This window comes from Enterococcus sp. DIV0187, assembly GCF_051713785.1.
GTDB classification, from domain to species: Bacteria; Bacillota; Bacilli; order Lactobacillales; family Enterococcaceae; genus Enterococcus_A; species Enterococcus_A avium.
Window position 1 is genome coordinate 1 of record NZ_JBIOQO010000001.1, and the last position, 57,372, is coordinate 57,372.

Here is a 57,372-nt window from a genome sequence, read left to right on the forward strand (position 1 = left end):
TATCATATAAAAATTATTTAATTTAGTAGAGGTGTACTATGAATAAAATGAATCAAATTATAGACAACTATATGCAAACAGACGAACCATATGCTCTTCAAGTTGATGGAGCATGGGGTACTGGAAAGACTTATTATATTAAGAATCATGTGATTAATGAACTAAAAGAAAAAGGGAATTTTCCAATTTATTTTTCAGTATATGGATACAATAATTTAAACGAACTGAAACAAGACATACTCTATCGTGTCATTTCAGAGTTGAGTTCAGATAAAAAAGTTTTTTCATCAATTACCACAATGAGTAAAAAATTTCGAAAAATTACGAATATATGGGGTGATCAAAGACTAAGTTCTATTAGTTTAATTAGTGACTGGATTTTGGAGTCATATAATCAATTAATGCTAGAATCATCACTAGAAAAATCTATTGTCGTTTTTATAGACGATCTGGAAAGAATTAGTGAAGAAATTAGTGTAAAGGATTTACTTGGATTTATTTTAAATGAACTCTTGGAAAAATTGAATTGTAAAGTGATCATACTATCTAACAGTAATGAGATTGAAAAGACTGATGATTTTAAAAAGATGAAGGAAAAAGTAATAGGTAGAACCATTAATTTTGCTTATGAAATCTCAGAAATTGAACGAATAATTTTAAAAAAAAGCAGAAATACTTTCATTAAGGAAAATAGTTTATGGATAAGAGATATACTTGAAGAATACCAAAGTAATAGGAGAAAAAAAGGAATTAATTTAAGAACTTTACTTACTGTAATTGAAAATTATAGTTTTGTTGAATTGAAATTATTCAGTGATATAATCCAATTACAGTCTGATAAATTAGAAGAAAATATAAGGAAAAGCATTTTTCTAAATATTTTTGTTATTACGAACGAGTACAAATTAGGCAGTATTACAGAAAATGATTTTGATGTGTTGAAAGGAATCTCCAATACTAGGTATTTCGATTATTATCTTAGTGAGGATGAGCAAAAGTCTATTAAGGAAACAATTATAGATCAATATCATCATAAGCATAAGAGCTTTGATGATTATATATTTTACTCAAATGATATTCATTCCCAAGTTTTATTTGGCTTTATGGGTGATAATAAATATGTTTCAAATTGGAAAAGAAACTTTGTAAATCTTACTAGAGAAATTAGCAACTTGGATAAACTGAATGACTTTCGCCGTTTCACCGACAATCAGCTTAAAGAGGTTCAAAAAAGCGTATTAGCCGATGTTCAAGAAAATAAATTCAGCTTTAAAGATTTGATTACAGTATACGGAAGACTTAGTCAATTCCAAAAAATGAACCTAATGTTCCTTGAGAATAGTTATTTAGAAGTGATTGAAACGAAATTGATTGAAAGTTATTCTACTGTAAATGAAATTGAGATGGATTTAGTTGATGAATTTTATATTCAAGGGATACCAAATATAAAACTAGAGAGGCCAAAGTTATACCAATCATTGAAAGATGTAGACAACCAAAGAAAAAAAATGAAGGATAGCGAATTTATTAAGCACTTATTTAATGATGAACATGAAGAACTTTATAATGCTAAACAAAATGGTTTTTTACGAAATACAAATATTTTTAAGGTTATGCTGGAACATGGTTCAATCGATGAGTTTATCATAAAAGATAATAACAAGTCAGATTTACTATGGCGATTTATCAACTCGGAGTATCTGAGAATAAGTAACGCAAAGGATTTTCACGGAGAAGAGATAGAAGATATCTACCAATTTTTAAATGAAATAAAAACAAAGATGGATAAAACAAAACTCGGTAGAATTGATAGATTTAAGATCAAACAGTTAACAGAGTCGCTAGAACAATTGATTGAGCATTTGAAATAGTTATTTTAGTATGATTAGATTATCATTTTTGGAGGTAATATGAAAAATAGAAATTCAATCACGGCTTTTATACAAAATTATGATCATGAGTTTGATAATCAAATTGACTGGTTAGAAATTCATCTCTTTGAAATGAGAAATGAAATATTAAAAATTGAAAGATCAATTTTTTTGATTAGTATAATTGATAAAGAGTGGGGGAATAAAGTAGAAAGCAAAAACAATAATTATTCGTTCAATCGGATTATTTTATTTGAATCCTTGATAGATAAAATAATTATGGGATTAAGTAAAATTTTAAAAGGGAATAAGGAGTATTCCTTATTGAAAACTGTAAATGTGATAAGTCAGGTGGATGAATTTAAAAATAATAGCGCTGTAAAGAAAATTGCGAACGAAACTCGACTCTATATAGAAAATAGTGAGTTGAGCAATACTGTAATAATGTTTAGAGATAAATTTTTTGGGCACTTAGATAAAGAATGTGTAATTTCTGATTTAAGATTAAGTCCAGCTATGTTTGTTAATGAAATTCAAAAATTTGACTTAGAAGATATAAAATCTACAATTATTGAGTTATATAAGGTATGTTTTGATAAGGAAATAGACTTTTATTCGGATCAAATTTTTAATGAAAAAGATTTTCTTGATACTTTTTTCTCACTATAATTAACAGTATAAAAGAAATCTACCAGCAAACTTTTTTAAATTCACAAAGTCATTGGCAGTTGTCATTGGCTTTTTTTGGTTTATTTACTAAGACATTTTCTAGCCGATCTAGTTGATGCTTTACTTAATCTAACTCAATATATTTTAACTGTTCTGTGAAATATATTAAAGAGTAAATAATACCAAAAGAATACTTAAAAAGCAGATTAAAGAAAATTCTGATTGACTTTTTCTGGAATTTAGAGCCTAAGCAGTGACTGAACCTTGCGGAAAATAGGTTCAGTTTTTAATAAGTTAGAAATTATGGTGTATAAGCATCTAATCTTTTGAAGATAGAAGTTTTCCAACGCATAAAACAAGTCCGTCATGAAATAAAATGACGAAAATTGTTCAATGATTGTTACTTATAAAATCATCAGTGAAGTTTCATTATCCACCCTCACCACTCGGCTCAATCACCACTTCTTCAATCCTGCGATTCCTCATCTTCGAAATAGTTATCGTCAACCCATCTAACTGAATCGTTTCGCCCTCCACAGGGATTCGTTCGATTGATGCTAAGATATAACCTGCGACGGATATTGAGTTCGTGGTATTTGTAATATTGAAAAGCTCTTCCAAGCAATCGAAGTCTGAGCGTCCATTTACCAGGAAGCTGCCATCTGCCAGCTTGTAATAATCCAGTTTCTTGTTATCATATTCATCCCAGATTTCTCCGACCAATTCTTCGATGATATCTTCTAGTGTAACGAGGCCGGCGGTTCCACCGTATTCATCTATAATGATGGCTATATGGATTTGATCGGCTTGGAATTTTTTCATCAGCTCTGAAATTTTCATGCTTTTTGGTATGAAGCTGATTGGTTTGACGATGTCTTCGATTCTTTTTTCACCTTTTAGCACGTGATAATAAAAGTCCTTTTGATTCACCACACCGGTCACATCATCGATGCTATCTTGGCAATAGGGCAGGCGAGATAGACCAGAGGTTTCAAAAATTTCGGCTATTTCTTCGGTACTCTTTTTACTGTTAATGGAAATAATATCGGTACGGGGCACAAAGATTTTTTGTACCTCCAAATCGTTGAACGCGACCACACTTTTGATCAGAAGCTCGTCATCTGCATCGATCGAACCCTCTTGAGCTGCTTCCTCCACAAGAATCAATAATTCATCTTCGGTGATGGATGGGGTCGCTTCTTTGTTTGGTAACAGCTTCATCAGACCAGTTTTCAAGACAGAGAAAAAGAGCGTCAGTGGATAAAAAATGGTCAGCAAGATTTTCAATGGACGGGCAACGGCAAGTGCGAAAGTCTCAGGTGCTTCTTTCGCTAAAGTTTTGGGAAATATTTCTCCAAAGGTTAAAACCAAAATCGTCATCACAACCGTCGATAGTGTCACGCCGATGTTGCCAAAATAGCGCACAAATAGGACAGTCGCAATCGAAGAGCTTGCGATATTCACGATATTGTTCCCGATCAGGATCGCTGATAATAGACGATCGAAATTATGAAACAATTCTAAAACGTTCCTTGCTTTATCATTTCCTTCTTCTGCCAATTTAGTGATCCGAATGCGATTTAATGAAGAATAGGCCGTTTCACTCGAAGAAAAGAACGCTGACAGAGCCAGCAATATTACCAATACAACCATCATGACACTTAAATTATCCAAAATGTTCCTCCTTATATTTTTCAGTTAATGCAAAAAAGCACCCTGTATGCCAACAGCGCACGTTAAAATCATTATTAGTAAATACACGATTATTTTTTTCTATACACAACGAGTCCTCGTCGTCCAAAATATCATTTCTCCTAACTTAGCTAAAAATCTCTTTAATTAACCGTATCGTAGTCCAAATTGAATGTCAAGATAGGATTTAATCACAAATTGACTAGTTAAGAAAACGGCTATTACTTCAGAAGTTTTCATTCAGCCAGCTTTTTACAAGAACGAACGTCAATAAGCAAAAATATTATGCCTTTTTCATGAAGACGTTTTCTAGGCACCCTGATTAGTGCTATCATTGTAGTAGTAACGTAGTATCCTCCAAACTTTATTCGATTCATCAAGACATCTGTCTGCAACTAAAATCCAACAAGAGTCTCTAATTGAACAAATGTAACTGTCCTATTTTCATTTGAAATTTTTTTGTTTTTTGAAAAGGGAGGTAGAACGATGTTCCAAGATTACAAAGTTGTGATTACTGGTGCGACTTCTGGTATTGGTCTGGCTACGGCTCGGCTGTTTATCAAGGAGGGTGCGACAGTGATTGGGATCGGTCGGAATTTTAGCAAGACGAAGGATTTAGGTGATCGCTTTATTCCTCGGACCTGTGATGTGCGGGATGCCGATGAGATCGTAAAAACCTGTGATTTTATCAAAGAAACGTTTGACAATGAGCTGGATGTGTTTGTGAACAATGCGGGCTTTGGCGAGAATACCACGATTCGTGATGTGACGGTCGATCAATTTGATCGCTGCTTCAGTCTTTTGCTGCGGGCACCGATGCTGTTTGCCAAAGAATTGTATCCTCTTTTATTAAATGCTCCGAAAAACAACGCAAGTATTATCAATACCGCTTCTGCCGCCAGCCGAACGGTCAGCTCTGAAAATCCTTTGTATAATCTAGCGAAAAACGCCGTGGTGCTGTATACCAAGCAGCAAGCCCAGGGCTTTATTGGCGTGCGCTGCAATAGTGTTTCGCCGGGCTTTATCCAGACGCCGATCTTCCAACGAGATGGTGTCAATATGGCGGAAGCTGATGTCTTGACAATGTATGATCAAATGGCACAGATTACTTGCGGACGAACAGGAAAACCGGAGGAAGTAGCGGATTTGATCGCGTTTCTAGCCTCGACAGATGCACAGTACATCAATGGCGCCGATGTCTTGATCGACGGCGGCTTGATGACGGTCAGTAATTAATGCCAGTTCCACTTTTTGAGTTTATTCAAAATATGAACGTTTAGTGGAATGGTATGCGTGACGAAAATAAACCTCATTTTAAAAAAAATGAATTCCTTAAAATGAGGTAGAAGGAGGATTCAACATGTTAAAAGATTCTATCGTAATGATTACTGGCGCGACTTCTGGCATTGGCTTGGCGACAACGAAGGAGTTTCTGGATCAGGGGGCAACGGTAATCGGGATTGGGCGGAATTTTAGTCGAACGAAGGAGTTGGGCGAGAACTTTTTGCCGTTTAAATGTGATGTGACGGATGAGGAGCAGATCAAATCAGCGGTGGCTTTTGCGAAGGAAAAATTCGGTAGATTAGACAGCTTGATTTGCAATGCGGGTTCTGCGATCGTGGGTACGGTTGAGGAGGTGGATTCGGGTGAGTTTGAACGGGCCTTTCAATTGTACGTGCTGCATGCCGCATTGTTTACTAAATATTGTGTGCCGCTTTTACGGAAGTCGGAAAATCCGAGTATCACCCACACCGCCTCGGTGGCTTCCTTCATGATTGGGGATTCGGTTCCTTATAATGTATTGAAGGCCGCGCTATTGAATTACACGCGGCAAAGTGCGGCGGCGTTGTTAAATAATAATCCAGCGGATATGTTTGGGCGACCTAAAGCAGTGACGGAGATTGATGAAGGCGACAATACCTTCATTCGGGTAAATGCGGTTTGTCCGGGATTGATCCGCACGAATTTGATGCCGGATCAAGCATGGGAGATGTTGGGAACCGAGGCCGCGTTGAAGGCGATTCCGAGTCGGCGGATTGGTGAGGATTGGGAGCCAGCGAAATTATTTGCCTTCTTGGCATCGGCTAAAGCTAGCTTTATCACTGGTGCGACCATCACGATCGACGGCGGCTGGTATACGACACATGCACGAGTATAAAAGAAAGTGAGGAATCATCAATGAAAGAAAAATATGCACCACTATTTGAACCGATTGGATTGAAACACGGCGGACGTTTGGAGAATCGTTTCGCGATGTGTCCGATGGTGGTTTTCGCAGCTGATCCAGCAACGGGGCAACCAACGGAGGAGGATATCAAGTACTTTGAACGGCGCAGTAAGTTTGCGGATTTGTTGATTACTGGTGCGATCACTGTTCAGGAAAATATCCAAGGACATCCGAAACAATTATCTATCTTTAATGATGAGGCAATTGATGCTTACAGCAAATTAGCTGCGGCCATGAAGAGCAATGGCAGCAAAGCGATTGGTCAGATTCAGCATCCTGGCCGTGAAGGCGCGTATGGCTGCTATGTCACTGGAAAGGCTTATGCACCAAGTGCCATCGAATTTCCATTTTTGCAATACAAGGTAACCGAATTAACAGAAGATGAAGTCTGGCAAGTGGTGAAGGATTTTGGCTTAGCAGCGCAGCGCTTGTTGAAAGCCGGCTTTGACGGCGTGGAGATTCACGGGGCAAATCACTATTTGATCCAGCAGTTCTTCTCTAGCTATTCAAATCAACGGACGGATTATTGGGGCGGCTCGTTTGAAAAGCGGATGAACTTTGCTATTGAAGTGACAAAAGAAGTCTTGAAAGTCGCGCGAGCAGAAAATCCTGAGGCAATTGTCGGCTATCGAATTTCACCGGAAGAGATTCATGGGGAGATGGTCGGGTATGACTTAGATGATTCATTGAAATTGATCGATAAGCTGTTGGAACAAGACCTCGATTTTCTTGATTTATCTTCAGCGGCAGGTGGAAACTTTGGTAAAGATGCCTATAAGGCGATGCCGCAAAAAGGCGATTTTACTGAGCCAGTCAGTCTGGTCATCAAGACGTTTGTGTCAGGCAGAGTGCCGGTAGTTATTTCAGGCACGATTCGTTCAGCTGATGAGGCCTTGGATGCACTGAACTACGGCGATGTGGCGTCGATGGGTGTGGCAGCATTATCTGATCCAGACTTCAAAGAAAAAATCTTAGCAGATAAAGAAGAGACGATCCACATGAATGTCAAAGGACATACGGAGGATTTGGAATTGCCGTCAGGCTTGATTGAAGTCTATACGGCAGGAATTGGATTGCCGCAGGTTGAAGGGTTGATTGAAAAATAAAAAGCAGTTTGCTCGAAACACTTAAAATAAAGTGTTTCGAGTTTTTTTGTACGATTATTAAAATAATAGATGATGGTTATTTTATAAAAGTAAGAATTACTCATTTTATATTCAAAATGGAATTATCAAAATAATACGCTCGACAAGCTAAGATATTTTATCGAGAAAAGAACGAGTGATTAAAAAAACAATAGAAACTATCCATATTAAGAATCCGCTTACATGTTTTGAAAAATTGTGTAGACATTCATTTGAATCTGTGTTTATAATGGCTTTGAAATTAATTTCTGCGCAGAGAAATATTTCACTCTTAGGACTTACGAGGAGGAAGGGTATGGACGTAAACACACAAAAGATCACGACTGAAAATTTTAGTGATTATGGTTTTGTAACAAGTATCTCACAGCCTGACGGGTATTATTTAGAGGGTGAATATCACAAATTTTTCAGAGATCCAGTACGAATGATCACACAGTCCGGCTCATTAGGCTTGTCGAGCTTGGTGGTCAGAAAAAATGAAGGTTTAAAGATCAAAGCGATGGAGTATCATGATGAGACAGATGAACTCCAGCTGCCACTGGCTGCCGATGTTTTACTGGCGGTGGCTCCTGCTAATGGCGGGGAGATCATCGAAGCGGAAGTCGAAGTTTTTCAAGTACCAAAAGGGACGTTGGTCATTTTGAAGGAAGGGACTTGGCACGATGTAATGTATCCGATTTCAGAAGAGCAGGTTCATGTTTTGATCGGGCTGCCAGAACGGACCTACAAGAAGGACATTGTTGTTAAAAAATTAGCAGAAGAGATTCAAATCATTTTGTAACGCACATTTATAATTTTTCATGAAAGAGGGAGCTATATGTCTCGATACTTAATTTTTGATTTAGGTGCCAGTAATGGCAGAGCTGTGGTTGCGCAAGTAATAGAAGATCAGCTTCAATTTGAGATCACACATAATTTTGACAATCGACCAGTGGTTATGAATAACGGAGAATTCTTTTGGGATATCCCAAGACTTTATTCAGAGATCAAGATCGGTCTTAAAAAGAGCTTGAAGCAATTCGATGATATCAAATCCATGGCAATTGATACATGGGGCTGTGACTTTGGTTTTCTCGACAGTGATGATCGACTGATTAATTCAGTACTGACTTACCGCGATCAAAATCAACATGATCTTTCCGAGAAGCTGCACAGTATTTTGTCAGAGGAGGAGCTCTTTCAGCTAAGCGGTGGTCCGACCAATCGGATTATGGGAATCTATAAATTATTCTCGATGAAGGAACATAATTTCCTCGAATATCGCGAAGGTAAATCCTTGCTGATGATGCCGGATATTTTCAATTTTATGCTGACTGGAAAAAAAGTGAATGAATTTACGAACGCGACGATGACCTTGCTGGTAAATCAAAATACGCGAAGCTGGGAAAAGAAGATTTTTGAGAAGCTAAATCTAAAATCTGATTTCTTAAATCCGATCGTAGAGCCAGGAACAAATATCGGGCCCATAAAAAAAGAAGTATGTGAGGAGCTGGGGATTGCCCCAATCGATGTGATTGTGTCGGCAACTCATGATACGGCCGCGGCGGTTTCCGGGATACCTTGTAAAGGAGATCAAGATTGGGGATTTATCAGCCTTGGCACTTGGGGATTAGCAGGTATCGAGACTGAAAAGCCTGTGATGGATGAGCGGATCGTGCCGTTTCAATTTGGGAATGAAGGTTCGGCGGATGGAAAGAATTTGTTGTTAAAAAACATCACTGGTCTTTGGATCATCCAGCAGTGTCGTGAAGCATGGCTGCAGGAGTATGGTGATAAGGTTACGTGGGATTATATTTGTGAGGAAGCCAGAGATACGGCCGACGAAGACAGCTTTATCAATGTGGACGATCCGATCTTCGGACAGATTCACAGCAGTATGCCAAAAGTAATCAAGGATTACTGCAAAAAGACGGGACAGCCGATCCCTGTAAATATCGGAGCGATCGCTCGGTGTGTCTTTAAGAGTATGGCGTTAAAATTCAATGAAAGCTTCCAGCAGGTTACATCAGTGATTGAAAAACGAATTGAGGTTCTTCATGTCGTTGGCGGTGGCTCTCAGAATAAGCTGCTTTGTCAATGGATCGCAGATGCGATGAACACGACGGTGGTAGCTGGTCCGGTTGAAACGACCGTTACTGGTAATTTTCTGTTCCAATTATTAGCCGATGGAACCATCAAGGACTTAAATGAAGGCAGAGAGCTGTCTGCGAATTCTAGTGATTTGCACGTCTTTTCGCCTTCTGATAGTGAGCTGTGGGAGACAATAAAAGATAAGTACAACAAGAAAATAAATAAGGAAGTATCAATCAACATTTAGGAGGAAGAAAATGATTCCAAAAACGATGCGGGCACTAGTGGTAGAAAATAAGGAGACCTATGAGTTTCGAACGGATGTCCCAGTACCAGAAATTGCAGAGGATGAGCTATTACTAAAGGTTGAAGCGGTAGGGATTTGTGCGGGGGATACGAAGACCTGGCATGGAGCAGCTAAATTTTGGGGAGATGACAATCAACCATCTTGGGTCAAACCACCATTTATCCCCGGTCATGAGGTGATCGGGCATGTCGTTAAACGGGGTGCGAATTTCCATGATAAAAAGATCGAGCTAAACGATCGGGTGGCAGTCGAACAAATCGCTCCCTGCGGCGAATGTAAATTCTGTAAAACGGGAAGATACTGGATGTGTCAAAAACACGATATTTATGGCTTCCAAGGAAATGTCAACGGCGGGATGGCGGAATATATGAAGATCGCCAATACTGGTCTTGTTTACAAAGTACCAATGGATATGTCGATCGAAGCCGCCATTTTGGCTGAACCTTATGCCTGTGCCAAGCATGCGATTGATCGCGCGAATATTAGTAACGAGGATGTGGTCGTTCTCTCTGGAGCGGGGCCATTAGGAATGGGTATGATCGGAGCCGCCAAATTAAGGAATCCTAAGACCTTGATCGTCTTGGATCTACTGGATGAACGATTAGAGAAGGCTAAAGAATTCGGTGCCGATATCGTAATGAATCCTGCCAAAGAAGACGTTGTCCAAAAAATCGTTGATTTAACGGATGGGTATGGCTGTGACATCTATGTGGAAGCAACGGGTGCGCCTCCGAGTGTTGTTCAAGGCTTAAAAGCGATCCGCAAGCTGGGGACGTTCGTTGAGTTTAGTGTCTTTGGTGCTGAAACAACGGTGGATTGGTCGATCATCGGGGATAGTAAAGAGCTGGATCTATTAGGCTCTCATCTATCACCCTACTGCTTTGAGCAGGTGATCGAGTGGATCGGAAATGGCAAAATGCCGACAGAAGGCGTCGTGACGCATACCCTACCATTAGAAGAGTGGGAAGAAGGCTTCAAGATCAATGATAAGGGCGTAGGCTCAATCAAGGTTATGTTGAAGCCATAAATAATCAACGATAAGCTAGATTATACATTTCTGTATAGTCTAGTTTCTTTTTAGAAAAGGAGAGAATAATGGAATTTAACGGATTGCTTCTATTAAGTTCATTTGCCGGGGGAATTTTTGGCGCACTGATCGGTGCCAATGCGGCGTTTATTTTTACTGGGATAATGACGCTGGTCGGGACGGCTATTCTAGTAAGTAACGGGGACGCTTCATTTTTGGAGAGTGTCGCATTAGGTCCAATCTTTGGTCCGCATATAAGCTTCGTCGGTGCCGTCGCTGCGGTTGCATTTGGGAATAAGGTTGGAGAGCGATCAAATAGTCAAACGATTGCTGCAAATGATCTGTTTTCTTCATTAAATCAGATCAAGCGAGTCGACGTGCTATTAGTCGGCGGCGGGTTTGGTGTTTTAGGCTGCTTGATCAATACAGTTTTTGTTCAGCTTGCCATTCCAATCGATACAATCGCACTAACGGTTTATGTCTGCGGTCTTTTATGCCGGATAATTATTTTAAGAAAATCAGTTCTGGTCAATCTGGAAAAGCTCAAGGACGGACTTTTTTCAAAGGGCAGCCTCGTCTACTCGCTGCTGTGCTATTCAAGTATTGGGTTTCTTTTCGCATATATTATCGATATTTGGAAAATTGCTAACCTAGGCTGGGCGATCAGTGCGGTCTCATTGTTTTTCTTATATTTAAAGGTAAAGGATTTTCCTGTGACGCATCATATTACTTTGGTTGCCGGATACTGTGTCGTGGCATCAGGGAATATTCTGTTCGCTGCGTTTGCTGGATGTCTAGCCGGAATTTTGGGTGATGCTTTGAATGCTGTGACCAATAAAGAGGGGTATTCACATTTAGATATGCCTGCTGGAATTATTGCATTAGGCAGCTTTATTATTTTTTCTTCCTTTTGATTCCGATCATGAAAATTAGCCCTGAATATGAAATATATTTCTGTAGTGAAAAAAGTATTGATTTATAAGACCGCGCATGCTATATTATAGATGAAATTAATTTCGTAACTGAAAAAAGTTTTATGGAGGTTGTTTATGAAAGTCAACGAATTAATCGATCATACGTTGTTGAAGGCAGATGCACAGGAAGAACAAATCAAGAAATTGTGTGAGGAAGCAAAGGAGCATCAGTTCAAATCGGTTTGTGTGAATCCTTACTGGGTTTCAAAATGTAAAGAGCTTTTGCAGGATAGCGGAGTGTTAGTTTGTACAGTGATCGGTTTTCCTCTCGGAGCTTCAACGAAGGAAGCAAAGGTTTTCGAAGCTGAGGATGCTATCAAAAATGGTGCGGATGAGCTGGATATGGTAATCAACATCGGTGCATTGAAGGATGGAAAAAATGATTACGTTAAGGCAGAGATCAAAGCTCTTTCTGAAGTGGCTCACAAAGCGGATAAGCTTCTCAAGGTTATCATTGAAACTTGTTTACTGACTGATGATGAAAAGGCTAAAGTAAGTACGCTTGCTCAAGAAGCCGGCGCGGATTTTGTTAAGACTTCGACAGGCTTTTCGACTGGCGGAGCAACGGTCGAGGATGTCGCGTTGATGCGTAAAACAGTTGGACAAACCATGGGTGTGAAAGCAAGCGGTGGTGTCAAAAGTGCCGAGACTGCGCAACAAATGGTCGAAGCCGGTGCAACGAGATTAGGAACTTCATCCGGGATCGAGATTATTTCCGGCGAAGCGGTCACAGGAGGCGGATATTAATGAAAGCAGTAAGAATGTATGACGTGAAGGATCTGAGAGTGGAAGAGGTTCCTAAGCCGTCACCGAAAGCGGATGAAGTGCTACTGAAGATCCATGCGGTAGGCGTCTGCGGCTCAGATATACCCAGAGCCTTGATCAAAGGCCCGCATGTTTTACCGATTACGTTAGGCCATGAGTTTGCGGGAGAAATCGTTGAATTGGGTTCGGATGTCAAGGATTGGGCGCTTGGTGATCGGGTTGCGGTTGCACCATTACTTCCTGACTACAATGATCCATGGAGTAAAAAAGGAATTTATTCTCTTTCAGAAGGCTATATGTACTATGGGTCAAGAAATGACGGAGCTTTTGCGGAGTACTTGTCTGTTAAGGCGCTGAATCTGATCAAATTAGGTGACAACGTTCCCTACGATTGGGGTGCGACGATCGATCCGGCAGCAAATGCCGTTCATGCTTGTTTACGAGCGGACTTAACCGAGATGGATAGCGTTGCGGTCTATGGAATGGGAGCGATCGGTCTATTCGCTGTTCAATATGCGAAGGCCAAAGGTGTGAAAACGATCATCGCCGTTGATATCGATGATCGGAAATTGGAAATAGCGAAACAAAGTGGAGCGACGACAACGATCAATAGTAAAGAAATTGATCCGGTTGAAGCGATCCTCAAAGTAACGGATAATCAAGGTATCGATGTTTCACTGGAAATGTCCGGTACGGAAATTTGTCAAATTCAAGCGGTCCAAGCGTCTGCCAAAATGGGACGCGTCGTCTATTTGGGAATCAGCAATTCGAGTCTTACTTTCCCGAAAGAAGCAGTGGATAAAATCTTGAGATATCAGGTCAGTGTTATGGGCAGCTGGAATTCCTTCTCAGATCCATTCCCTGGTATCGAATGGACGGAATCGGCTGAATTAATGGACAAAGGATTGATGAATCCGGAAATGTTCATCACTCAGAAACTGACACTGGACGATGTGCCAGACACATTCAAAAAAATCGATAAGAAAGAGCTCTATTTCATTAAAATTATGTTTTACCCAAGCACGCAAGATAGCTAGTAGTTTAAGTTCTCAGTAAGAAAGCGGAGGTCAATATGAAAGCGTTTGTAATGGATGAGAAAAGAGAATTAGTTGTGAAAGAGATGCCGAAGCCTCAATTAGAAGACGACAATATGATCGTAAAAATCAAGACGGCTTCTATTTGCGGAACAGACATGCGGACTTATTTAAAAGGAAGCAACATGATTACACCACCAAGAATTTTGGGTCATGAGTTTTCTGCAGAAGTATCTGAAGTCAGTCCATACGCGGAGAAGTTAGGATTCAAGGTTGGCGATCGAGTTACTGCTGCTCCAGCGATCGGCTGTGGTGAATGCTGGTCCTGCAAGACAGGTCATACGAATATGTGTGACAATCTGCAAACGATCGGCTTTCAATACGAGGGGGCCTTCGCTGAATACATGAGCATTCCCTACCAAGCGCTTAAGATGGGAAATGTCATCAAATTACCTGACGTACTAGTAGATGATGATGCCACTCTGATTGAACCTGCCGCGTGTGCGCTGAATGCCCAGAGCTATTTGAATATTTCAAAGGACGACTTTGTCGTGATTTATGGTAGTGGAATCATTGGCTGCATGCACGCTGAGCTGGCGATGATCCAAGGCGCGAAAAAAGTCTTTATGATCGAACCGATCGAGAGTCGCGGTCGAATCGCAGAAAAAATGGTGCCGGGTGTTAAATGGATCAGTTCAAATGTTGAAAACATGGAGCAGGTAATTCTGGATAATACAGAGGGCCGAGGTGCTGATGTCGTGATCACCGCAACATCCTACGCGCCCGTTCATACAGAAGCCCAAGTGATCGCAGCGAAAAGAGGGCGAATCTCACTGTTTGGCGGGATCGCCGGCGATGGAAAAGGCTACTTGGATTCCAATCTTATTCATTACAAAGAGCTTCAGATTTTTGGTGTACACGCGACGACTGTTCAGTTCATGCAGGGCATCATGGATTATATGTTAGATGGGAAATTGGATCTGAAGAAATATATCGAGATGGAAGTAACGATCAATAATATTTTAGAAGGCTTTGAATCAGTCAGAGATAACGGAACGATGAAGGTCGTCATTCATTTCTAGAAAAGGAGGTTGGTCATGAGTAATAAGTATCCGAAGATATATCTTGTATTAGATAATTGTTTTGCTCTAAAACGCTGGGTCGAGCCGGTTGAGTGGATCAAGGTTACGAAGGAAATAGGATTTAACTACATTGAAGCCAGCTTTGACAATGAAATGGATCTTCTTTATTCGCCAGATAGTTATATTGAGAAGTGGTTTGAGGAACTCAAAGCCTGCGAAGAAAAGTATGGTGTGAAGGTGGCGAACTTCCACACGGGCTATCAAACGTATCGAACCGTTGGCCTGGCCCATAGCGATCAGGATTATGTGTCGAATATCGTGGATGTCTGGTTTAAAAAAGCGATCGATCAGCTGTCTAAACGAAACAATGGCTTAGGCTTTGCTTTTCACGCGGTGCCATTGGTCAGCTTAAAGGACAAAGAAAAATACGAACAAGTAGAATTGCAAGTGAAAAACGAGCTGGATAAAATTTGCGCTTACGCAAGCAGCAAAGGGAATTCAAAAATCAGTATCGAAGCGATGTATGCGCCGCAGCAGCCGCCGTGGACGATTGAAATGTCAAAAAAATATTTAAATTACAACAAAGGCTTATACATCACGGTTGATGTCGGCCATATGATCGGACAGAAAAAATTCAAGCTGCCAAGCAAAAAGGAAGTCCGTACGTCAATCGAGAATAGACAACTGAAAGAGCCAAGCTTCGTCTTATTTTCTGATGAAGCTCAGCGGATGTGGCAAGCCTTTAAAGAACAAGAGACGGTCAGTGATTCAGAGGTAGAGAAATTCTGTGAAGAAATTTTCGCTCATGATTATCTTTATTCAAAAACAGATCGAGATGCTGATCCTTATGCGTGGCTGGAGGAGCTGGGCTGCTATTCGCCGATCATTCATCTGCAACAGACAGATGGGGTAACAGCACATCATGCGCCATTTACTGCGGAGACCAATAAAACCGGCATCATTGAACCGAGAAAAGTGTTGGAAGCGATCAAGAAATCTTATGAGAAGCAGCAGGATGATCTAATCTATGGTGAAGAAAAGAAAGTAGACGATATCTACCTTTCCTTTGAGATTTTTTCTTCTAATACAGATACAGAGCTGGAAATTATTGATCGACTAAAAGAAACCTGCGATTACTGGAGACAAGTAATTCCAGAAGATGGTCTTCGATTAGATCAATTAGTTTAGATTTTGAACGGGACGTGTAAAAAATGGAGAAAGATTTATTGGATAATCTGGTTGTTATTTTAGATGAAAATTATGAGAGCGATGTCGATTTATTTCGTAAAGTTATTGATTCAGACAAAGTGAGACCATTTGTCAAAGACAGTTATTTCGATGCGATCGTGGCACGGGAGGAAGAATATCCAACAGGGATCACTGGCCCATTCATTGACTTTGCTATTCCTCATACCGATCCTCAACACCTGGTCGAGCCCTTTGTGGCAGTTGTTCGACCAAAGGAATCCGTTCAGTTCAATCCAATGGGGATGGCTGAAGAAAAGGCAGAAGCCAAGCTGATCGTTATGTTGGGTATTCAAAAGGGCGGTCAACAAATTGAGATGTTGCAAAAACTAATGGCCTTTTTTATGGAAGAAAGTGCAATCGACAGTATTTTTAAGACAAATGAAGAAGAACAAATCAGGACAAAAATGCGTAAGGTTTTAGCATAAAGAAAGCGGGGATTTATAATGGCAAGAATTATCGTAGCATGCGGATCAGGTGTGGCTACTTCTCAGACAGTCGCATCAAAGGTAACGAAATTACTAAAAGCAAAAGGCTATAGCGAGGTTGTAGAAGCGGTCGATATCAAATCGATCAAGCAGCATATCAAGACTGCCGACATTTATATCGCGATCACTAAGCCGAAAGAAGAATACCCAATTCCAGTATTTAATGGGATCGCCTTTTTAACCGGAATGGGAATGGACGCTGAATTAGATAAAATCATTGAAGTCATCGATAGCAAGTAACATGCGTTTTTCCCTGAAAAAGCGGGATCTTTTTCAGGGAATCTAATTGGTAGATAAGGTAGTATGAATGCTCAAAACGGGGGTCATAAAAAATGGATGTTTTAAGAAATATAGTAAATTATGTATTAGATATGGGCGCACCAGTTTTTGTTCCTTTGATTATGTTGATTATCGCACTAATTGCAAAAATGAAATTTGGCGAGGCTTTTTCATCAGCGCTGACTTTAGGGATCGCTTTCGTTGCTATGAATTTAGTGATTGGTTTTATGATGGAATATATTGGTGGTGCAGCGGAAAGTCTGGCAAAAAATACCGGTGTTAATCTGACCGCAGTTGATGGCGGCTGGCCGGGAATGGCGGCTATTTCCTGGGCGTGGCCTTTTGCCTTTCTGATGTTTCCTTTACAGCTTGGCATCAATATTGCGATGCTGGTATTGAATTGGACCAAAACATTGAATGTTGATATGTGGAATGTTTGGGCGAAGATTTTTACGGCTGTTATGGTATCCTATATTTCTGGTAGTATCATTGCTGGTTTTGTTGTCGCAGCGATTCAAATCGTGGTAGAACTAAAATTTGGTGATGCTATCGGGAAACGCGTGGAGGAGATTACTGGGATTCCTGGAGTTACTGTTCCTCACTTCATGGCTTTAATCGCCGTAATAATGTATCCGCTTAATAAAATACTGGATTATATTCCAATTTTCAATAAGGAAATTGATGCCGACTATCTTAAAGACAAAATCGGGATTCTCGGAGAAAATCATGTGATGGGCGCCATTATCGGACTTATCTTAGGCTTAGTTTCTGGCTATGGGGTACAAAGATCGCTAGTACTAGCTGTACAAGCAGGAACAGCATTGCTGCTTTTCCCAATGATCTCTAAACTTTTTGCGCAAGCGCTATCACCAATTTCCGATGCTATTTCAGAGACAATGAGAAAGCGATTTAACGGAAAAGAAATATTTATTGGTTTAGATTGGCCGATTATTGCTGGTCGTAGTGAGCTGTGGGTTGCTGTAACACTGACGATTCCGGTCTTTCTGATAGCTGCTATTTTCTTACCCAACAACGGAGTGTTGCCATTTGCGGGGATCATCAATCTATCATTCGTTATCGGAGCGATTTTGCTTACAAAAGCAAATCTTTTGCGGAGCATCGTTTTAGGAATGATCACTACACCAATTTTCCTTTACGCTGCAACTTATTTCGCACCATATATCACCCAGCTGGCGACATCTACAGGTGCTGTGGCGATTGAATCGGGTAAAATGCTGACATGGAGTTCTATGGGAATACCTGATTTCATTTTTATCTTCTCAAAAGCAGCTCAACTGAACTGGTGGGCGATCTTATTAGCGATCGTGTGGTTGGGACTATTCGTTTTATTGTATAAAGATATTATGAAAAAGGATGGTCAAAAAGCTGAAAAACCATCTATTGAGGTTGAAGAGGCAAAAGGATAACAAGCTTAACGAATAGTAAAGAAGGTTCTCCTTCTTTACTATTTTCTAATAAGCTATTTTTTAAGTTCAAAACAAGAAATAGGAATTATTGCTTAATTGAATAAAATTTCTTTTTAGTATAGCTTTTTATGCTAGTTTGATAGTAAAATTCAAAATAAGTAACTATAATATTTTTTTGGATTTAAAAAATAATTTATAAAGAAAGGTAGCAATTGTTATGTCTGATGATTTAATGTTTAGGGTTTTAAAACGTTACTATGTATTGAATGAAAATCAAGATACAATCGCTCAAAGTGAAAATACGTCAAAATCGACAATTTCTAGATTGCTAAAAAAGGGTGAGCAACAAGGATTCGTAAGACATGTAGTAGATATTCCAATAAAAAGTCATGAAGAACTTGAATATAAGTTAGTCGAAAAATATAATTTAAATCTGGCTCGGGTTGTTCCAACAGATTCTGATAATATCGATTTAATTAAATTCAATGTCACATTAAGTGCGGGTCATTTTTTAAATCAAATTGTCAAATCCGATGATATTATTGGTGTGTCTTGGGGAGAAACGTTAACGGCGTTCGTTAATAATCTTCCGGAATATTCAGGAAAGGTAGACAATGTTCGGGTGGTACAGCTTAATGGCTCAGTTTCGCTGCAAAAAGAATCAATGTATGGTGATGGAATTATCAGAAGGATTGCAGCTAATTATAATGGAGCAGGCTACATCTTGCCTACACCTTCTTTGGTAGACAGCCCAGAAATAGCGAAGGTCTTAAAACAAGACAGTACGATCAGTAATCATTTTAAGTTGATCGAAGAATGCAATATCACTTTGTTTAGTGTTGGTGCAATGAGAGATGATTCAGTATTGATTGAGGCAGGCTACTTTACTAAAAAAGATTATGCAGAATTGAGGAAACAAAATTATTGTGCCGATATTTGTTCAAAGTACATTAAAAGTGATGGCTCCTATGTGATTGATGATCTATACAAGCGAGGTATGGGGATTTCTCTTGATTGCTTGAAACAAAAAAAATGCAATATTGGCTTAGTTGCTGGGCATGATAAATATAAAGCGGCTTTAGCGGCGCTAAGAGGTGGATACATCACTCATCTATTTATTGATGAGCAAACGGCCACATTACTATTGAATGAAGAAGAGAAAATGAAAAGCTAAAAGTGGATATTAGGAGAATTATGAGGTTAAACCAGGAATCGACGGATTTCTGGTTTTTTTGACATTAAAGGAAGTATAACATTTTAAGAGGTCAAAGGATTGATACATCAATCTTTTGACCGCTTTTCATCTGGTCTTTTTCCTATTAAACTGGAGATATGAAACCCAATATTTTACACGCCATTTTCTTTGATGAATATCAAAACTGGGAGAAATTCAATCAAAGGTACACGAGAAGGATTCGATCCGTTGTGAAAAGAGAAGTGAAGAAGTTTCGCGATTGTGGTGACCTTAAAAAAGGTTATCGTCTATTTGTCTGTGAAGGATGCCATGATGTAAAGAAAGTGGCTTTTCGTTGTAAAGGGAAATTTTGTCCAACTTGTGCAACTGGGGAAAGTCAACGGTGGGCAGAGGTTGCGGCGAATGATCTGTTTACAGTGACGCATCGACACGTCATCTTCACGATCGATGAAGGTTTACGTGAGATTTTTCTGAAGGAGAAGTATCGTAAGGAGCTTTTAAAAGGATTAATGGATGAAGCTGCACGGATACTATTAGATTTTTTTAGAAAGCACCATATACAAGCTGGGGTTGTGGCAACACTCCACACCTTCGGTTCTCAGCTAGAATACAATCCGCATGTTCATTTAGTCGTCACCATGGGTGGACTGACGAAGGATGGAAAATGGAAGGACTATGACTATTTTCCGTTCGCAATGTTGAGGAAATATTGGCAGAATGCGGTCCTAAAGCTCATTCGAAGAACCTTATCCCAATGGGATAAGGCACGAGTCCAGCCGCTTTTACAAGCGGCGTACACGAAAAATGCAGAGGGTTTTTACGTGCATGCACCCAAAAGGAGCCGAACTTCTCTCAAAAAGATATTAGAATATATCAGTCGTTATATGAAACGTGGTCCCATTGCTTTAAATCGTATCCTTTTGTACGATGGGAAAATAGTGATGTTTCAGTATCATGATAAACGAACTAACACGGATAAGATAAAGACGATGTCGGCAGAGGAATTTATTGGTGCACTGATTCGTCATATTCCAGAGAACCAGTTCAAAACAATTCGTAGATACGGCATTTATAGTCGGCGGATCAAGACAATCATGAAAAAAGTATTAAGTAATTACCAGAAAGAGATTCAACGAATGCTTGTGAATGTGAAGAAAGCACTTAAACCAAAATCATGGTGTGAACGAATAGCCGAAGAATTCGGAGTAAATCCATTGGAATGTACTAGATGTGGCGAATATTATGAATTTAGTGGAGTTAGTGTGTCTAAAAATGGACGACTTGTAGTGAAATATGCGAAGAATAAAGAATCGGAACGATTCATGCGAGAGGAGAATAAAAAAATTGGGGAAGAAGCATCGAAACGTAAGTATGAAAAAGAAAAAGAAGCAGCTTTTAAAAAACTTCGATTCCAATGGAGTGGTTCATTACATTTGTCTTGAATGTGGGATAAAGGAAAAAATTCCAAAGGAAGTAGTTCAATTTTTGGATGCAGGAGATGTTGCATTTGATCCTGAGAACGCTCCGCAATTTGATTGCGAAAAATGTGGTGGAGAGATGTATCCAGAATACTATAAGAACATACTTGGACACGAATTTAGAATCAGTGATCGACAATAAAATGATTTATCTAAACAAAAAGTCCTCAGGAGCGGTTTTCTCCTGAGGTTTTCTTAGTGAAATATTTGTTTATTTCAAATATTACAAATAAAACAATTATCCAAAAAGTTCAGAAGGTCTTTATTATACGGATGATAAATGATATAATAAAAAACGTTATTAAACGCTAAAATATCTGTTTCGTTATAAAAAAGTCATTTTATTGATTAAATATGCTGGAAATAATTTCTGGAGTATTTAGCGAATAAAGCAAGGAGGGAAAGTAACTTAATTTTAGGGGTTTGGGAGAAAAAATATAAGGAGAAGCATTCATCTGAATGTGTGGTGAAAAATGATTTCAGAAAAACAAAAATTAGCGATTGTTGCTTTAGCCGTTTTATTGGTCGGTGAAGTCATTGCGGTGATCAGCATCGGATTGATTTATTTTAACCGAGCATTTTTCGGAGAACACATCAATATCATTCGTACATTTGTCAATGCGTCAACAGCTTTCTTTGGTTGCTTCTTTTCATTTTTAGCAGCGCTATTGATGTTCCAATACTTGAAATATCGGGAAAAGCAGAAGGAAGTGCATCAAACAACGCGATTGTTTACGAAGCTGAAAAAGGAATATCAAAATAATTATTCGGCGCTAGTAGATTTGGGTGGAGAAATCGCGAATGGTTCGACGGAGCTGGCGAAGCTGTTGAAAGAAAGTCAGAAAGTACGGGATTTGTTCGTACTGGGCGTTTATCGATTAGATTTTATCATGTATGATACCTATTATCATGATACAGATTGGCAGTTGATTCGTGAGGTTGATCGCAATAGTGAAAGTTATTTAGAACTATTTGAGCTAAGTCATCAAATCGAATACCTTTGTCAGGCAATTGTTGAGAACAAAATTAATTCAGAAGAAAGCTTGAGACAGCTGTTGGTATTGATCACACAAAAGATCGGAACTTTGCAGCAGCATCAGCTTGAAATTGAATTGAAAGAACGTCCGATGGAAACGGACGGCGAGACTGACTACGCGGCAGAGCCGGTCGGTGTCGAAATGGTCCAAGATTAATTGTTACAGCTTAATAAACTGATTGAAAGCCGAGTGAAGAATTTTACTCGGTTTTTTGTTTTCAAAAAGGGCATTTCTGGACAAATCCTCTAAATACTCAATGATTTGCGAAAAAAAATGATTTTTCAATCTTTTAGTTGATTACTGATGGTTATGATTCAGTTTGATAAATTTCAGGGCATCAAAAAAAGTAGACCTTATCTTTTAACGGATGAAAAGCATAAAATCAGTGATTCGAGTGTAAGACATACTGGATAATGCTTGATTGATCTTCTTTAGAACAGCTATTACTATTGGGGTAGGAGGCATAAAAGAATCCTGCTGTTGTGTGCCAAGTTAGTCAATTTCATCTAGAAAATAGAGGCTAATACCTCCTCTCTCCTCTTTACATGCGAAGTCTTAACAGTACTGGAAGGATGGATTAGACTACTTGGCGCGCATAACATAGAGCTCTTGGGAATGAGAAAAACAGAAGAATGAGATCAAAAGAACTCTTTCATAAGAAGGGTTCATTTTTTGTTTTTACCGGATGAGACACGCTGTTTACCGGAAAGGAAAAAAGACTATTTTGCTTTTCAAAAATGGCTTACTATAAAAATACAGAAGGAGGTGGCGATGCTCCATGTTGAAGGGGTTGAAGATTCAAGTGGAAATCGGAAAGAATTGGATAGCGCCGGAGGTACGGATTCGGGCGGCTGAAGAGAAAATAGGCAACCAGCTTGTCAGCTGTTTAGAGGCGTTTCAAGAGGAGCAATTAGTGATCAAAGTAAAGGATGAGTTTGTCTTATTAAATAAAACCGAAATTATTTATTTAGAAATCTTCAATAAAATCGTAACACTTTATACCGCAAAGGAAACGTATTCTTTTCGCAAGTCTCTCACGGCACTAAAAGAAGAACTGCCAAGTGATCAGTTCTTGCAAGTTTCAAAATCAGCTTTGGTCAATACAAAGGCTATTCAAAAATTAGAGATTGCCTTTTCTGGCAGTTTATTTGCCTATTTGAGTAACGGTCAAAGAATCACCGTTTCTCGTCGGTTTGTCGATCAGTTGAAACAGCATTTAGGAATCAAAAGGAGGGGTCAAAATGAAACGCGTACTTAAACTATTAGGACAATCTGTCGGCTTTGGCAGTAGCATCTGCATGCTGTTTGCCTTTATTTATGCCGATAATCAAGTCAGAAAAATCGTCCTTAGCTTTATTCTATTATCGGTAGTGATCGGATTATTGAGTCTGATCTATGAAGTTAAAAGGTTGTCGCTTCTTGTTCAAACGTTGATCCAGATGGGCGGAGGATTTACTGCTTTTTTGATTGTGGCTTGGGTGAATCAATGGTTTCCCTTTAAGTGGCAGGTGGTTTTATCGGCCTCCTTCTCCTTTTTTCTAATCTTTTTTGCCATTTGGTTATTCAATTATTTGAAATATAAACGCGAGATTAAACAAATCAATCAGAAATTGCGATAGAATATTTTTTTTAGGGTCAGCGAAAAAGCTTCGCTGATTTTTTTTTGCCAATTATTCAATGAATAGTGGATTGGAATTTTTAATTTATATACAAAAAAGTATGGTTTAGACCGAAATTAAGAATCCAAAAATACCAATAATTTACTAAAATAACAAAAAAACGAACAAGTGAAACGATAAACAATCCTTTATAATAATAGTGAGGGGAGATTGGTTTATATATAGCGTGTAAGCAGTCTCAAATGGTTTATTCCTGTTGTTGAGTGGACAAGTGATAGATAGTCTGGTTTTCATTTAGGAGGAATGACGCTCATGGATTCAAGTAGAAACGAAAAAATTTATCGAAGGAGTAATAAAGTAAGTCGTATACTTCAGATGATTTTCTATTTTCTTGTGATTTTTAGTGTAGTTTTCCCAACTGATGAAGTAATTATTTATTTGACCATGGTTTGCTTAATAATTGCCTATATCGTTTTGATACTGCCTTTTTGTGTAGGTTATTTAAAAAAAGAAGAGTAGGTCAAGGTCACTTTTCGTTCTTGAAATGTGGTGTGCGACAAAAGCAAACTTATGATCAATCTACCGGAGACTTTTTTAGGAAAGTTTCTGGTTTTTTCTAATGAAGGATAACCTGACTTCAAATTTTGACGCGGATAGGTAAAAACGTATATGATGGCAATAGAAAGGGTTAAAAGGAGTTAAAAAAATATGTGAGGACATAGGAAAAAGGGGGTTACGGTATGAAGAAAAAGCATCAGAAAGGCAAAATAAACAAAAAATATGAGCTATTCGATGCACTTTGCCAGGAAATGGAAGAAAAGGACTATCGTATGCAGGATAAGACCTTTTCGGCAAAAGAAGCTGGGACACAGGGAATGCTGCTGCCAATCCCATTTATCGTATTGGTCGTGATTGGCTATTTTTGGCGCTGGGGAGCGGATGCATCGCCATTGTGGGAGATTAATTTTCTCTTGTTCCTGATTCTGTTTATTGTTTCCATCCCAATTCATGAGCTGATTCATGGCCTGGCATGGGCGAACTATGCAAAAAAGAAAATGAAAAGCATCACCTTTGGCTTTAATGTCAAGGAGCTGATGCCGTATTGTCATTGTAAGGAAGCATTGGAGGCAAGGGCCTATAAAATCGGTGTATTAGCACCAGTTATCGTACTAGGTAGCGGTTATTTTCTCCTGTCGCTGCTGTTTCCAAATACAGAGCTGATCTTGCTTTCTGCCTTTAATATTTTTATGGCAGCAGGTGATTTAATGATCTTTTGGAGTGCGCGTTCGATTCACGAGGGGCTAGTAATTGATCATCCAGAATTACCCGGTTTTGTAGTATTCACTAAATAAACTGACAAATAGGATTCCTTTTCATTCGAGGAATCCTGTTTTTGTCATTATTTTATCTTTTCAAATACATCCCTAGGCTTTCAGGTGCGGTTTCTACAAAGCCAAACTGTCCATAAAGCTTATCTGCTGGTCTGTCAGCGATCAGATTGACATAAGCCTGCGGATTGATCTCATCGTGAACGTACTTCATCAGCAGCTCCATGATCGCTTTCGCAAAACCTTTTCCTTGTTCCTTTGGATGGACAGCGATGTCTACAATCTGATAAGCGGTACCGCCATCTCCAATGATCCGCCCCATTCCGATCAATTTTTCATCGGTCTTATTTCGGATAATAACCGAATAAATGCTATTAGCTAATCCCGTTTTACTGGCTTCTTTGTCTCGCGCAGACAATCCGCAAATCTGTCGCAATGCCAAGTATTCTTCAACCTCGGGAATATCGATTCGGATGACATAATTTTCCATCGCAAACACCCTTTCACTGTCTTTCTATGCTCATTTTACGCTATTAGCCGTAAGAAACAAGAAATAAGATACGCAAAATAGTCGAATCTCACGGTTTCTTTTTTTAATAGAAAATAAAATTCTAAGTTATTTTTTGATTAGTTCGCATAACGAAGCGGGTTTGTCGTTGTCGAATGGCTCCAAAACGGACATTAAAAAAATTTTCGCGATTGACAGGAGTGTTTTCATAGGATTATAGTCGAGGCGTGATCACAAACCAATCAGAGAGGAGCATTATTTTGACAGAAGCATTATTTACACCAAGACAAGTTTTTTCGCTACGACCTAAAACATTAGAGAAACGAATAGATAAACATTACCAAGAAACCCGTGATGCGGGATCAACGATTCAAATTTTGATAGTGCTTCAGGTGCGAGATGAGTTAGGCGAAGAGGATTTTTCATTTTTCATGAAGCGGCTTGTTCGTAAGCTGTTTTTAGAGACTAAGACTTCTCGGACATTGCGCCGCTATTATTTCTATTTCAAGCATTATTTTTCTTCTGATGAGTGGAAGGTCGTATCCATCAGACTGTTTTCAATCAAAACCAATATCACAGAGAAAATCGAAAAATTCTATACTCAATTTATGAAAGAACCACTGACAAGGTTGGCAGGTTCATGACGTTTGGAAAGAGTGACCTATTAAGACTAAAAGAAGAGGTGAAATCATGTTAAGTTTATCGGCAACATTTGAAAAAAGTAATGGCAGAAAACATACATGGCGGATGAAACATGCCAATCCAAATAAGACAGCGAAGGAAATTAAAACATCGCTAGAAAAATTGACGACGTTAGATATCTTTGAAAAGGATGGCGTTAATTTTTTTGAGAAGGTTATTACTGCAAAATTTATCGAAACAATTGAGACAGCGATTTTCGATAAAAAAACTGATACTCAATTAGAAAGTCCCAAAACGAAACCAGTAAACGAGCAAAGACCCATAGATACTATTCAAGATCCGAAAGACCTGATTGTTCAGCAAGAACTAATCAACCCTGGAATGCTTGAGCTGTTATTTGAGCTGCCCAAAGGAATCGAACCGCAAGCTATCTCTGAAAGTGAAGCAGCATCCTTAATTATGGCAATGGTGCCAAAGGGCGGAACGGTGGAAGATTTTAGCGTCATTGAGGAGACACACCCAGTTAGGTTCCGACTGCTAGTTAAACTCGAGGAAGAGCCAGATTCCTTATCGGCAACTGCTGTGCCAACGAGAGGAAAGAAAAAACGCGGAAGGCTAATTGAGCGGTTGCGAAAACGAAGGGAATAAAAAAAAGGAAGTAAACCAAGCGATTCACTTCCGTATGTTTATTAAGAGTTCTTTTTGTAGCTGCTTAATCGACCGTTGTCATCCCGGGCACCGAAAAACTGATTGGCTTTAGTGTTTGTCAGCAATTTTTCCAAGCGTCGTTCGAATAGTTCGACATTTGCACCATACGTTGAATATTATCAATTTTGATTCGCTGATAAAGCTCTGGAAAGGCTGAAAAGTTTTGTTGGATTTCAGGATCTGCTTCGAGTGTCTGCATAATTCGCGGATCGATCATAAAACTTTCTGGAGACAAATCCGGTAAGGTTGCTCGAACTAGATCAGTCATCAAATCTAAATAGATTAAACGGCGAGCTCGTTCTTTATTCTGCTTGGTCCATTGGTTCTTTTTCGCCCTAGGTGAGAGCCATTGCGCAATTTCCGTTTCGGAAAGCTTCTTTTTGGTACTGTCGATCCAGCCAAAGCAAAGAGCTTCCTCCACGAAGTCTAAATAGGTCAGGTTTGATTGCGATCAATCACAACCCAGCAATCTTTTGCACTTGCAGCATTTTCTTCTAACCAATCTCTCAGGTCATGATGGTTCTGAGGTTTATATAGATTATTCATTTCCAAACGCTTCACCTAGTTTCTGTCTGACTTTAATGAACGAATACGTTCGCCAGCAGCGGGAAACTGATTTTGGATGATTTCCCACGTGTTCCCATTGTATTTTTCATAGGTATCAAAAACCAAAGGGAGACCATTTGCTGATTCGATCATAGCAGAATCCATTAGTTGAAAATGCAAATGCGGCTCAGTGGAATTTCCAGAATGTCCGACGTTACCAAGATAGGTTCCTTCTGCAATGTGTTCCCCTTCTGAAACAGCAATTGAATCCTTTTGCAGATGACAGAAAGCAGCGTAGATACTGGCAGCTTGTTTGATGACGATATAATTTCCGGCGATTGCCTCGAAGCCGTCTCGTTCTGGATCGAAAAAGAGGGAGTGGCGAATAGCGGTAGTTTGATCATGGAGCCAGGAGGCTTTTTCGCCATCAAAGGTATTGTTTTTCACTGTGATGATCTCACCAGTGAAGGGTGCATAGACAGGCTGGCCAAAGCAATAGTAGTTTTTTAAAGGAATTCCGCCTAACAGATAGTCGGCTGGATTAGCAGTATGTGAACGGTCATTCTTATCCTTTTGAATGAAATCAAAGGCATAGCGCAGTCCAAAACGATTCGTTCCATGACTTGGAACCCGATCAGCTGGGCTTGTTTCAGTGTACCATTCACCACGGAGGGGAAAGGCAATCGTAGTTGCTTCGTTTGGCATCACAAAACCTTCTCGTAATATATATTTTGAAGAAACTTTCATTCCTTCAATCGCCCTTAGGGGCTATTCCTAATATGTTTAAATAAAATAACGATTACTACTTGGATACTGTAGGATATTCCTGAATAATAAGTCTTGGAAAGGACTTACGGGAAGACGCTATCACCTTCTGCAGTTTTACTGCGACAGAAAGTCTGTGACCCGAACCGTTGGTATAACCTCCAACACACTAGCTGAGTCCATTGACCTCTACCAATCCTAGTAGAGATTGGGTGGCTTAGAGGTTTAATGAATGAAACTCTATTATGCGAGGCTGTCGTTAGACAACGTGATTCTGGGATATCCCACAGTACCCAAGCAATTTCCGAATAATCAATGAAAGGAGGTCCTTCCACATGAAACTATTTGTCGGTTTAGACGTTAGTTCTGAAAAATTAGATGCTTGCTTTATGACAGACGATTCAACTTGCTCTGTTTTAAAAGAAGCATCTTATGGAAATAGTCAACTTGGCGCAAGCCAGATCAAAGAATACATTCTCGAATTTTCTCAAAAATTTGAGATAGAGAGCTTAGTGATTGGAATGGAGGCCACATCTTTATATAGCTTTCATCCAGCTATGTTTTTTAAAGAAGATCTTGAGTTAAATCAATTGAACCTTATGGTTTCAGTTGAACAACCAAATAAAATTAAAAAGTATCGTGATATTTTTGAAGAAAACAAAAACGATCAAATTGATGCTTTTTATATCGCTGACTATTTTCGCATCCAAAGGCAAGTCAACTCCATCATTAAAGAGGAAGAATACCTTGCCCTCCAACACTTAACTAGAACGCGTTATCAGCTAATTAAACAGCTGGTTCGTACAAAGCAACACTTTATCGAAAACATTTATTATAAATGCAACACGCTTTCTAAAGAACTAAAAGCAGAAGGTGGATCCGTTTTAAGTGCCACATTAGTAACTCTAATGACGGAAGATTACACAATGGACCAACTTGCCGAACTGTCATTAGAAGAGTTTGCGAACCTAATTCAAAAACTAGGGAAGTATCGTTTTAAAAATCCCGAAGGAATTGCAAAGGCAATTTCTAAAGCCATACGTAGTTCCTACCGGTTAGGAAAAGTCCATCAGGACTCTGTAGATATTGTTTTGGGTGTTCTAGCCAAAGAAATTCGTAGTCTTGAAAAGTTAATTAAAGACTTAGACAAAGCCATTGACGATTTAGTCGTTGTGCTACCTGAATATCAATGTTTAACCAGTATTCCAGGAATCGGTCCTGTTTATGCTGCGGGTATACTCGCTGAAATTGGCCCTATCAATCGCTTTTCAGATGAAAGCAAATTGGCTAAATATGCCGGTTTATATTGGCGACAGAACCAATCAGGTAACTCTGAGTATGAAAATACTCCTATGGCCAAACGAGGCAATCGTTATCTCCGTTATTATCTAGTTGAAGCCACCAACTCCGTAAGGAGATACGAGCCTGAGTACCATGCGTATTATAAGAAAAAATACGCTGAAACACCCAAGCATAAACACAAACGAGCCATCGTACTAACCGCAAGAAAATTTACGCGTCTGGTGGATACGCTACTACGTAACCATCAACTCTATATGCCACCAAGGAGCGTGATAGATAAATAACAGTATGTTATTGACGCTAATCCTTGGAAGTACCCGAAAAAATTTTTAATTTTGGTCGGGTTTAGTTCAGTGCGCTTCAAAAATTAACTACCTTTAAAAATCTTTTGAAAAATTATCTTGACTTATTACCACTAGACTTTCTGCAGGGGGTTATTTTTTGTGCCTAATTGTGAGAAAGACCAGAAAAACAAGAGACAACCAACAAGAATCAACACTTTTTTCATTTCTAATTACTCTTGATAAAAAACGTTTTTAAGGTCTTCTAAATACTGTATTAGCTTATCGGTGATGGCTTGGTAATCAATCTGTTCAGGATTTGTATTTTTCAATTCTTCCAAAATCTCATTAGTAAAGCCGATGTTTCCCCAAAGAATCAATTGCTTACAGCGATCCACATTAAGTCCTGTTCGAAATTTCGTTTCATCAATCCCTTCAAATAAATCCTTTTCACAAGAAGAATGCTGTTGTTTAGCTAAGTCAGCTACTTTTTGATTGATCATCTCAGAGGTTGTTTTAATCTTTACATTCGTAAAATCAAGAATCCAAGGGTTCCGTTTCATCAAGTCAATTTGTAACATGTAAGATTGCAGTAATCGATTAAAGATGTCTTTTTCTTGCCATTTCAATTTCGTCCAATAATCCTCAGCGATTGTTTTTTGACAATAATCCAATAAGAGCGAAAACAACTCCTCTTTGCTTTTTACATAGTGAAACATCAAGGCCTTCGACATTCCAGCCGCTTTTGCGATTCGATTCGTCGACGCTTCCTCATAGCCACGTTGGGAAAATTCCCGCAATCCCGCATTCAGAATCCGTTGAATCTTTGGATCATTTGTATTGATTTCAGTCAAAGCGCTCACTTCCTTACCTAGTAGGTTAATTAGAGTGTAGCAGGATTTACCTATCAGGTCAATTCCGAAAAAGTAAAAAACCAATAACTGATTTCGTTATTGGTTCATAAAGAATTATTAAGCTATTTCATCGCTGAAATGATCCAAGTCACGCCGTATTTATCCTTCACACAGCCGCTGATACTGCTGTCATCGGGTGGGGGATTGCTGGCGATTGCTGCGACAACTGTTCCTTCACTGGATAACTCCGAAAAGATATGTCTAGCCATAGCCTCTTCAGGTAAATGTGCTTGGATCGCGATATTTCCATTTTTTTCTATCGGTTCTGGATAATCTGCACCAGTGATGCCATCAAATTCGCTGATAGCAAGTCGCGCATGCATGACTTTGTTTTTTAGTTCTGTGGGAATTGGAAAATTAGGATTGTCAGGCATCTCATCGTATTTAGACATGTGTTGAATGTTGCCATTGAAGAGTTGGGCATACCATAAAAATGCTTCTTCGCATGCCCCATTAAAACGGATATAGGGTGAAAACATAAACTTCAGCTACCTTTCTTCTTTACTTGAAAGTATACCTTTACAATTTGTAGGGGTCATTGTAAAAAAGGGACATCTTCTCTAGGTATTTCTTAGGAGTGATCCCATAGATTGCGGTGAAGTCATGGATAAAATGAGCATAGTCATGATGACCGGTCTCCTCAAATAGCAAGGACGTTTCGGGTTTGCTATGTAATAGATCAACAGCTCGCTTCATGCGGATGATTCGAGAACAGGTTTTAACCTTTGCTCCGGTATATTTCATAAATAAGCGATTCAATTGCTTTTCACTGTAATACGTTTCTTTTCCCAGATCCTTTACACGAACTGATCCATTGCTTTTAAGGAGTTTTTCAAAAGCGATGCAAAACGCAGGATTCAATTCTATTTGATTTATTTTTTTCAAGAAAATTTGATCCAAATTACTCGCCAATTTATGAATCGTTTTGGCAGTGTAATATGCTTCGGCTATTTGTTCATATAATGCCTGATTTAAATCTGCAAAGAGAAATCCCTTGTCTGCCAGGTGATGCTGATCAATGTTCAGAAAAGGATAAAGTCCAGACGCGTGAAACTCTACTAAAAACATAAAATCAAATTGCCGCGCATAGTCAGCAATCATCGTTGGTTTTGTGTTTACACCTCGAAGACCTGCGGTAAATTGACCGTTTTGAAAGGTACACACAAGGGTTGAACTGATGGTGGGCAGGATTGTTTGCTGCGGATGCATTTTACTAGGATCAGTAAAAGTATAATTGGCAATATAGGGTCGCAGTAATGGATGGGGAGAAAGGATAATCATATTGCCATTGATTGTTGAAAATGAACTTTTATAGATATTTTCTTTATTTAGCATAGATAGGTCCTCCGATTATTATCCTCAAAATCCTTTCTTCACAGTAACAATCCATTCCTCAATGGCCTTAATTAAAAGTAACTGCTGATGCATCACAGCTTTTCCAGTGGCAGGAATATCTGATTCAGCCTTGTTGGTTAGAAGGCTTTCTTCCAAGGTTGCTTTCATTTTTTGTACATTAGCTTCAATGATACTGATGCAGGCCTTTTGATCTGCGGGGGAGAGACTGTCGAGGTTGAGAATCACGGCATTGAAATCTAGAAAAATATTGATAGGGCGAGCAGCGATCCCCAGCATTAATTTCTCGAATTCAGTCTTGCCTTTTTTGGTTAATGAGTAGACGGCTTTTTCGGGCATCTTTCCATTTTTCTTCAGGGTGCTTTTGACGTAGCCTTGTTTTTCCAGCTGCAGCATCTTTTTATAGATTGTTGGCGTACTGACTTTTACCCATTGAGAAATGTTGCGGTATTCAATAAGTTTTTGGATATCATAGGCACTGAGAGATTCTTTTTTTAGAATTCCCAGAACAATCAAATCAATCGTTCGCATCGCTAAACCCTTCTTTCTATCCAGTTTTCTATTTAATCTATCTACGAGTGATAGTAGAACGACTACTATCATTTATAGTAGTTTGTTTTTGTTGTCATGTCAAATCTCGTTGACAGTAGACGAGACTATCTATCAAAACGACAAGTTGGATTATTTAGACAAGAGGGGGAAGGTGACCGCAGAGTTTTCTCATTGTTACGAATAATCAATTTTTTAACAGATTAACAAGTTCCTGGGGGTAACCCAAATCCTTTTCAGTATATAATCTAGGTGTACAGAAGGATAGATTTGTACTGATTTATTCTTAAAGGCAAAAGCATTCGCTGAATGATTGACGGCATTTGAATCAAACGACTTTTTTGGACAATTATTATTTTGGAATGGGTAAGGAGGAAAAGGATATGCGTACAAAAGTATTGGCCCGTCAAAGAGGATGGGACCTTCGGCAGTCATTACGGGAGAAAATAGGAATTATTGTTTTTGGCTCATTTATTTTAGCAGCTGCTAATTTGCTGTGTATCGTGCTTCTTGTATTGCTGTAACGTTGTTTATTTTAGTAACAATCCGTCTAGCTACTCAACCTTATTAAAAAAAAGCGGCGCCTCTTTTGAAATGAAGAGGCGCCGCTTTCTTTTATTTTCCATCTATTTTCTTCTTCAAGTTCCTGTTTCGGTTATACATGAAGATTACGACGGCTAGTAATAGGATGATCACGGCAATCCCTGCCCAGATCCAAGGTGTTGTCGTGTCCTTTTCAAGTGAAACATCTTGATCATTGTAATTATTGGCTTTTTCTTGATTAATGGTGAAGGTTGGACTGCCGGTCCATTTTTGTTCTCCGGAGCGTACGGTCATTTTGACGGTATAGGTTCCTGGAGAAAACTCCGTATTGTCCATTTGAATCAAGAAGGGCATGCGTGAACTTGGTGCTAAGGTTAACTTTTCTTTCTTGTCTTTGGTGAGAGTTTTGCCATCTTTTTCGACTTGATAATCAATGGCTGTATTTTTGACGTAGGTTGATTTTTCATTGTCAACAGTCACGGTCACCGCATTGCGGTGATTGACCTGAAGGGCATTTGCTTGGGCGATTTTCAAATCTGGTTTTACTTCGTCTGTTTTATTTTGCAGCAAGACGGCGATCTCTCGTGAAAACACATTTTTGATATTGCCTTCGACTTTTTCGGTTGAAATTTGTTCGATGTAAAGGCCGCCAGCTAGAACTCCCTCAAATTCTTTGTCTGGCATCTTTACATCCAAATGAATATCTTTTGATTCCTTTGGTGCTATATCAATAGCTTGGTCACTGAGCTTGACGTAGTCGGTGATATTGGGACCGAAATCACTCTCATCTTCATTCATCCCGGAGTATTCAACGACACCCAGACTATTAGTGACCGCACGATTAAAGGCGGCCTTCAGCTTGATCGGCTGCTCTGTCCGATTAGTTAAGGTAACTGTTAGTCGCTCGGTTTCATTTGGTTGGTACTGTAAATCGTAGTAAAGCTGTTCTTTTCCGATTTGATGCTCTGATGGGTGAATCACCGCATCAAAGCTATCCAATGACTCTCCATGAGCGACAATTGGTAAAAATGAAAAGGCTAGTACGAGGAACAGTCCTCGAATCAATGAAATGGGCTGCTTTAACATTTTTTGTCTCCTTCAATTGTATTTTCCGCGTAATGGAAGAGTCTCTCTCAATCGTTTCTTTCCCCTTTATTTATCAATCAAAGGGCAGAATCATGGTCTACAGCCTGGGATCGCCTTCACAGTAGGCGTGGCTGCAGTCGGGATTCTGCCCGAGTTTTTAGCTTGGTGTTGATGAGAAGGTCCATACGACTGTTGTTTGGTATTGGGCCGCTGTCTTTGCCGTATTGGCGGGTACATTCAAGGTAAATTTATTGATCGGCAAAGCAGTTTCGCCGGCCCCTTGATTGGCTTGCGCAGTGATGACGGAGTTTGTTTGACCAAGAACTAAGTCAACCGTGCTGTTATTGGCGATTCCATCACCTGTCGGTAGCGAGTTCACGTTGTTGGTAAGAGCTCCGACAGTAAAGGATAGGATCGCTCCAGAAAGTTCACTTTGCCCAGCCGTGAATTGTGTTGGCTGAGCGACCTTTACAGACCAGCCGCTACCAGCCGCCCCGCGATTATCGCTGACAGCAACTTGTCCAGTTGTTACTGGAGAAGCTTGTTCGCCATCAGAGGTAGCTGTCCAAGTTTCTGCTTGTGTTGTTTGGATTGGGTGCGAACCAAAGTTCAAGTTTGTAGGCAGAGACGCACTTGGATCACCGGGTATTTGCGGATCAAAAGTGATGCCGCCAGATGTATAGTCAACGGTACCGGTGGTGTCGGCAGCGTGAGCGCCAGTTGCAAAGGTAAATAGGCTGCCGGCAAAAAGCGCGGCAATGAATAAGGCTGCTTGTTTTTTCATTCGTTTTTCCTCCTATTTTTGACGATTCGCCACCCTAAAAAAGCGATTGCGAGGATCAGTAATCCAATAATGACTAAAAAGATATTCCGTTGATCATTTGTTTGCAGAAATCGGGTAATGCCTGAGTGCTGCATGCTACTTCGATTACTTGGTGAAGCAGGTGTTTCTTTATGATTATCAACATCAGTCGTGCTGTTGCTTGTTACGCTAGTACTGTTCTGAGAGCTTGCGGTGGAACTGTCACTAGCAGCCGTACTGCTTTCGTAATAGTATTGAACCTTGCCGTTGGTAACGGCCGCTTCGCTCGTTGGAGAAGGGACAACGAAGAGTGACAGAAAAAACAAGAGGATTCCAATCTGTGTCTTCAATTGTCTCCCCCTTTCTTGGAAAAAATGTAGTGGCTCTTTTCTGCGCAGAAAAGAAAATATTTCTTATGTCGGAATTATATAAGCTTATTAGAAAATAACGCTATAAGATTGCTCACAGAATTTTCACAGTTAAGCAAAATATTTTTCACTTTTTGATACACCAGCTTTAATTAAGGGAGAAGGTATAGAAATAAAGGGCTTTTTTATTGGATTATCCAAGAAAGCTTAGCAATTAAAAACAAATAAATGATCAATTTTTACCTGTCATCGATTATTTTCTCGCGAAGGAAATTTTTGAAGGGAGCAATCCAAGCGAGAATAAAGGGGGAGATAAAATGACGAAAAAGCGGCTTCGTTTGTTTCATAAATGTTGGCTTACAGGACTAGCTATTTTTCTATTTTTAACCAGTTCAAATATCATTGTGAGTGCGGTGTCATTGGATCTATTTTCAAATACACAAGTGAGCAACAACAGCGGGACTACTTCAGTAGCACCCTATTTAAATGTTGCGAATAAGCCCGTGACTTTTACGATAAATGGAACAACAGCAATAGGCGCGACGGCGGGAAGGACAGGTGCGAAGTATGTATTTGTCAATGTACCGGCGCAATTAGCTGGTAAGGTTCAAAAAGATGGAAATGCCACTGTAGATACCACAGTCACGGTACTGGCTTCTGATATCAAGGCTGTAACAGGAACGGTTTTGGATTTGGTAACATCATTGACCGGATTACTGACAACCTTGGGATTGGGTACGCTGGTGACAAATCTTAACAGTGCGGTTACGGCATTGAATAAGGAAGACTTCGGGCGTCAGGTATTCCTATCTCCGGTAGAGCAGTATTCGTCGACTCTATTAAGAGCGGATATTAGCCAAGGACTGCTGCCAATTATAACGAACGCGTTGATCATACGTTTACAGGCCATACAAGCGATCGTTCAGGGAATCACTCCTCTACCTTTAATCAATGTAGTCTTAAATAACCTCTTAACTGCTTTGACGAATACGATTAGTACCCTTGGCAATGCGAATTCGACAGTTAGCAAAAATTTAGTAGCGGCTTCCATTTTAGGGTCAACGAGCGTTTCGTTTCCGACATTGGTCTCTAGCCCCACAGGATTGACACAAGATTTTACGGCTGTTGTACGCGGCGGGATTTTTCAAACAGATAATTTTGATGTCCAGCTGTTAAGCAACTATGGCGGTAATACAAATCTTTATTTCGCCGCTGGAAGCCTGACGATGAAGAACGAATTATTGCCAAGCAGTTTGAACTTCGGCAGTCATCCGGTTCAAACGAAAGTTGATGAAACATGGAATGCCTATATCGGTGGGAGTAGCGCCAATCCGCTGCAAACAGGAACGATCCGAATTGATGATACTCGAACTACAGCAAAAGCCTGGCAGCTGAAACTTGCGCAAACAAATTCTTGGGTAAGCGGGCAGAAGAATTTAGCTAATGCTCGGCTAGATATCGTCTTAGGTGGAGTAAATAGCAACTTTCAAAATTATTTTTCCATTTCAAATCAGACAGTCCATATGCTCCCTAGCAATCAAGTGACCTTATTTTCCTTGAGCGCGACTACAGCTCCCGGCTATTTCGAGATGCCGCTGAATCAGTTTCAGCTTTTTGTTCCTAAAAATACCCCAAAACAAACGGGAACTTATCAAACCATTCTGCAGTGGACCATTTCCAATACACCATAAGTGATAAGCGATTAAAGTGCCTAAGAAATTAGGCGCTTTTTTTTGTGAGTTTGTGAAAACTAATTACATTTGTTTTTCACTGTGCTATCATAAACGTATAAGTATACTGATAAAATCGATACTGAAGTTTGTGAATCATTTTGTGAAAAGTTTTTTCGGATTAAACAAATGAACGTATAAAACCGAGCTAGCTACAGGTTCAGCTTCACTTTTTTGGCATTTTTCTTCTATTATTTATTTGGGGTAAGAATAAGCCTGCTGGTGTATGAAATGTTGCAAAATGAGGAGTAAGCCCAATGATTTTGTTGGACTACAGGGGAGGTTTGTCTATGGAAACATTAACGAAAGCAATCGCAAAGTTCAAAGGAGGTGTCAAAGTCCCCCATAATAAAAATACGGCAGAATTTGAAAGCGTTTTTATGGAGCCGCCGAAAATTGTGACCATTCCAATGCAGCAGCACATTGGAGGTGTTTGTACGCCGACGGTTAAAAAAGGGGACGTTGTCACAGTCGGACAGGTAATCGCGGATTCGGAAGCCTTTGTCTCAGCTCCGATCCATGCCTCTGTTTCTGGAAAGGTAAAGGGAATCAAACCGGTTTTGATGGCGAATGGTCAGATGTGTGACGCGATTCATATCGCAAGTGATGGGTTACCTGTGGAATTTCCGGAACCCAAGCCGGTGGAGATCCACTCAAAGGAGGATCTTTTGAAGGCAGCACGAGATAGCGGCATTGTTGGTATTGGCGGCGCCGGATTTCCTATGCACGTAAAGCTGAATGTTAATGAGAGCACACCGATTGATACGCTGGTGATTAACGGGGCAGAATGTGAACCCTTCATTACATCGGATTACCGCGAAAGTTTGGAGTATCCGGAACGGATTATTGCAGGAATGCAGCTGGTGATGAAGTACCTGAATATCGCTCATGGTGTTATCGGCATTGAGAGTAATAAGCCAAAAGGATTAAGAAGGTTGCGCGATCATTTAAATGAGTTAGCTGATCGCGATCCGTCCATTGATGTTATGGAAATTCCATCATTGTACCCGCAAGGAGCGGAAAAAATGCTGGTTTACGCCACCACTGGACGAAAAATTCCACCAGGGAAATTGCCGTCTGAGGTTGGATGCTTAATCATGAATATTTCAACCATTTCACTGTTGCAGCGTTATATCGAGATCGGCATGCCATTAACCCACAAACGAATTACCGTGGATGGTAATGTGGCTGAGCCGAAAAATGTCGTGGTTCCAGTGGGGACACCAATCGGCGAAGTAATTGATTATTGCGGCGGATTGATCGATGAACCTAGCAAGATTATTTTAGGTGGACCAATGATGGGAATTGCCCAATTTTCTGTCGATTTGCCAATCACGAAGCAAACCAATGCCATCACAATTTTAGGAGCTGCACAACAACTGCCGGAGGAATCACCATGTATCCGCTGCGGACGCTGTGTGGAGGCTTGCCCGATGTCGCTGTTGCCTGTACAAATCGAACGCTGTACTCATAATAATGACCTTGCAGGCTTGAAAAAATTGAATGTCTCCGCCTGTATGGAATGCGGCTGCTGTGCCTTCGTTTGTCCGGCTGGCCGAAGACTCGTTCAGTCAATGAAACGAGCGAAACAGTTAGAAAGGGAGGCTGCCAAATGAACAAATTACCTGTTTCCATTTCACCCCATCTGCACTCTGGACGGAGCAGCCGAGGAATCATGCAGGACGTGATCATCGCCTTGATCCCGGCAGTGATTGCCTCCACGATTATCTTTGGCTTTCGTGCGCTTATCTTGATTATTGTAACGGTTGCGGCGTGTGTCATCAGTGAGTATGTCACTCGGAAAATCTTAAAGCGGCCAGATTCGATTCACAATTTGACAGCAGTTGTCACAGGAATCTTATTAGCCTTGAATCTGCCGGTAACCTTGCCATTTTGGATGGCTATTTTAGGTGGTGTGATTGCAATCGTGATCGTGAAGGAATTTTTCGGCGGAGTTGGTCAAAACTTCGTGAATCCCGCGATCACTGCCCGAATTATTCTGATGATGTCCTTTGCTTCCCAAATGAGTACGTGGCAGCCGCCGCTGAACTATTATATGTTCCGACCAGACGTCATTTCATCGGCGACTTATTTTTCAGCCTCTCAGACAGGTCAGAAGATTCCCTCGTTATTGGATATGTTTTTGGGTATACGCGCGGGAAGTCTAGGTGAGACCTGTGCTTTAGCCTTGCTGCTCGGCGGCGCCTACTTGGTAGTAAGAAAGGTGATTTCACCGATTATTCCGCTTTGTTTTATCGGAACAGTGGTCATTTTTTCTACCTTATTAGGCGGAGATCCGTTATATCAAATGATGTCAGGCGGATTACTACTAGGGGCGATTTTCATGGCGACGGATTATACGACTTCACCGATTACCAGAAACGGCAAGATTATTTTTGGGATTGGTTGCGGGATTATTACCGTCTTGATTCGTTTCTTTGCGGCGTTACCAGAGGGTGTTTCTTATGCCATTTTATTAATGAATATTTTAGTCCCTCATATTGAGAATTTGACGATTCCGAAGGTTTTTGGTGAGGAGGCGAAGGTAAAATGAAGCGATCCAGTTCCAAAGTCATTTTTACCGATGCGTTATGTCTCTTCATCATCTGTCTAGTGATCACCTTTGCAGTAGCTGGAACACGTTCTGTTTTTAAAGACCGAATCGCCAAGCAAGAATGGGAGCAAACTCAAAGTGTCATGAGCCAGCTGATTAAGGCTGATGACTTTCAAGAAGTCAAAGTAGCAGGGGATAATCAAGGCTACAAAGCGCTAGATAGTGGTGGCAAGACTGTTGGTTATCTTTTCGTGACAAAGGCCTATGGCTACGGCAGTGACGTGAGTGTCATGAGTGCAGTGATGGATGGCAAAGTCATCGGTGTCGATGTGCTGGATGCCTCTAACGAAACGCCGGGACTTGGTCAAAATGTCACGAGAAAAGAGTTTATCGATCAGTTTGACGGTACCGATGAGACGCTGGAGGTAGTGAAGAACGATCCTGCGAATATGAATCAAGTAGAAGCGGTAACAGGAGCAACCAAATCCTCCAACGCCGTTGCTGCATCAGTCAAAGAGGCACTTGCTCTGTTTGAACAAGTCGCTACGTCAGAGAAATAGGGAGGAGAAGCAATGGAAAAAGAAAAAGCATCCACTATTTTCAGCAGAGGGTTGATCAAAGAAAATCCTGTCCTGCGTCTGATGTTAGGGACCTGTCCAACGTTAGCGGTGACGACCTCTGCAATGAATGGTTTAGGAATGGGTGTTGCGGCAACGGTCGTTCTTTTAGGCTCGAATGTCGTAATTTCACTTTTGCGAAAGGTGATTCCTGATCGTGTCAGAATCCCAGCATTTATCACCATCATCGCGGGCTTTGTAACAGTTGTTCAATTAATGGTGAAGGCGTTGGCCCCTGCCTTAGATGCTACTTTAGGGATTTATCTACCCTTAATCGTAGTGAACTGTATTATTCTAGGGCGTGCAGAGGCTTACGCAAAAAATAATACCGTGCTTCATTCCGCTTTAGATGGGTTAGGAATGGGTGTCGGCTTTACAATGGCGCTGCTATGTATGGGCGGTATTCGTGAACTGCTTGGTAGCGGAACTTTATTAGGCTTTTCGATTACGGCAGGTGTGATTCCACCAATGACGATCATGCTGCTGCCGCCAGGCGGGTTCTTCGTCTTCGGTATGCTGGTGATGCTAGCGAATAAGTTGAGTGATCGCAAGACGAAAGAAATCGATTGTAGTGCTTGTCCGGTCGCTGAAGCCTGTACCACGGTTTGTGATGAAAAGGCGGGTGATCAGTGATGCAGATTTTTGTAACGATTTTAGTTGCCGGTATTTTAACGGATAATTTTGTCTTGTCACAGTTTCTAGGAATTTGTCCATTTTTGGGAGTATCGAAGAAATTGGACACGGCTGTCGGCATGTCTCTCGCGGTTACCTTTGTTATGGTATTAGCGACCTTAGTAACCTATCCGCTGTATGCTTCGGTATTAGTACCGATGGGGCTGGATTACCTTCAAACGATCGTCTTTATCCTGACGATTGCCGCTCTTGTGCAGCTAGTAGAAGTGGTGATGAAACGGTATATGACTCCGCTTTATAACGCGTTAGGAATTTATCTACCCTTAATCACTACAAACTGTGCAGTTCTTGGTGTTACAATCCTGAATTTTTCGAAAAATTATTCCTTCGTGCAATCAATGGTTAATTCATTTGCCGCAGGAATCGGGTTTTTAGTCGCAATGGTAATTTTTGCCGGGGTACGCGGCCGCTTGGAGGGAAATGATATTCCCGAGTCGCTTAAAGGGCTGCCAATTACATTGATTGCCGCCGCTATCGTATCGTTGTCGTTTCTTGGATTTGCCGGCTTGGCAGAAGGATTATTCCAGTAGGGGGTGGAAATAATGACAGAAATCATGATACCCATCGGCATTGTTAGCGGGATGGGATTAATCGCAGGAGTCATTCTTTCCTTGGCAACCATCATCTTCCATAAACCGGTGGATGAAAAGGAAGAAGCCTTGCGAGAAGCGCTGCCGGGAATCAATTGCGGAGCCTGTGGCTTTTCCGGCTGCGATGGTTATGCTAAAGCGATGGCTAAAGGAGAAGCAGGAGCCACCAACTGTACGCCAGGGGGCCCATCTACCCAACAAGCCTTGGCAGAGATATTAGGCGTTGAAGTTGGGGATGTTCAGAAGGTTGCTGCCTTTGTTCGCTGTAATGGCACCTGTGAGTTTACGAATAAGAAAATGGCTTACGCCGGAACGGAGACCTGCTACGGCGCCAACCAAATTTTTGGCGGTCCGCAAGATTGTCGTTTTGGCTGTATGGGATTTGGTGATTGCGCGGCTGTTTGCGACTATGATGCGTTGCACATTGTAGACGGGGTGGCCAAGGTTGATCCTGATAAATGTGTCGGCTGCTTGAAATGTATCACCGCTTGTCCAAAAAATCTGATCAAGATGCTGCCGGCAGAAAACACTGCGCTCGTGGCCTGCTCCAATCAGGATAAAGGCGGTGGTGTGCGAAAAATCTGTGATGTGGGCTGTATCACCTGTAATCGGTGTGTGAAGACCTGTCCGCAAAAAGCCATTAAGATGGAAAATAATGTTGCGGTAATTGATCCAGATCTGTGCATTGACTGCGGCGAATGTGTCGAAATCTGTCCGCAAAATTGTATTTTACAGATGCCGGCCAAGGAAAAGATTCCTAGTTAATAAAAAACGGAACCCCTTTCAAAAAGATATGCTATCATTAAAAGAAAAGGGCAGGTGTTGAAATGAAATTATTAGTAACAGAGGATTATGAAACATTAAGTCAAATAACGGCGGACATCGTTTTGATGAAGTGGGCGGAAAGTCGCCGCGTGAATCTGGCGCTGACTGCGGGCTCTTCACCTAAGCGTGCGTATGAAATCTTAGCTGAACGATTGAAGCAGGTGTCTTTTGATCAAAGCTTGGCTCATTTTTACAATTTTGATGAAATTACCTTAAAGGGTCAAGAATACGGAATGACGATGCAGGCCTTAACGAAGGAATTATTCGAGCCGTTAGGAATTGAAGAAGAAAATATTGAAGTGTTAGATGTCCAAAATTATCAGGACTACGATCGACAAATCGCTGAAGATGGCGGCTTGGATTTGGTTTTGATGGGCATCGGTGGAGACGGTCACTTCTGTGGCAATCTGCCAGATTTCACCTCCTTTGATTTCGGTGTTTATCGGGTACCAATCGAGAAGGATGATGAGCTATATAAGCTGATTGATGAATCAAGTCCCCATGAACCAGGAGAAGAAATGGTGACATTTGGCGCTCAAACGGTTTTAGCAGCAAAAGAATTGGTTCTGATCGCTAATGGCGAGAAGAAGGCCGCAATTATCAAACAGGCGTTGGAAGGACCAATTACAGAAGATGTTCCCGCGTCAGTTTTGCGCTTGCATCCGAATCTAACGGTGATTTTAGATCGTGAAGCAGCAAGTTTATTAGACTAGTAAAGATAGAAAAAGAGAGGCGTGATCGTCTCTCTTTTTCTGTGGAATTACTTAATTAATCAGCTTTGCCGAAGCTTCATCAGCAATCGCCATAATATTAGAATGCAGTCTCAAGATAACCATGAGAAATTCACTGTTAATAATCAGCAAATCAAATTTCCCAACATCTTTTTTAAGTGCATTTGACAAGTTAACAACTGTTCACTATAATTTAGTGAACAGCTGTTAACTTATTTGCGGAGGGATGACTATGCCAAGAAAAGCAGCGCGAGATACTAAAAAGCTTATTTTACAGGTGGCCTTAAAACAGTTTTCTGAAAAAGGGTTTGATGGTGTTGGGATTCGAGATATTGCAAAGGAAATTGGGATACGAGAAAGTGCAATCTATAGACATTACAGCGGAAAGCAAGCAATTTTTGACGCAATCATTTTAGACATTGAGCAGCGCTATCAAGAGGAAACTGCCGAGATTGGCGCTTCAAAAAGACTGGATGGTCTCTTAAATGCAAAGGATGTCCGTGAAGAATTGATTCAGATGAGTTTGACAATGTTTCAATTTTACTTAGAAACAGAGTATGGCTCACAATTGCGTAGAATGCTGACAATCGAACAGTATCGTAGTTCTGAAATAAGCAGTTTTTTTCGCGAACTCGTCATTAACAATGGGTTAGAGTATATAGCACAGGTGTTTTCTCAATTAATAGCAGAAAAAGTCTATTTGGATGCTGATCCTGAAGTCATGGCTTTACAATTTTATTCGCCTCTGTATTTACTGTTGACCAAATACGATAATCAGCCCGAAAAGTATGAAGAAGCATTGTCCTTTTTAGAAAAGCACATCACCCAGTTTAATAAAATCTATCTGAGGAGTGATCAATGATGAAGGGAATCGGGATACTGGCAGCGGAATGGGCTGTTACAGGAATGATCGTTTATGCAGGATTATGTGGAAGGAAACTGTTTTTTATTGAAGGCCCGAGATCAGCGGTGATTACGTTAGGTTTAATCGGATTTGCCATGTGCATGGTCATGCCGACGATTGGCAAGTTTATCAGTAATGCGCCAGCACATCCTTTAACAATTATGGGGTATATTTTTGGTGTCATGGCACTTTTTACTACGGTGGTTCAGTTATTTAACTGGCAGATTCCACTTATCCAAGATCCAAAAAATGCGCTATTTTTAATTGCTGGTTGCATCGTTATAAAATCAATTATTGGACGGTTTTCTTTTTTGCTAGTCTGATGGTAGATGAAAAGCCCGTACGTTGTAATTTTACAAGGTACGGGCTTATTTCAGTTACAGGTTCTCTTCTTCTTTAGTTTCAAAATAGCGTGAATGAACAACCACTAAAATGATACCGATGAAAACCATCGCACTTGCAAAGTAGAAGGTATAATTACCGCCGAATTTTGCACCAATTAAACCGGCGACAAAAGGGGCGAGTGAGCCGCCAAAAAAGCGGACGAAGCTGTAAGTTGATGAAGCGATGTTTCGTTTGATCCCAGGAATTTCCATCGCAATCGTTGTCATCAAGGTGTTGATTATTCCTTGGAAAAAACCAGCGACAATCAACGCAGCAGCCAATAGTGAGGGTTGGTCGGCATTGATTCCCATAAGCAGCAGGCAGACAACAAAACCGATAAAGCCGATCATCAAGGTATAGAATGTTCCTATTTTTCGTTCAAATCGAGTGGCTAAGAAAATCGAGGAAATAGCCAATAAAATTCCCCAACCAAAGAAGGTCATACCAATTTCCATTTCAGAAAAATTCGGCATTAAAAAGGGCGCATAAGCAAGTAAAGTAAAAAAGCCGAAATTATACAATAGGGCGATCAAGCCTACAGAGCGTAACTTATGATTTTTCAAGGCGTTGACACCAGCAAAAAAGGCAACTTTTTCTTTTTCTCCCTTGGATTCCTTGAACATAATCAAGATTGATAAGAATGAAATCAGCATTAAAACCGATACACCCGCAAACGGCAAGCGCCAAGAAATCGAGCCTAGCGAACCACCAACTAAAGGCCCAATCGACATACCAAGTCCCATTGCCGCTTCATACAGCATGATTGATTTTTCCGTTTGCCCAATTAGCACACTGACGATTGCAGACAAGGCAGTTGAAATGAATAAGGCGTTTCCTAAGCCCCAGCCTGCACGAAAATAAATCAATGCATCGATCGTATTGGACAAACCGGCGAACAAAGCAAATAAAATAATAATAGCTAAACCCAACATCAAGGTTTTCTTAGTACCAATCCGACTGGAAACAAAACCAGTAAACAGCATCACAATTCCGGTCACCATCATGTAACTGGTAAATAATAACGTCGTTTGCGCAGGCGTTGCTTGTAATGATTTGGCGATCGAATTCAAAATGGGATCAACCAATCCGATCCCCATGAAGGCGATCATGCAGGCAAAGGCAACGACATACGCTGCTTTACCATTTTCTTTCTCCGTAACTATACTGTCATTGTTTTCGTTTAAATTTTCCATTAAGTCACCACTTTCCATTCAACAGTTTAATCACAAAAGGATTTTATGTCAATATTTACATAAATATATTTACAATTATTTTTGCCAAAAAAAACAGACCTCAAGAGATCTGCTTTAAACTTATTCAGAAAAATAAGCGTCGATTTTTTCTTCTGCCCACTCACACCAAGACAGTTCCTCTTTGCATAGACGAATCTTCCGTTCAATAATCAATTCACGACCGAAATTTTTACGGCGTTCCTCTTTAGTTAGCTCACTCAAGCTGCTTAAAACTGTCGAATACTCTTTTAATTGTTCATTGAAGTATTGCTTTCGTTCCATAATCAAGAATTTTGATGTATCACGGTCTAATGCAGAAATGGTGAATACTTTTGCTAAGAATTCATCTTTTTGAGAGGGAGCGTGGCTTTTAGTGAAGACCCAGTTTTTTACCACTTCTTTTCCTGCCGGAGTAATATCATAGATTTTACGTTTGCCATCGGGAATATCGACAATTTCGATTAATTCCTGTTTGCGCAATTCTTTTAAGGTAGGATAAATTTGACTATGATGAGCCTCCCAAAAAAGATTCAAAAAACGTTTCAATTCATAACCAGTCAATGGCGTACGTACGAGCATCGCCAAAACAACATAGCTGATAGTGTTCATAATGTGATCCTTTCTGTTAAGGATTTTTTGGTTAGTTATTTTTTATTCATTGGTTTTCTCCGTGTTCATTGTACCATTGATTCCTATTTTTGCTAATAGTCCTATTTATTATAGGGTGTCATAAACTGTTAAATAACAAGGGGATTTAGGATAGTGGAAAGCGAACGTGAAAACATATAAAAAGGAATATTTTAAGAAAGCGTTGACATTCATATTTTTATCACTTAGAATGAGACTATAAAAATTAAGAGAAAAGACCGATCATGGCGCTGGAGTCATGATTGTGAGTATGTTACTGAAGATGATCAGGCAGAACTCAAGAAAGCATAGCTGGAGACCAAGGTCCCGCTGTATACTTTCTTGGGTTTTTTTTCTGGAAAGGAGGAAGTATGAAGATCAGCCAAATCTTAAATAATAACGTTGCATTGGTGAAACGGGGAGGAAACGAGGTCTTCGTCGTTGCAAAAGGAATTGGTTTCAAAAAGAAAAAAGGACAGCAGATCGCAGAAGAGGAAGTTGAGAAAATGTATATTCTTGATTCCTTTGATATGCTGGATCATTTCAGCTATTTATTGGCTCATTCAGATCCAAACGATATTCTTTTGGTCAGCAATATTATTTCCTATGGAGAGGAACAATTAAACATTAAGGCAAGTGATTATTTGAGTTTGGCTCTTCTTGACCACTTGGAGTTCCTATTGAAACGTGTAGAGAAACAGCAGTTTATCAAAAGTCCGCTAATATGGGATACAAAGCGTTTTTACCCAGAACATTTTAAAGTCGGACTTAAGGCGTTAAAAATGATTGAAGAACAGAAGGGTTTGCAGCTTCCTGAGGATGAAGCCGTGTCTTTATGCCTGCACTTTGTAAATATGGAAGAAAGTCGCGATAGCCGAAAAGACCATGTTTTAGAGATGCGAGCGTTAAGTGACCTAGTATCGATTGTGGAACATCATTTTAATGTGACGTTAGATGACGAATCAACGAATTATATGCGCTTCACTACTCATTTACAATACTTTGTGCAGCGAATCGTTAACGGAGAAATATTCAATGATGGATCAGAAACCTTGGAGCTTTATAAACAAGTTTGCCAATTGTATCCAGAATCGTTTAAAGCTGTCCAGAAAATGAAAATCTATGTACAATCACAATTTAATCTAGAGATTTCAATCAATGAAGAAACCTATTTAATGCTTCACATAAATCGTGTAACAGAAAGAATGGAGGATAAAAAATGAGTTATGAAAAATTAAATAAACAGCTGATCGAATTAGTCGGCGGTAAAGATAATATCAAAGCAGTCGCTCACTGTGTGACCCGCCTGCGTTTAACATTAAAGGATCGCAGTTTAGCAAAAACTGAAGAAATCAAAAATTTGGATGGTGTGATTGATGTCGTCTCCAATGAGGTTGCCTATCAGATTATCGTCGGAACACATGTTACGGATGTGTACAATGAGTTCATGCTAATGCTGGGATTGAAGCCTGACGGGGAGGAAATTGAAAAGCCAAAGGCCAAAGGAGTTCGAGGAATTGCCTCATCAATCTTAGTCATGATATCTGAAACCATGACTTCTATTATTGAAGTTTTACTTGCAGCCGGAATGATCGCAGGAATCATGGCAATCATTTCATTAACAGGATTAGTTTCTAAAGACAGTCCAACATACATGATTTTTGATACGCTGCGTGGTGGGGTTTTCCACTTCTTACCAGTCTTTATTGCAGCATCAGCAGCTAAACGAATGAAATTGAATGAGTATGTAGCAATGGCGCTGGCAGTTGGCATACTTTCTACTAATATTGATGGGGCAAAAGGTTTGGAATTGTTCGGTTATCATCTACCAACGATCGGTTACGCGAATACCTTTATTCCAATCTTGTTGGGTGTTTGGTTCTTGAGTGTCGTGACAAAATACTTGAAGAAAATCATTCCAAGTGGGTTGCAATATTTCTTAGTTCCGGCATTATCACTGGTATTAACCTTTCCAGTTATTTTAGTCGTCTTTGGCCCGATTGGAACATTGATCGGTGATGGCGTAAGTGCCTTCTTTGATGTGTTAATGAATACGATTGGCAACTGGATTGTAGTTGTCTTGTATGCGGCCTTCCAACCATTCTTGATTGTTTTAGGAGCTGCCAATTTTACTTATCCAATTGTATTGAACTTTTTGGGAACAATCGGCTACGATCCAATAATCATGCATGCGGCAACAATTTCTGATGTGGCAGTTTGTGGTGCAATGTTTGGCTACTTCTTACGTGCAAAAAAAGGTCATCAGCGCCAAATGTTCGGTACGGTCAGTTTTAGTGCTTTAATGGGTATTACTGAACCAGCTGTATTTGGGGTTTTTGTTAAATATCGTCGACCATTTTTAGCGGTTATTATTGGTGGTGGATTAGGCGGATTGATTGCAGGGTTAGCCGGTGTGAAAACAATGGGATTTGTTTGGGGATTAGCCTCATTACCGACTTATCTAGCAGGCGGAACAAGTAACTTTATTTGGATGATTATTAGTGTCGTGGTTGGCTTTGTTGGTGCTACAGCTGTGGCGTATGGTATCGGCATTCCTAAAGAAGAATCCGAAGAAGAACTTGAAGAAAAAGAATTTGTTGAAGCATTAGAGAACAACCAAGGATTGAAACAAGTTTGTATTGGAAAAATTGCTGAAGGAGATGTAGTTCCATTAAGCGAAATTAGTGATAAAGCCTTTGCCTCTGGAGCGTTAGGAAAGGGTGTTGGAATCATGCCAGTTCAAGCAGAGGAGTCGATTATTTCACCAGTTGAAGGAACTGTGACAGTTGCATTTCCAACCAAACATGCGTATGGCATTAAAACGAAAAATGGTGTTGAGTTATTGATCCATATTGGTGTTGACACAGTAAATCTAAAAGGTAAATATTTCGAAAGCTTCGTAGAAAAAGGACAGGAAGTCAAAAAAGGTGACATTTTAGCGAAATATCAAGCTGATAAAGTAAAAGAAGCCGGTTTTGATCCAGTAATCATTGTGGTGGTAACAAATTCAAATGATTATCTTGATGTGATTTCAACCAGTAATGAACAAGATGATGAATTATTAACAGTGATTCTATAAAAAGGAGAGACACATGACATTTACGAATGATTTTTTCTGGGGTGGTAGTATTGCTGCCCATCAATGTGAAGGCGCTTGGCAAGAAGATGGAAAAGGTCCAGCAATCATGGACTATGTTACGAAAGGATCAAACAAAGAACCACGAGTAATCACGGAGACAATTGATCCAACGTTAGACTATCCTTCACATCTAGGAATTGATTTTTATCATCATTACCAAGAGGATATTCAACTGTTTAAAGAAATGGGGTTCACAGCGTTACGTATCTCGATTGATTGGTCGCGGATTTTTCCTAAGGGAGATGAGCAGGAGCCTAACCAATCTGGATTGGATTTTTATGAAAAAGTGATTGACGAATTAATAGCAAATGGAATTGAGCCGATTGTAACACTTTATCATTTCGAAATGCCGATTCATTTAGTTCGCCAATATGGTTCCTGGAAAAATAGACAGGTGATTGATTTTTATCTACATTACTGTGAAACGGTCATGCGGACGTATGATTGCAAAGTGAAATATTGGGTGACTTTCAATGAGATGAATCATATTGATCCACAGTCCGAACAATCGGATATTTTCACTTATTTGATTGCGGGCTTAAAATACAGCGAGATGGAAAACCCAGTAGAAGAGTTAGCCAAAATTGGCTATAACATGACATTAGCTGCAGTGAAGGCAGTTAGACTTGGAAGAGAACTCAATCCTGAAAATAAAATCGGCTGTGTCTTCGGCTTGAATCCAATCTATTCCTATGACTGCCACCCAGATAATGTATTGAAGGCCTTTTTAGACAATGATCGGGATTATTATCAAGTCGATGCCATGTGTAATGGTAAGTTTCCTAAATACAAAATGAAACAATATCAAGCATTAGCGCTCGATTTAGGAAATCAACCAGAAGATGTTGAAGATTTTGCTAAAGGAACGATTGATTTTATTGGCTTAAATTATTACATGTCTAGTCTGTCTGAACCAAACCGTCCGGTAGAGGGCGAGTCAGCTTTATTCGGCGGTCTTCAAAATCCATATCTAGAACAATCTAAATGGGGCTGGGGAATTGATCCAACAGGTATTCGCTATGTCATGAACTATTTATACCGAAAGTACGAGTTGCCAATCCTGATTACTGAAAACGGGCTGGGGGCGATCGATCAATTAGCAGACGGAACCGTTCATGATGACTATCGTATCGAATATTTAGAAAAACACATTAAAGCAGTGAAGCAGGCAGTAGAAGAAGACTTTGTAGAATGCATGGGTTACTTGACTTGGGGACCAATTGATTTAGTCAGTGCGACAACTGGTGAAATGAGTAAACGATACGGTTTTATTTATGTTGATTTAGACAACGAAGGTCAGGGGAGTTTGCAACGGCTGAAAAAGGATTCTTTTGATTGGTATAAAAAAGTCATTAAAAATAACGGGGAGGAGCTATAAAATGAAAAAAATTTGGGGATTATTGTTTGTTTCCTTATTAGGTCTTAGTTTAGCTGGTGGTATTTCAGTACAAGCAAAAGAAAAAAATTCCGAGAAAAAAGCGGAAGTGACCATTTATCTGGTTCGTCATGGGAAAACTTTTTTCAATACAACAGGACAAGTTCAAGGATTCGCAGATTCACCTTTAACAGATAAAGGAATTGCACAAGCAAAACAAGTGGGTAAGGGATTGAAAGATACGAAGTTTGACTTAGCCTATTCCAGTGATTTAGGACGTCAAAGAAATACTGCCAAATTAATCCTGGCTGAGAACGAGAAGAAGACGCCTAAGCTCTCTGAACACGACGGATTCAAAGAATGGAATTATGGCGGTTTTGAAGGAAAAACGAACGCTGAGATGTGGACACCAATTTTTGAAGCGAACGATTTGAAGTTCGATGAGGATTGGACAGATTATGACAAGCTGGTTAATAAACTAGGTGATGAAGGGGTAGCAGATGCTATTGCTGAGAGCGATCCGTTGAAAGTCGCAGAAAGTTATAAAGATATCACTAAAAGAGGGCAAGCTGCGATGGACAAAGTAGTTGCCGATGCGAAAAAGCAAAAAGCAAAAAAAGTCTTGATCGTTTCTTCGGGGAGTATGATTCCGACATTGTTAGAAATGCTGGTTCCGGGTGAATATCAAGGAGAAGCCATCGATAATTGCAGTGTTACTACTTTGAAGTATAAAGACGGCAACTATTCAGTAGCGAAAATCAATGATACACAATATGTAGATTAATAGAAAAAACTTTCGATAGCGACTTATCGAAAGTTTTTCTATTTAAACCTCAGTCTTTCGACGGATGATTTTCTTTTAGATCTTTTATACACTTGTTTTAGAGAGGAAGATCGTCATGAAAGTTTTGTTTGTGTTTGAAGATCGGGAATATTCCAGTTTTTTTGTTTATGATTTAACGAGCGGAGTGAACAGCCTTTTACGTGTCTCACCCGAAATAAAGATTCAAAAACTGACGTTGGGAGAATTGTATACCCAAGTACCGATCGAAAAATTTCTAAGCTATTTCTCCGTGGCCTTTTCTATAGAAGTAAAAAAATACTTAATCCTAAAAAAAGCGGACAGTCTATTAGGAGTGAAGGAGGCTGGCCTTGAAGCAGATGGTAAAATGCCAGTAACTGTTTATAAAGATTTTATCGCTCTGAAAAATGGACAACAGTTTACGAAAGGTGACCACCGGATGACTCTTGATGAGATTGATGCGTATATTAGTTAATGTCTGCCGATCATTTCTAAAACCTTAACTTACCAGCAACACCCGCTGATATCTGATAAAATTAATGCAGGCCTTTTTTCAGTAATATGCTGAAAACCGTGCACTCTTACCCTTTTTGGAGGTTTTTGAATGTATAAACCGCAAATTCACACCCAACTCGCTTTTGAAGATTTTAATCAACCTATCGGTTTAAAAATGAATCCTGAAAATCGCTGGATCAAAAAAGCAGAACGGATTCCTTGGATAGAGTTGGAGAAGAGTACGCGAAAAACTTTCGAAATAAAAAAGGGAATGTCGCAAAACCGCTGCGCATGGCATTGGGCGCTTTACTCATCCAAAAAGAGTACAGCTACAGTGATGAAGAAACGGTGTTACAAATTCAAGAAAATCCATATCTTCAATTTTTTATCGGGTTACCTGGTTACCAAGATGAACGACCTTTCGATGCCACATCAATGGTCAATTTTCGTAAGCGATTAGACAAGACAACTTTGATTGAGATCAACGAGAAGATTGTCGCTTACAATGAAAAATCGAACCATGACAGCTCAAATGATAACGATGACTCATCATCTGGTACCTTGATTCTTGACGCAACCTGTTCGCCCCAGAATATCAAGTATCCTACGGATACTGAACTTTTAAATGATGCACGAACACATGCCGAAACAATCATTGACACTCTTTGTGCTGAGAACAATTGGAAGAGGCCTCGGATCTATCGTAAAGTAGCACGTAAAGTTTATTTGAACGTCGTTCGACGCAAGAAGAAAGCAAGGAAATGGTTGCGTGCCCAGCTTCGGAAACTTTTAGGATTCTTGAACCGTGATGCGAAAATTATTCGAAAGTTCCTGACCAAGGGCACTACTCTATCTGAAAAGCATCAAACATGGTGGGAAATAATCCAAAAAATCTATGACCAACAAAAGTACATGTACGATCATCGTACCCATTGCGTCTCTGATCGAATCGTCAGCTTTCACCAGCCATGGGTTCGTCCAATTGTGCGCGGAAAAGTCAAAGCTGCAACTGAATTTGGAGCGAAATATGATATGAGCATCGATGGAGGAATCGCCCGCATCGAACGAACTAGTTTTGATGCATACAATGAATCAGAAGTACTCGTTTCAGCAATCCGGCGATATTACGACCGGCATGGATATTATCCAGAACGCGTATTAGCTGATAAAATTTATCGTAATCGGCAAAACATTCAATACTGTAAAGCACGAAATATCCGACTTTCTGGACCAGCATTAGGTCGACCAAGAAAGAATGAAAATCGAGATAAATTAACCGAATATCAGGACAACACAGACCGAATTGAGGTAGAGCGTGGCTTCAGCCAATTGAAACGCTGTTTTGGCGCGGCTTTAATTACCACAAAACGTCAAGATACGACTTTATCAAGCATCGTGTTGAGTGTTATCGCAATGAATCTGTCAAAATTGACGGCAGATTTTTTACGCCAATTTTTCAGATGGATATCGAAGATATCTCTCTTAGAACTGAATAATCAATCAATCATCATTTAACCAAAATTTGTCAATTATTCAGTAGGCACTAGTTATCAGATTGATCAGGATGGTCGAATTGATGTGTTTGAACGCCAAGAGGATATCATTCGCTTGATGAAACGCAAAACAGTTCGCCCACGGCTATCTTCCATTACAAATAATTATGGGACAGTCAAAGAATACTCCGGCAGCAATCTCAATTTAAAAGATATGCTGAAAATGGGAACAGGCTATTTAGCTAAAGGGAGTGCTCGTATGAATAAGATCAACGTACCAGAAGTTGGAAGCTTTTCCTTGCTAGGTGCTTTTCCTTATCGCTTAGGTGCAGTAAATTGGGAGCAAAATAGTGTGAAGCTGCGGTCAGATCTGATTCAATAAAAAGTTATTCACAGGATTGTCAAGAAAAGCATTTTCAAAGTCTGTTTTAGCCGCTTACAAAGAGTAAAATGCTTTTATACCAACCTTTATTTGCGTTTCACAATTGAGAAACTTTCTGGAAAAAGCGCTATTTAACTCTTGACAATTGAGATGAGCATCTGAATCACTGAAACAGATATTTATATTAGCCCTTTATCAAATGAATAAAATTATCGACCGATATACTTAGAGAAAAATTTTTGTTAGTTTGCTAGTAAGATATACAGTAAGGATCAGCTACTATTAAGTGATTATATAATTTCGAATAGAACAGATGAGGAGAGATAATGATGATTTGGACATTAATTGTTGGTGCTATCATTGGCGCAATCGGTGGTAGTCTTTCTGGACGCGGTAAACAAATGGGTTGCATTTTCAATATTATTGCTGGTTTGGCTGGTTCTTATATTGGACAAGCGATATTTGGACACTGGGGACCACATTTAGCTGGGATGGCATTAGTGCCATCGATTTTAGGTGCAGTAGTTGTTGTGGCGGTTGTGTCATTCTTTACCGGACGGCGATGATAAAAGAAACAGAAGTTGAACGTGTGACTTCTGTTTTTTTGTGCATTCGTTGCTTTTTCTTTTTCTAGTCGTGTTCGTTCAGCTTTTCGAAACTCTTTGATATAATGAATGATGGGTGATAATAATGATAAAACGGATTGAGAAATTACGAGCACTGATGAAAAAAGAAATTATTGACGCGTACTTGGTAACAAGTCCAGCAAACCTTCGTTATTTGACTAATTTTACCGGAACAGCTGGATTAGCATTGATTACATTAGAAAAAGCGTTCTTTATTACTGATTTTCGTTACACTGAACAAGCGAGTGAACAGGTGCAAGGAATGACGATTATCCAACAGCAAGGTAATATTGTTGATGAGATTATCAAATTGATGGAAAGTGAAGGCATCAATGTGCTTGGCTTTGAGGATGCATCCATGACTTACGCCGAGTATTCTATTTTTGAAGAAGTGATTGACGCGGAGCTGGCTCCAGCTAGTGGTATGATTGAGAAACTGCGAGAACAAAAAGATGATGGAGAGATTGCCATTATTGAAAAGGCCTGCGCTATTGCTGATGAAGGCTTCGAGCATGTCTTGAAAATGATCCGTCCGGGCATGACTGAAATTGAAGTTGCTAATCAGTTGGATTTCTTCATGCGTTCACTTGGGGCAACGGGCACATCGTTTGATACGATTGTGGCTAGCGGCGTTCGTTCTGCTTTGCCACATGGCGTTGCCAGCGAAAAAATGATCGAACAAGGAGATTTAATCACGCTTGATTTTGGATGCGTCTATCAAGGCTATGTTTCAGATATTACACGGACATTTGCGATTGGCGATCCCGGTCAACAATTGAAGGAGATTTATCAAATCGTTTTGGAAGCACAATTAAAAGTCATTGAGGTAGCACAAGCTGGTGTGACCGGAGCACAGTTAGATGGGGTTGCTCGTGATTTCATTACTGAAGCTGGTTATGGAGAAGCCTTTGGACATTCTACAGGTCATGGGATCGGTATGGAGATTCATGAGGGGCCGAATATCAGTCGTTCAAATGATAAACCGTTGAATGTGGGGAATATTATTACTGATGAGCCAGGAATCTATTTAGCTGGGTTAGGCGGTGTTCGAATTGAGGATGACTTGGTGATTTTAGCTGAAGGAAATCGAATTTTGACGCGGTCACCAAAAGAGCTCATCATTTTATAAGTCTTATTGAGTAGTGGTAGCGTAAGTAAACAAGAAATGATAAACTAGAACCAAATCTGCAGAGATTGAATTAGGAGGAAGTATCATGATTTCAGTAAACGATTTTAAAACTGGCTTAACGATCGAGGTGGACGGCGGCATTTGGCGCGTAGTCGATTTTCAACATGTAAAGCCAGGTAAAGGTGCGGCCTTCGTTCGTTCGAAACTTAAAAATCTACGTACGGGAGCAGTTCAAGAAAAAACCTTCCGCGCTGGTGAAAAAGTAGCAAAAGCTCAAATTGATAATAAAAAAATGCAGTATCTTTATGATGACGGAGATAACTATGTCTTCATGGATATGCAAAGCTATGAACAAATCGAAATGCCAAAACAACAAGTAGCAGAAGAAATGCTTTATGTATTAGAAAATACGGAATTGACCGTCATTATGTATGGTAATGAAGTTTTAGGTGTTGATCTGCCAAATACCGTAGTATTGGAAGTTGCAGAAACAGAACCAAATATCAAAGGGGATACCTCATCAGGCGGTTCAAAGCCTGCTGTGATGGAAACTGGCCTGACCGTCAATGTACCATTCTTCGTAAATCAAGGAGACAAACTGATCATTAATACACAAGATGGCAGCTACGCTTCCAGAGCATAATGCATAATAAAGAGTAAGGATGTCAGTTCTGTTTTTCGCAGAATCAAAAGTTAGAAAAACATAACTCGCCATTCAAAAATAGAGCAAAGAATAACCCAGTATAACAGAATGATATACGGCACGAACATCAGACTTATTTTTCTGGTAAGAAAAATAATTACATTTAGCAGGAGTAAGGATGTCAGTTCTGTTTTTCGCAGAATCAAAAATTAGAAAAGCATAACTCGCCATTCAAAAATAGAGCAAAGAATAACCCAGTATAACAGAATGATATACGGTACGAACATCAGACTTATTTTTCTGGCAGGAAAAATAATTACATTTAGCAGGAGTAAGGAGAGAGTAAGATGGCAGATGAAAAGAATTTAGTTTTAGGCGAGAGCCCGGAACTTGGGGAAATTATCATTGCACCAGAAGTAATCGAAGTAATTATCGGCATCGCGGCTTCTAAAGTTGACGGAGTTTACGGCATGCGCGGCTCATTAGCTAGCAATGTGACAGAATTACTTGGTAAAGCAGCTCACGGTAAAGGTGTTTATCTCAAAAATGACGAAGACGGATTGAAAGTCGATATTTATTCTTATTTTGACTATGGCACTTCGGTACCTAAAGTGGCTATGGCCATGCAAGAGCGCGTGAAACAGCAAGTTTTATTTATGACAGATGTTGCCTTAAGTGAAGTAAATATCCACGTAGTCGGCGTTGTGGCTGAAAAACTAGAGCAACCAACTTTAGAAGAACTATTCAATGATGAAGAGGAAAATAATGAGTAAAGAATTATCACGTCACGAGATTCGAGAAAAGGCCTTGCAGGCACTGTTTCCGTTGGATTTTAATCAAGAATTAACAAAAAAAGACGCCATCAACCATGCATTAAGTATTGACCAACAAGAGATTGTCAGTGAAGATGAAGACGCATTTGTTCCAGTCTATCTTGATGAATTAGTTGGCGGAGTCGTTGAACATCAAGCAGAACTAGATAAAATTATTCAAAAACATTTACGTTCTAACTGGTCGATTCAACGAATTGCTAAAATGGATTTGATTATCTTGCGACTAGGTATTTATGAGATGT

Annotated in this window: 63 protein-coding genes and 1 pseudogene (1 of these 64 only partly in view); 50 read left to right on the forward strand and 14 right to left on the reverse strand. The window is 39.9% G+C overall.

Features of this window, described 5'->3' with window-relative positions; all coding sequences use genetic code 11:
• Window positions 1–38: 38 nt before the first annotated feature.
• Window positions 39–1,871: a P-loop NTPase fold protein gene (locus tag IGI52_RS00005; RefSeq protein WP_438780051.1), complete on the forward strand. Its 1,833-nt coding sequence runs from the start codon at window positions 39–41 to the stop codon at window positions 1,869–1,871.
• A gap of 39 nt (window positions 1,872–1,910) precedes the next feature.
• Window positions 1,911–2,540, forward strand: coding sequence for a hypothetical protein (locus tag IGI52_RS00010; protein ID WP_438780052.1), 630 nt, complete (start codon window positions 1,911–1,913; stop codon window positions 2,538–2,540).
• Between the two features lie 429 nt (window positions 2,541–2,969).
• On the opposite strand, the gene IGI52_RS00015 is transcribed toward IGI52_RS00010, so the two are convergent.
• Window positions 2,970–4,214 (reverse strand): HlyC/CorC family transporter, encoded by a 1,245-nt coding sequence (locus tag IGI52_RS00015; RefSeq protein WP_438780053.1) that lies wholly within the window; start codon window positions 4,212–4,214, stop codon window positions 2,970–2,972.
• A gap of 504 nt (window positions 4,215–4,718) precedes the next feature.
• On the opposite strand from IGI52_RS00015, the gene IGI52_RS00020 reads away from it, so the two are divergent.
• From IGI52_RS00020 to IGI52_RS00125, 22 genes are all read left to right on the forward strand, one after another.
• Window positions 4,719–5,468: an SDR family NAD(P)-dependent oxidoreductase gene (locus IGI52_RS00020; protein WP_438780054.1), complete on the forward strand. Its 750-nt coding sequence runs from the start codon at window positions 4,719–4,721 to the stop codon at window positions 5,466–5,468.
• Between the two features lie 124 nt (window positions 5,469–5,592).
• Window positions 5,593–6,390: an SDR family NAD(P)-dependent oxidoreductase gene (locus tag IGI52_RS00025; RefSeq protein WP_438780055.1), complete on the forward strand. Its 798-nt coding sequence runs from the start codon at window positions 5,593–5,595 to the stop codon at window positions 6,388–6,390.
• A gap of 20 nt (window positions 6,391–6,410) precedes the next feature.
• Window positions 6,411–7,565 carry a hypothetical protein gene (locus IGI52_RS00030; RefSeq protein ID WP_438780056.1) on the forward strand — a complete coding sequence of 385 codons (1,155 nt, stop codon included), beginning with the start codon at window positions 6,411–6,413 and terminating at the stop codon, window positions 7,563–7,565.
• 334 nt (window positions 7,566–7,899) lie between these two features.
• Window positions 7,900–8,385 carry an ureidoglycolate lyase gene (locus IGI52_RS00035; RefSeq protein ID WP_438780057.1) on the forward strand — a complete coding sequence of 162 codons (486 nt, stop codon included), beginning with the start codon at window positions 7,900–7,902 and terminating at the stop codon, window positions 8,383–8,385.
• Window positions 8,386–8,421: 36 nt separating this feature from the next.
• Window positions 8,422–9,921, forward strand: a complete 1,500-nt coding sequence (locus IGI52_RS00040; RefSeq protein WP_438780058.1) for a rhamnulokinase — start codon at window positions 8,422–8,424, stop codon at window positions 9,919–9,921.
• 10 nt (window positions 9,922–9,931) lie between these two features.
• A complete protein-coding gene (locus IGI52_RS00045; protein WP_438780059.1) occupies window positions 9,932–11,008 on the forward strand; it encodes an alcohol dehydrogenase catalytic domain-containing protein in 1,077 nt (358 codons plus the stop codon).
• 68 nt (window positions 11,009–11,076) lie between these two features.
• The gene (locus tag IGI52_RS00050; protein ID WP_438780060.1) at window positions 11,077–11,922 is read left to right on the forward strand and encodes a hypothetical protein; all 846 of its coding nucleotides are present in this window, start codon (window positions 11,077–11,079) and stop codon (window positions 11,920–11,922) included.
• Between the two features lie 135 nt (window positions 11,923–12,057).
• Window positions 12,058–12,729, forward strand: a complete 672-nt coding sequence (gene deoC / locus IGI52_RS00055; RefSeq protein WP_438780061.1) for a deoxyribose-phosphate aldolase — start codon at window positions 12,058–12,060, stop codon at window positions 12,727–12,729.
• Window positions 12,729–13,784, forward strand: a complete 1,056-nt coding sequence (locus IGI52_RS00060; RefSeq protein WP_438780062.1) for a galactitol-1-phosphate 5-dehydrogenase — start codon at window positions 12,729–12,731, stop codon at window positions 13,782–13,784. The genes deoC and IGI52_RS00060 overlap by 1 nt, the downstream gene beginning before the upstream one ends.
• Window positions 13,785–13,819: 35 nt before the next feature.
• Window positions 13,820–14,863: an alcohol dehydrogenase catalytic domain-containing protein gene (locus IGI52_RS00065; protein ID WP_438780063.1), complete on the forward strand. Its 1,044-nt coding sequence runs from the start codon at window positions 13,820–13,822 to the stop codon at window positions 14,861–14,863.
• Window positions 14,864–14,878: 15 nt separating this feature from the next.
• Window positions 14,879–16,051 carry a TIM barrel protein gene (locus tag IGI52_RS00070; RefSeq protein ID WP_438780064.1) on the forward strand — a complete coding sequence of 391 codons (1,173 nt, stop codon included), beginning with the start codon at window positions 14,879–14,881 and terminating at the stop codon, window positions 16,049–16,051.
• Window positions 16,052–16,074: 23 nt separating this feature from the next.
• Window positions 16,075–16,536: a PTS sugar transporter subunit IIA gene (locus tag IGI52_RS00075; protein ID WP_144325201.1), complete on the forward strand. Its 462-nt coding sequence runs from the start codon at window positions 16,075–16,077 to the stop codon at window positions 16,534–16,536.
• An 18-nt stretch (window positions 16,537–16,554) separates the two neighbouring features.
• Window positions 16,555–16,836 carry a PTS sugar transporter subunit IIB gene (locus IGI52_RS00080; protein ID WP_102872522.1) on the forward strand — a complete coding sequence of 94 codons (282 nt, stop codon included), beginning with the start codon at window positions 16,555–16,557 and terminating at the stop codon, window positions 16,834–16,836.
• A 92-nt stretch (window positions 16,837–16,928) separates the two neighbouring features.
• The gene (locus IGI52_RS00085) at window positions 16,929–18,302 is read left to right on the forward strand and encodes a PTS galactitol transporter subunit IIC (RefSeq protein ID WP_438780065.1); all 1,374 of its coding nucleotides are present in this window, start codon (window positions 16,929–16,931) and stop codon (window positions 18,300–18,302) included.
• A gap of 217 nt (window positions 18,303–18,519) precedes the next feature.
• A complete protein-coding gene (locus IGI52_RS00090) occupies window positions 18,520–19,476 on the forward strand; it encodes a sugar-binding transcriptional regulator (protein ID WP_102872524.1) in 957 nt (318 codons plus the stop codon).
• Between the two features lie 158 nt (window positions 19,477–19,634).
• Window positions 19,635–20,939 carry an IS91 family transposase gene (locus IGI52_RS00095; protein ID WP_071879978.1) on the forward strand — a complete coding sequence of 435 codons (1,305 nt, stop codon included), beginning with the start codon at window positions 19,635–19,637 and terminating at the stop codon, window positions 20,937–20,939.
• Window positions 20,940–20,982: 43 nt separating this feature from the next.
• Window positions 20,983–21,117: a hypothetical protein gene (locus IGI52_RS00100; protein WP_256596771.1), complete on the forward strand. Its 135-nt coding sequence runs from the start codon at window positions 20,983–20,985 to the stop codon at window positions 21,115–21,117.
• Between the two features lie 331 nt (window positions 21,118–21,448).
• Window positions 21,449–22,168, forward strand: coding sequence for a hypothetical protein (locus tag IGI52_RS00105; RefSeq protein ID WP_438780066.1), 720 nt, complete (start codon window positions 21,449–21,451; stop codon window positions 22,166–22,168).
• 622 nt (window positions 22,169–22,790) lie between these two features.
• Complete coding sequence (locus tag IGI52_RS00110; RefSeq protein WP_438780067.1) at window positions 22,791–23,270, forward strand: LytTR family DNA-binding domain-containing protein; 480 nt, start codon at window positions 22,791–22,793, stop codon at window positions 23,268–23,270.
• Complete coding sequence (locus IGI52_RS00115) at window positions 23,254–23,631, forward strand: DUF3021 domain-containing protein (protein ID WP_438780068.1); 378 nt, start codon at window positions 23,254–23,256, stop codon at window positions 23,629–23,631. The genes IGI52_RS00110 and IGI52_RS00115 overlap by 17 nt, the downstream gene beginning before the upstream one ends.
• A 312-nt stretch (window positions 23,632–23,943) precedes the next feature.
• A complete protein-coding gene (locus IGI52_RS00120; protein WP_438780069.1) occupies window positions 23,944–24,150 on the forward strand; it encodes a hypothetical protein in 207 nt (68 codons plus the stop codon).
• A gap of 221 nt (window positions 24,151–24,371) precedes the next feature.
• Window positions 24,372–24,983, forward strand: coding sequence for a DUF3267 domain-containing protein (locus tag IGI52_RS00125; protein ID WP_438780070.1), 612 nt, complete (start codon window positions 24,372–24,374; stop codon window positions 24,981–24,983).
• 52 nt (window positions 24,984–25,035) lie between these two features.
• Here the strand turns inward: IGI52_RS00125 and IGI52_RS00130 are convergent, their stop codons facing one another.
• Window positions 25,036–25,449 (reverse strand): GNAT family N-acetyltransferase, encoded by a 414-nt coding sequence (locus IGI52_RS00130; RefSeq protein ID WP_438780071.1) that lies wholly within the window; start codon window positions 25,447–25,449, stop codon window positions 25,036–25,038.
• A 278-nt stretch (window positions 25,450–25,727) separates the two neighbouring features.
• On the opposite strand from IGI52_RS00130, the gene IGI52_RS00135 reads away from it, so the two are divergent.
• Window positions 25,728–26,111 carry a hypothetical protein gene (locus tag IGI52_RS00135; protein WP_438780072.1) on the forward strand — a complete coding sequence of 128 codons (384 nt, stop codon included), beginning with the start codon at window positions 25,728–25,730 and terminating at the stop codon, window positions 26,109–26,111.
• 46 nt (window positions 26,112–26,157) lie between these two features.
• Window positions 26,158–26,757, forward strand: a complete 600-nt coding sequence (locus tag IGI52_RS00140) for a DUF2922 domain-containing protein (protein ID WP_438780073.1) — start codon at window positions 26,158–26,160, stop codon at window positions 26,755–26,757.
• 118 nt (window positions 26,758–26,875) lie between these two features.
• On the opposite strand, the gene IGI52_RS00145 is transcribed toward IGI52_RS00140, so the two are convergent.
• Window positions 26,876–27,238 (reverse strand): YdeI/OmpD-associated family protein, encoded by a 363-nt coding sequence (locus tag IGI52_RS00145; protein ID WP_338153721.1) that lies wholly within the window; start codon window positions 27,236–27,238, stop codon window positions 26,876–26,878.
• Between the two features lie 140 nt (window positions 27,239–27,378).
• Window positions 27,379–28,068, reverse strand: coding sequence for a M23 family metallopeptidase (locus IGI52_RS00150; protein WP_438780074.1), 690 nt, complete (start codon window positions 28,066–28,068; stop codon window positions 27,379–27,381).
• Window positions 28,069–28,463: 395 nt separating this feature from the next.
• Between IGI52_RS00150 and IGI52_RS00155 the strand changes: the two genes are divergently transcribed.
• A complete protein-coding gene (locus tag IGI52_RS00155; protein ID WP_002346915.1) occupies window positions 28,464–29,714 on the forward strand; it encodes an IS110 family transposase in 1,251 nt (416 codons plus the stop codon).
• A 230-nt stretch (window positions 29,715–29,944) separates the two neighbouring features.
• Here the strand turns inward: IGI52_RS00155 and IGI52_RS00160 are convergent, their stop codons facing one another.
• The 4 genes from IGI52_RS00160 to IGI52_RS00175 form a co-directional block, all read right to left on the reverse strand.
• On the reverse strand, window positions 29,945–30,565 hold the full coding sequence (locus tag IGI52_RS00160; protein WP_438780075.1) for a TetR/AcrR family transcriptional regulator: 621 nt from the start codon (window positions 30,563–30,565) through the stop codon (window positions 29,945–29,947).
• A 122-nt stretch (window positions 30,566–30,687) separates the two neighbouring features.
• Window positions 30,688–31,104, reverse strand: coding sequence for a VOC family protein (locus tag IGI52_RS00165; protein WP_216453708.1), 417 nt, complete (start codon window positions 31,102–31,104; stop codon window positions 30,688–30,690).
• 40 nt (window positions 31,105–31,144) lie between these two features.
• Entirely contained in the window at window positions 31,145–31,960 is an 816-nt protein-coding gene (locus IGI52_RS00170; RefSeq protein ID WP_438780076.1) for a helix-turn-helix domain-containing protein, read from the reverse strand.
• A 24-nt stretch (window positions 31,961–31,984) separates the two neighbouring features.
• A complete protein-coding gene (locus IGI52_RS00175; protein ID WP_016180511.1) occupies window positions 31,985–32,509 on the reverse strand; it encodes a PadR family transcriptional regulator in 525 nt (174 codons plus the stop codon).
• A 401-nt stretch (window positions 32,510–32,910) separates the two neighbouring features.
• Here IGI52_RS00175 and IGI52_RS00180 point away from each other — a divergent pair, with 401 nt between their 5' ends.
• Complete coding sequence (locus tag IGI52_RS00180) at window positions 32,911–33,051, forward strand: hypothetical protein (RefSeq protein WP_155856973.1); 141 nt, start codon at window positions 32,911–32,913, stop codon at window positions 33,049–33,051.
• A gap of 91 nt (window positions 33,052–33,142) precedes the next feature.
• Here IGI52_RS00180 and IGI52_RS00185 read toward each other — a convergent pair whose 3' ends face one another.
• From IGI52_RS00185 to IGI52_RS00195, 3 genes are all read right to left on the reverse strand, one after another.
• Window positions 33,143–34,156: a DUF916 and DUF3324 domain-containing protein gene (locus IGI52_RS00185; protein WP_438780077.1), complete on the reverse strand. Its 1,014-nt coding sequence runs from the start codon at window positions 34,154–34,156 to the stop codon at window positions 33,143–33,145.
• Window positions 34,157–34,313: 157 nt separating this feature from the next.
• Complete coding sequence (locus IGI52_RS00190; protein WP_154059617.1) at window positions 34,314–34,940, reverse strand: WxL domain-containing protein; 627 nt, start codon at window positions 34,938–34,940, stop codon at window positions 34,314–34,316.
• Entirely contained in the window at window positions 34,937–35,308 is a 372-nt protein-coding gene (locus IGI52_RS00195; protein ID WP_375355997.1) for an LPXTG cell wall anchor domain-containing protein, read from the reverse strand. Before IGI52_RS00195 ends, IGI52_RS00190 begins: the two co-directional genes overlap by 4 nt.
• 335 nt (window positions 35,309–35,643) lie before the next feature.
• On the opposite strand from IGI52_RS00195, the gene IGI52_RS00200 reads away from it, so the two are divergent.
• The 8 genes from IGI52_RS00200 (at window position 35,644) to IGI52_RS00235 (ending at window position 43,048) form a co-directional block, all read left to right on the forward strand.
• The gene (locus tag IGI52_RS00200; protein WP_438780078.1) at window positions 35,644–37,017 is read left to right on the forward strand and encodes an adhesive domain-containing protein; all 1,374 of its coding nucleotides are present in this window, start codon (window positions 35,644–35,646) and stop codon (window positions 37,015–37,017) included.
• Between the two features lie 329 nt (window positions 37,018–37,346).
• Entirely contained in the window at window positions 37,347–38,672 is a 1,326-nt protein-coding gene (rsxC, locus tag IGI52_RS00205) for an electron transport complex subunit RsxC (protein ID WP_311894851.1), read from the forward strand.
• Complete coding sequence (locus tag IGI52_RS00210) at window positions 38,669–39,610, forward strand: RnfABCDGE type electron transport complex subunit D (RefSeq protein WP_127978710.1); 942 nt, start codon at window positions 38,669–38,671, stop codon at window positions 39,608–39,610. Before rsxC ends, IGI52_RS00210 begins: the two co-directional genes overlap by 4 nt.
• Window positions 39,607–40,170, forward strand: coding sequence for an FMN-binding protein (locus tag IGI52_RS00215; protein WP_438780079.1), 564 nt, complete (start codon window positions 39,607–39,609; stop codon window positions 40,168–40,170). Before IGI52_RS00210 ends, IGI52_RS00215 begins: the two co-directional genes overlap by 4 nt.
• A 12-nt stretch (window positions 40,171–40,182) precedes the next feature.
• A complete protein-coding gene (gene rsxE / locus IGI52_RS00220) occupies window positions 40,183–40,860 on the forward strand; it encodes an electron transport complex subunit RsxE (RefSeq protein ID WP_438780080.1) in 678 nt (225 codons plus the stop codon).
• Entirely contained in the window at window positions 40,860–41,450 is a 591-nt protein-coding gene (locus tag IGI52_RS00225; RefSeq protein ID WP_016180520.1) for an electron transport complex protein RnfA, read from the forward strand. Before rsxE ends, IGI52_RS00225 begins: the two co-directional genes overlap by 1 nt.
• A 12-nt stretch (window positions 41,451–41,462) precedes the next feature.
• Window positions 41,463–42,275, forward strand: a complete 813-nt coding sequence (locus IGI52_RS00230; protein WP_154059611.1) for an RnfABCDGE type electron transport complex subunit B — start codon at window positions 41,463–41,465, stop codon at window positions 42,273–42,275.
• 62 nt (window positions 42,276–42,337) lie between these two features.
• The gene (locus IGI52_RS00235; RefSeq protein ID WP_127978714.1) at window positions 42,338–43,048 is read left to right on the forward strand and encodes a glucosamine-6-phosphate deaminase; all 711 of its coding nucleotides are present in this window, start codon (window positions 42,338–42,340) and stop codon (window positions 43,046–43,048) included.
• Window positions 43,049–43,099: 51 nt separating this feature from the next.
• Here IGI52_RS00235 and IGI52_RS00240 read toward each other — a convergent pair whose 3' ends face one another.
• Window positions 43,100–43,237, reverse strand: coding sequence for a hypothetical protein (locus IGI52_RS00240; protein WP_161169098.1), 138 nt, complete (start codon window positions 43,235–43,237; stop codon window positions 43,100–43,102).
• A gap of 61 nt (window positions 43,238–43,298) precedes the next feature.
• On the opposite strand from IGI52_RS00240, the gene IGI52_RS00245 reads away from it, so the two are divergent.
• Together IGI52_RS00245 and IGI52_RS00250 are read left to right on the forward strand one after the other, a co-directional pair.
• Complete coding sequence (locus IGI52_RS00245) at window positions 43,299–43,928, forward strand: TetR/AcrR family transcriptional regulator (protein ID WP_127978715.1); 630 nt, start codon at window positions 43,299–43,301, stop codon at window positions 43,926–43,928.
• Window positions 43,925–44,293, forward strand: a complete 369-nt coding sequence (locus tag IGI52_RS00250; RefSeq protein ID WP_154059610.1) for a hypothetical protein — start codon at window positions 43,925–43,927, stop codon at window positions 44,291–44,293. The genes IGI52_RS00245 and IGI52_RS00250 overlap by 4 nt, the downstream gene beginning before the upstream one ends.
• A gap of 54 nt (window positions 44,294–44,347) precedes the next feature.
• Here IGI52_RS00250 and IGI52_RS00255 read toward each other — a convergent pair whose 3' ends face one another.
• Together IGI52_RS00255 and IGI52_RS00260 are read right to left on the reverse strand one after the other, a co-directional pair.
• The gene (locus tag IGI52_RS00255; RefSeq protein ID WP_438780081.1) at window positions 44,348–45,565 is read right to left on the reverse strand and encodes an MFS transporter; all 1,218 of its coding nucleotides are present in this window, start codon (window positions 45,563–45,565) and stop codon (window positions 44,348–44,350) included.
• Window positions 45,566–45,667: 102 nt separating this feature from the next.
• On the reverse strand, window positions 45,668–46,195 hold the full coding sequence (locus IGI52_RS00260; RefSeq protein WP_438780082.1) for a PadR family transcriptional regulator: 528 nt from the start codon (window positions 46,193–46,195) through the stop codon (window positions 45,668–45,670).
• A gap of 389 nt (window positions 46,196–46,584) precedes the next feature.
• Between IGI52_RS00260 and IGI52_RS00265 the strand changes: the two genes are divergently transcribed.
• From IGI52_RS00265 to nusB, 12 genes and pseudogenes are all read left to right on the forward strand, one after another.
• Window positions 46,585–47,436 carry a PRD domain-containing protein gene (locus IGI52_RS00265; RefSeq protein WP_127978717.1) on the forward strand — a complete coding sequence of 284 codons (852 nt, stop codon included), beginning with the start codon at window positions 46,585–46,587 and terminating at the stop codon, window positions 47,434–47,436.
• The gene (locus IGI52_RS00270; RefSeq protein WP_438780083.1) at window positions 47,433–49,292 is read left to right on the forward strand and encodes a beta-glucoside-specific PTS transporter subunit IIABC; all 1,860 of its coding nucleotides are present in this window, start codon (window positions 47,433–47,435) and stop codon (window positions 49,290–49,292) included. The genes IGI52_RS00265 and IGI52_RS00270 overlap by 4 nt, the downstream gene beginning before the upstream one ends.
• Window positions 49,293–49,305: 13 nt before the next feature.
• On the forward strand, window positions 49,306–50,730 hold the full coding sequence (locus IGI52_RS00275; protein WP_438780084.1) for a family 1 glycosylhydrolase: 1,425 nt from the start codon (window positions 49,306–49,308) through the stop codon (window positions 50,728–50,730).
• Between the two features lies 1 nt (window position 50,731).
• Window positions 50,732–51,511 carry a histidine phosphatase family protein gene (locus IGI52_RS00280; RefSeq protein WP_270791195.1) on the forward strand — a complete coding sequence of 260 codons (780 nt, stop codon included), beginning with the start codon at window positions 50,732–50,734 and terminating at the stop codon, window positions 51,509–51,511.
• Window positions 51,512–51,626: 115 nt separating this feature from the next.
• Window positions 51,627–52,004, forward strand: a complete 378-nt coding sequence (locus tag IGI52_RS00285) for a hypothetical protein (protein WP_438780085.1) — start codon at window positions 51,627–51,629, stop codon at window positions 52,002–52,004.
• Window positions 52,005–52,133: 129 nt separating this feature from the next.
• Window positions 52,134–53,539: pseudogene (locus IGI52_RS00290) on the forward strand (IS5 family transposase).
• Window positions 53,540–53,602: 63 nt separating this feature from the next.
• On the forward strand, window positions 53,603–53,899 hold the full coding sequence (locus IGI52_RS00295; RefSeq protein WP_438780086.1) for a hypothetical protein: 297 nt from the start codon (window positions 53,603–53,605) through the stop codon (window positions 53,897–53,899).
• A 329-nt stretch (window positions 53,900–54,228) separates the two neighbouring features.
• Window positions 54,229–54,465: a GlsB/YeaQ/YmgE family stress response membrane protein gene (locus IGI52_RS00300; RefSeq protein ID WP_034876217.1), complete on the forward strand. Its 237-nt coding sequence runs from the start codon at window positions 54,229–54,231 to the stop codon at window positions 54,463–54,465.
• A gap of 124 nt (window positions 54,466–54,589) precedes the next feature.
• Window positions 54,590–55,654 carry a M24 family metallopeptidase gene (locus IGI52_RS00305; RefSeq protein ID WP_102872554.1) on the forward strand — a complete coding sequence of 355 codons (1,065 nt, stop codon included), beginning with the start codon at window positions 54,590–54,592 and terminating at the stop codon, window positions 55,652–55,654.
• Between the two features lie 85 nt (window positions 55,655–55,739).
• Window positions 55,740–56,297, forward strand: a complete 558-nt coding sequence (efp, locus tag IGI52_RS00310) for an elongation factor P (protein WP_016180534.1) — start codon at window positions 55,740–55,742, stop codon at window positions 56,295–56,297.
• Between the two features lie 347 nt (window positions 56,298–56,644).
• The gene (locus IGI52_RS00315) at window positions 56,645–57,070 is read left to right on the forward strand and encodes an Asp23/Gls24 family envelope stress response protein (RefSeq protein WP_016180535.1); all 426 of its coding nucleotides are present in this window, start codon (window positions 56,645–56,647) and stop codon (window positions 57,068–57,070) included.
• Window positions 57,063–57,372, forward strand: the 5' portion of a protein-coding gene (nusB, locus tag IGI52_RS00320; RefSeq protein WP_016180536.1) for a transcription antitermination factor NusB. Its footprint extends 149 nt past the window's final position; only the first 310 of its 459 coding nucleotides appear in the window; the start codon lies at window positions 57,063–57,065; its stop codon lies beyond the right edge, outside the window. Before IGI52_RS00315 ends, nusB begins: the two co-directional genes overlap by 8 nt.

Coding starts and splice junctions, on each gene's coding strand:
- IGI52_RS00090 (WP_102872524.1), top strand. CDS start 18,520: ATGTCTGATGATTTAATGTTTAGGGTTTTAAAACGTTACTATGTATTG.
- IGI52_RS00180 (WP_155856973.1), top strand. CDS start 32,911: ATGCGTACAAAAGTATTGGCCCGTCAAAGAGGATGGGACCTTCGGCAG.
- IGI52_RS00300 (WP_034876217.1), top strand. CDS start 54,229: ATGATTTGGACATTAATTGTTGGTGCTATCATTGGCGCAATCGGTGGT.
- IGI52_RS00025 (WP_438780055.1), top strand. CDS start 5,593: ATGTTAAAAGATTCTATCGTAATGATTACTGGCGCGACTTCTGGCATT.
- IGI52_RS00115 (WP_438780068.1), top strand. CDS start 23,254: ATGAAACGCGTACTTAAACTATTAGGACAATCTGTCGGCTTTGGCAGT.
- IGI52_RS00105 (WP_438780066.1), top strand. CDS start 21,449: ATGATTTCAGAAAAACAAAAATTAGCGATTGTTGCTTTAGCCGTTTTA.
- IGI52_RS00035 (WP_438780057.1), top strand. CDS start 7,900: ATGGACGTAAACACACAAAAGATCACGACTGAAAATTTTAGTGATTAT.
- IGI52_RS00125 (WP_438780070.1), top strand. CDS start 24,372: ATGAAGAAAAAGCATCAGAAAGGCAAAATAAACAAAAAATATGAGCTA.
- IGI52_RS00155 (WP_002346915.1), top strand. CDS start 28,464: ATGAAACTATTTGTCGGTTTAGACGTTAGTTCTGAAAAATTAGATGCT.
- IGI52_RS00070 (WP_438780064.1), top strand. CDS start 14,879: ATGAGTAATAAGTATCCGAAGATATATCTTGTATTAGATAATTGTTTT.
- IGI52_RS00005 (WP_438780051.1), top strand. CDS start 39: ATGAATAAAATGAATCAAATTATAGACAACTATATGCAAACAGACGAA.
- IGI52_RS00315 (WP_016180535.1), top strand. CDS start 56,645: ATGGCAGATGAAAAGAATTTAGTTTTAGGCGAGAGCCCGGAACTTGGG.
- IGI52_RS00085 (WP_438780065.1), top strand. CDS start 16,929: ATGGATGTTTTAAGAAATATAGTAAATTATGTATTAGATATGGGCGCA.
- IGI52_RS00130 (WP_438780071.1), bottom strand. CDS start 25,449: ATGGAAAATTATGTCATCCGAATCGATATTCCCGAGGTTGAAGAATAC.
- IGI52_RS00255 (WP_438780081.1), bottom strand. CDS start 45,565: ATGGAAAGTGGTGACTTAATGGAAAATTTAAACGAAAACAATGACAGT.
- IGI52_RS00210 (WP_127978710.1), top strand. CDS start 38,669: ATGAACAAATTACCTGTTTCCATTTCACCCCATCTGCACTCTGGACGG.
- IGI52_RS00140 (WP_438780073.1), top strand. CDS start 26,158: ATGTTAAGTTTATCGGCAACATTTGAAAAAAGTAATGGCAGAAAACAT.
- IGI52_RS00190 (WP_154059617.1), bottom strand. CDS start 34,940: ATGAAAAAACAAGCAGCCTTATTCATTGCCGCGCTTTTTGCCGGCAGC.
- IGI52_RS00200 (WP_438780078.1), top strand. CDS start 35,644: ATGACGAAAAAGCGGCTTCGTTTGTTTCATAAATGTTGGCTTACAGGA.
- IGI52_RS00245 (WP_127978715.1), top strand. CDS start 43,299: ATGCCAAGAAAAGCAGCGCGAGATACTAAAAAGCTTATTTTACAGGTG.
- IGI52_RS00280 (WP_270791195.1), top strand. CDS start 50,732: ATGAAAAAAATTTGGGGATTATTGTTTGTTTCCTTATTAGGTCTTAGT.
- IGI52_RS00250 (WP_154059610.1), top strand. CDS start 43,925: ATGATGAAGGGAATCGGGATACTGGCAGCGGAATGGGCTGTTACAGGA.
- IGI52_RS00265 (WP_127978717.1), top strand. CDS start 46,585: ATGAAGATCAGCCAAATCTTAAATAATAACGTTGCATTGGTGAAACGG.
- IGI52_RS00260 (WP_438780082.1), bottom strand. CDS start 46,195: ATGAACACTATCAGCTATGTTGTTTTGGCGATGCTCGTACGTACGCCA.
- IGI52_RS00285 (WP_438780085.1), top strand. CDS start 51,627: ATGAAAGTTTTGTTTGTGTTTGAAGATCGGGAATATTCCAGTTTTTTT.
- efp (WP_016180534.1), top strand. CDS start 55,740: ATGATTTCAGTAAACGATTTTAAAACTGGCTTAACGATCGAGGTGGAC.
- IGI52_RS00225 (WP_016180520.1), top strand. CDS start 40,860: ATGCAGATTTTTGTAACGATTTTAGTTGCCGGTATTTTAACGGATAAT.
- IGI52_RS00150 (WP_438780074.1), bottom strand. CDS start 28,068: ATGCCAAACGAAGCAACTACGATTGCCTTTCCCCTCCGTGGTGAATGG.
- IGI52_RS00215 (WP_438780079.1), top strand. CDS start 39,607: ATGAAGCGATCCAGTTCCAAAGTCATTTTTACCGATGCGTTATGTCTC.
- IGI52_RS00030 (WP_438780056.1), top strand. CDS start 6,411: ATGAAAGAAAAATATGCACCACTATTTGAACCGATTGGATTGAAACAC.
- IGI52_RS00040 (WP_438780058.1), top strand. CDS start 8,422: ATGTCTCGATACTTAATTTTTGATTTAGGTGCCAGTAATGGCAGAGCT.
- IGI52_RS00045 (WP_438780059.1), top strand. CDS start 9,932: ATGATTCCAAAAACGATGCGGGCACTAGTGGTAGAAAATAAGGAGACC.
- rsxE (WP_438780080.1), top strand. CDS start 40,183: ATGGAAAAAGAAAAAGCATCCACTATTTTCAGCAGAGGGTTGATCAAA.
- IGI52_RS00170 (WP_438780076.1), bottom strand. CDS start 31,960: ATGCTAAATAAAGAAAATATCTATAAAAGTTCATTTTCAACAATCAAT.
- IGI52_RS00270 (WP_438780083.1), top strand. CDS start 47,433: ATGAGTTATGAAAAATTAAATAAACAGCTGATCGAATTAGTCGGCGGT.
- IGI52_RS00305 (WP_102872554.1), top strand. CDS start 54,590: ATGATAAAACGGATTGAGAAATTACGAGCACTGATGAAAAAAGAAATT.
- IGI52_RS00175 (WP_016180511.1), bottom strand. CDS start 32,509: ATGCGAACGATTGATTTGATTGTTCTGGGAATTCTAAAAAAAGAATCT.
- IGI52_RS00235 (WP_127978714.1), top strand. CDS start 42,338: ATGAAATTATTAGTAACAGAGGATTATGAAACATTAAGTCAAATAACG.
- IGI52_RS00065 (WP_438780063.1), top strand. CDS start 13,820: ATGAAAGCGTTTGTAATGGATGAGAAAAGAGAATTAGTTGTGAAAGAG.
- rsxC (WP_311894851.1), top strand. CDS start 37,347: ATGGAAACATTAACGAAAGCAATCGCAAAGTTCAAAGGAGGTGTCAAA.
- IGI52_RS00120 (WP_438780069.1), top strand. CDS start 23,944: ATGGATTCAAGTAGAAACGAAAAAATTTATCGAAGGAGTAATAAAGTA.
- IGI52_RS00165 (WP_216453708.1), bottom strand. CDS start 31,104: ATGTTTTCACCCTATATCCGTTTTAATGGGGCATGCGAAGAAGCATTT.
- IGI52_RS00080 (WP_102872522.1), top strand. CDS start 16,555: ATGGCAAGAATTATCGTAGCATGCGGATCAGGTGTGGCTACTTCTCAG.
- IGI52_RS00075 (WP_144325201.1), top strand. CDS start 16,075: ATGGAGAAAGATTTATTGGATAATCTGGTTGTTATTTTAGATGAAAAT.
- IGI52_RS00230 (WP_154059611.1), top strand. CDS start 41,463: ATGACAGAAATCATGATACCCATCGGCATTGTTAGCGGGATGGGATTA.
- IGI52_RS00110 (WP_438780067.1), top strand. CDS start 22,791: ATGTTGAAGGGGTTGAAGATTCAAGTGGAAATCGGAAAGAATTGGATA.
- IGI52_RS00060 (WP_438780062.1), top strand. CDS start 12,729: ATGAAAGCAGTAAGAATGTATGACGTGAAGGATCTGAGAGTGGAAGAG.
- IGI52_RS00185 (WP_438780077.1), bottom strand. CDS start 34,156: ATGTTAAAGCAGCCCATTTCATTGATTCGAGGACTGTTCCTCGTACTA.
- deoC (WP_438780061.1), top strand. CDS start 12,058: ATGAAAGTCAACGAATTAATCGATCATACGTTGTTGAAGGCAGATGCA.
- IGI52_RS00275 (WP_438780084.1), top strand. CDS start 49,306: ATGACATTTACGAATGATTTTTTCTGGGGTGGTAGTATTGCTGCCCAT.
- IGI52_RS00020 (WP_438780054.1), top strand. CDS start 4,719: ATGTTCCAAGATTACAAAGTTGTGATTACTGGTGCGACTTCTGGTATT.
- IGI52_RS00050 (WP_438780060.1), top strand. CDS start 11,077: ATGGAATTTAACGGATTGCTTCTATTAAGTTCATTTGCCGGGGGAATT.
- IGI52_RS00010 (WP_438780052.1), top strand. CDS start 1,911: ATGAAAAATAGAAATTCAATCACGGCTTTTATACAAAATTATGATCAT.
- IGI52_RS00095 (WP_071879978.1), top strand. CDS start 19,635: ATGAAACCCAATATTTTACACGCCATTTTCTTTGATGAATATCAAAAC.